This is a genomic window from Proteiniphilum sp. (assembly GCF_034927365.1).
Classification (GTDB): domain Bacteria; phylum Bacteroidota; class Bacteroidia; order Bacteroidales; family Dysgonomonadaceae; genus Proteiniphilum.
Genome location: NZ_JAYFQD010000005.1, coordinates 115,343 through 173,013 on the forward strand (window position 1 = coordinate 115,343; position 57,671 = coordinate 173,013).

Annotated in this window: 54 protein-coding genes, 1 tRNA gene and 1 pseudogene (1 of these 56 cut by a window edge); 35 read left to right on the forward strand and 21 right to left on the reverse strand. The window is 43.2% G+C overall.

The window, feature by feature from the left end:
* Positions 1 to 179: 179 nt before the first annotated feature.
* The 5 genes from VB073_RS02535 to sppA all read right to left on the reverse strand — a co-directional run bounded on the left by VB073_RS02535 (position 180) and on the right by sppA (position 5,191).
* Positions 180 to 252 (reverse strand) — tRNA-Phe (locus VB073_RS02535).
* 79 nt (positions 253 to 331) lie between these two features.
* Positions 332 to 1,360, reverse strand: a complete 1,029-nt coding sequence (gene thiL / locus VB073_RS02540; protein ID WP_323402574.1) for a thiamine-phosphate kinase — start codon at positions 1,358 to 1,360, stop codon at positions 332 to 334.
* 82 nt (positions 1,361 to 1,442) lie between these two features.
* Complete coding sequence (locus VB073_RS02545) at positions 1,443 to 2,255, reverse strand: purine-nucleoside phosphorylase (protein ID WP_323402575.1); 813 nt, start codon at positions 2,253 to 2,255, stop codon at positions 1,443 to 1,445.
* A complete protein-coding gene (gene lpxK, locus VB073_RS02550) occupies positions 2,227 to 3,330 on the reverse strand; it encodes a tetraacyldisaccharide 4'-kinase (protein WP_323402576.1) in 1,104 nt (367 codons plus the stop codon). The genes VB073_RS02545 and lpxK overlap by 29 nt, the downstream gene beginning before the upstream one ends.
* An 82-nt stretch (positions 3,331 to 3,412) precedes the next feature.
* Positions 3,413 to 5,191, reverse strand: a complete 1,779-nt coding sequence (gene sppA / locus VB073_RS02555) for a signal peptide peptidase SppA (RefSeq protein ID WP_323402577.1) — start codon at positions 5,189 to 5,191, stop codon at positions 3,413 to 3,415.
* 253 nt (positions 5,192 to 5,444) lie between these two features.
* On the opposite strand from sppA, the gene VB073_RS02560 reads away from it, so the two are divergent.
* The 8 genes from VB073_RS02560 to VB073_RS02595 all read left to right on the forward strand — a co-directional run bounded on the left by VB073_RS02560 (position 5,445) and on the right by VB073_RS02595 (position 15,163).
* On the forward strand, positions 5,445 to 6,020 hold the full coding sequence (locus tag VB073_RS02560; RefSeq protein ID WP_323402578.1) for an RNA polymerase sigma factor: 576 nt from the start codon (positions 5,445 to 5,447) through the stop codon (positions 6,018 to 6,020).
* Positions 6,007 to 7,335, forward strand: coding sequence for an outer membrane beta-barrel protein (locus VB073_RS02565; protein WP_323402579.1), 1,329 nt, complete (start codon positions 6,007 to 6,009; stop codon positions 7,333 to 7,335). Before VB073_RS02560 ends, VB073_RS02565 begins: the two co-directional genes overlap by 14 nt.
* A 27-nt stretch (positions 7,336 to 7,362) precedes the next feature.
* The gene (locus tag VB073_RS02570; protein ID WP_323402580.1) at positions 7,363 to 8,094 is read left to right on the forward strand and encodes a hypothetical protein; all 732 of its coding nucleotides are present in this window, start codon (positions 7,363 to 7,365) and stop codon (positions 8,092 to 8,094) included.
* A 124-nt stretch (positions 8,095 to 8,218) separates the two neighbouring features.
* On the forward strand, positions 8,219 to 8,671 hold the full coding sequence (gene smpB, locus VB073_RS02575; protein WP_323402581.1) for an SsrA-binding protein: 453 nt from the start codon (positions 8,219 to 8,221) through the stop codon (positions 8,669 to 8,671).
* A gap of 128 nt (positions 8,672 to 8,799) precedes the next feature.
* Positions 8,800 to 9,675, forward strand: coding sequence for a nucleoside recognition protein (locus VB073_RS02580; protein ID WP_323402582.1), 876 nt, complete (start codon positions 8,800 to 8,802; stop codon positions 9,673 to 9,675).
* Between the two features lie 41 nt (positions 9,676 to 9,716).
* Entirely contained in the window at positions 9,717 to 13,415 is a 3,699-nt protein-coding gene (metH, locus tag VB073_RS02585) for a methionine synthase (protein ID WP_323402583.1), read from the forward strand.
* Between the two features lie 46 nt (positions 13,416 to 13,461).
* Entirely contained in the window at positions 13,462 to 14,490 is a 1,029-nt protein-coding gene (locus tag VB073_RS02590) for a low specificity L-threonine aldolase (protein WP_323402584.1), read from the forward strand.
* A gap of 109 nt (positions 14,491 to 14,599) precedes the next feature.
* A complete protein-coding gene (locus VB073_RS02595; protein ID WP_323402585.1) occupies positions 14,600 to 15,163 on the forward strand; it encodes a DUF2179 domain-containing protein in 564 nt (187 codons plus the stop codon).
* A 20-nt stretch (positions 15,164 to 15,183) separates the two neighbouring features.
* Here VB073_RS02595 and mazG read toward each other — a convergent pair whose 3' ends face one another.
* From mazG to VB073_RS02615, 4 genes are all read right to left on the reverse strand, one after another.
* Positions 15,184 to 15,978, reverse strand: a complete 795-nt coding sequence (gene mazG, locus VB073_RS02600; protein ID WP_323402586.1) for a nucleoside triphosphate pyrophosphohydrolase — start codon at positions 15,976 to 15,978, stop codon at positions 15,184 to 15,186.
* A gap of 48 nt (positions 15,979 to 16,026) precedes the next feature.
* A complete protein-coding gene (locus tag VB073_RS02605) occupies positions 16,027 to 18,057 on the reverse strand; it encodes a protein-disulfide reductase DsbD family protein (RefSeq protein ID WP_323402587.1) in 2,031 nt (676 codons plus the stop codon).
* Between the two features lie 93 nt (positions 18,058 to 18,150).
* The gene (locus tag VB073_RS02610) at positions 18,151 to 18,849 is read right to left on the reverse strand and encodes a DUF2461 domain-containing protein (protein WP_323402588.1); all 699 of its coding nucleotides are present in this window, start codon (positions 18,847 to 18,849) and stop codon (positions 18,151 to 18,153) included.
* Between the two features lie 239 nt (positions 18,850 to 19,088).
* Positions 19,089 to 20,546 (reverse strand): catalase, encoded by a 1,458-nt coding sequence (locus tag VB073_RS02615; RefSeq protein ID WP_416349493.1) that lies wholly within the window; start codon positions 20,544 to 20,546, stop codon positions 19,089 to 19,091.
* Positions 20,547 to 20,875: 329 nt separating this feature from the next.
* Here VB073_RS02615 and dnaB point away from each other — a divergent pair, with 329 nt between their 5' ends.
* The 7 genes from dnaB (at position 20,876) to VB073_RS02650 (ending at position 28,127) form a co-directional block, all read left to right on the forward strand.
* Complete coding sequence (dnaB, locus tag VB073_RS02620; RefSeq protein ID WP_323402590.1) at positions 20,876 to 22,411, forward strand: replicative DNA helicase; 1,536 nt, start codon at positions 20,876 to 20,878, stop codon at positions 22,409 to 22,411.
* Between the two features lie 221 nt (positions 22,412 to 22,632).
* The gene (locus tag VB073_RS02625; RefSeq protein ID WP_323402591.1) at positions 22,633 to 24,639 is read left to right on the forward strand and encodes a LysM peptidoglycan-binding domain-containing protein; all 2,007 of its coding nucleotides are present in this window, start codon (positions 22,633 to 22,635) and stop codon (positions 24,637 to 24,639) included.
* Positions 24,636 to 25,340 carry a porin family protein gene (locus tag VB073_RS02630; protein WP_323402592.1) on the forward strand — a complete coding sequence of 235 codons (705 nt, stop codon included), beginning with the start codon at positions 24,636 to 24,638 and terminating at the stop codon, positions 25,338 to 25,340. The genes VB073_RS02625 and VB073_RS02630 overlap by 4 nt, the downstream gene beginning before the upstream one ends.
* Positions 25,341 to 25,523: 183 nt before the next feature.
* Positions 25,524 to 25,859, forward strand: coding sequence for a metalloregulator ArsR/SmtB family transcription factor (locus tag VB073_RS02635; RefSeq protein WP_323402593.1), 336 nt, complete (start codon positions 25,524 to 25,526; stop codon positions 25,857 to 25,859).
* Between the two features lie 60 nt (positions 25,860 to 25,919).
* A complete protein-coding gene (locus VB073_RS02640) occupies positions 25,920 to 26,165 on the forward strand; it encodes a DUF6132 family protein (protein ID WP_323402594.1) in 246 nt (81 codons plus the stop codon).
* A 25-nt stretch (positions 26,166 to 26,190) separates the two neighbouring features.
* Positions 26,191 to 26,691: a thioredoxin gene (trxA, locus tag VB073_RS02645; protein WP_323402595.1), complete on the forward strand. Its 501-nt coding sequence runs from the start codon at positions 26,191 to 26,193 to the stop codon at positions 26,689 to 26,691.
* Between the two features lie 167 nt (positions 26,692 to 26,858).
* The gene (locus VB073_RS02650) at positions 26,859 to 28,127 is read left to right on the forward strand and encodes a peptidase U32 family protein (RefSeq protein WP_323402596.1); all 1,269 of its coding nucleotides are present in this window, start codon (positions 26,859 to 26,861) and stop codon (positions 28,125 to 28,127) included.
* A 34-nt stretch (positions 28,128 to 28,161) separates the two neighbouring features.
* Here the strand turns inward: VB073_RS02650 and VB073_RS02655 are convergent, their stop codons facing one another.
* Positions 28,162 to 28,764, reverse strand: coding sequence for a hypothetical protein (locus VB073_RS02655; protein ID WP_323402597.1), 603 nt, complete (start codon positions 28,762 to 28,764; stop codon positions 28,162 to 28,164).
* Between the two features lie 11 nt (positions 28,765 to 28,775).
* A complete protein-coding gene (locus VB073_RS02660) occupies positions 28,776 to 29,549 on the reverse strand; it encodes a hypothetical protein (protein ID WP_323402598.1) in 774 nt (257 codons plus the stop codon).
* Between the two features lie 219 nt (positions 29,550 to 29,768).
* Between VB073_RS02660 and VB073_RS02665 the strand changes: the two genes are divergently transcribed.
* Positions 29,769 to 30,209 carry a PEGA domain-containing protein gene (locus VB073_RS02665; protein ID WP_323402599.1) on the forward strand — a complete coding sequence of 147 codons (441 nt, stop codon included), beginning with the start codon at positions 29,769 to 29,771 and terminating at the stop codon, positions 30,207 to 30,209.
* 104 nt (positions 30,210 to 30,313) lie between these two features.
* On the opposite strand, the gene VB073_RS02670 is transcribed toward VB073_RS02665, so the two are convergent.
* Both VB073_RS02670 and VB073_RS02675 read right to left on the reverse strand, forming a co-directional pair.
* The gene (locus VB073_RS02670; protein WP_323402600.1) at positions 30,314 to 30,832 is read right to left on the reverse strand and encodes a gamma carbonic anhydrase family protein; all 519 of its coding nucleotides are present in this window, start codon (positions 30,830 to 30,832) and stop codon (positions 30,314 to 30,316) included.
* Between the two features lie 81 nt (positions 30,833 to 30,913).
* On the reverse strand, positions 30,914 to 32,704 hold the full coding sequence (locus VB073_RS02675) for an aminopeptidase P family protein (protein ID WP_323402601.1): 1,791 nt from the start codon (positions 32,702 to 32,704) through the stop codon (positions 30,914 to 30,916).
* A 284-nt stretch (positions 32,705 to 32,988) separates the two neighbouring features.
* On the opposite strand from VB073_RS02675, the gene folB reads away from it, so the two are divergent.
* The 6 genes from folB to VB073_RS02705 all read left to right on the forward strand — a co-directional run bounded on the left by folB (position 32,989) and on the right by VB073_RS02705 (position 36,629).
* Positions 32,989 to 33,342 (forward strand): dihydroneopterin aldolase, encoded by a 354-nt coding sequence (folB, locus tag VB073_RS02680; RefSeq protein ID WP_323402602.1) that lies wholly within the window; start codon positions 32,989 to 32,991, stop codon positions 33,340 to 33,342.
* A 414-nt stretch (positions 33,343 to 33,756) separates the two neighbouring features.
* Positions 33,757 to 34,518, forward strand: a complete 762-nt coding sequence (gene lptB / locus VB073_RS02685; protein ID WP_323402710.1) for an LPS export ABC transporter ATP-binding protein — start codon at positions 33,757 to 33,759, stop codon at positions 34,516 to 34,518.
* A gap of 6 nt (positions 34,519 to 34,524) precedes the next feature.
* Positions 34,525 to 34,941: a Holliday junction resolvase RuvX gene (ruvX, locus tag VB073_RS02690; protein WP_323402603.1), complete on the forward strand. Its 417-nt coding sequence runs from the start codon at positions 34,525 to 34,527 to the stop codon at positions 34,939 to 34,941.
* A 70-nt stretch (positions 34,942 to 35,011) separates the two neighbouring features.
* Entirely contained in the window at positions 35,012 to 35,572 is a 561-nt protein-coding gene (gene def, locus VB073_RS02695; RefSeq protein ID WP_323402604.1) for a peptide deformylase, read from the forward strand.
* A 348-nt stretch (positions 35,573 to 35,920) separates the two neighbouring features.
* Positions 35,921 to 36,109: a hypothetical protein gene (locus tag VB073_RS02700; RefSeq protein WP_323402605.1), complete on the forward strand. Its 189-nt coding sequence runs from the start codon at positions 35,921 to 35,923 to the stop codon at positions 36,107 to 36,109.
* A 79-nt stretch (positions 36,110 to 36,188) separates the two neighbouring features.
* The gene (locus VB073_RS02705; protein WP_323402606.1) at positions 36,189 to 36,629 is read left to right on the forward strand and encodes a hypothetical protein; all 441 of its coding nucleotides are present in this window, start codon (positions 36,189 to 36,191) and stop codon (positions 36,627 to 36,629) included.
* Between the two features lie 71 nt (positions 36,630 to 36,700).
* Here the strand turns inward: VB073_RS02705 and VB073_RS02710 are convergent, their stop codons facing one another.
* Positions 36,701 to 37,444 (reverse strand): RDD family protein, encoded by a 744-nt coding sequence (locus VB073_RS02710; RefSeq protein WP_323402607.1) that lies wholly within the window; start codon positions 37,442 to 37,444, stop codon positions 36,701 to 36,703.
* 24 nt (positions 37,445 to 37,468) lie between these two features.
* Here VB073_RS02710 and VB073_RS02715 point away from each other — a divergent pair, with 24 nt between their 5' ends.
* From VB073_RS02715 to VB073_RS02740, 6 genes are read left to right on the forward strand one after another with little or no spacing between them, the layout of a single operon-like run.
* Positions 37,469 to 38,467, forward strand: coding sequence for a stage II sporulation protein M (locus VB073_RS02715; protein WP_323402608.1), 999 nt, complete (start codon positions 37,469 to 37,471; stop codon positions 38,465 to 38,467).
* A gap of 54 nt (positions 38,468 to 38,521) precedes the next feature.
* Positions 38,522 to 39,451 (forward strand): hypothetical protein, encoded by a 930-nt coding sequence (locus VB073_RS02720; RefSeq protein WP_323402609.1) that lies wholly within the window; start codon positions 38,522 to 38,524, stop codon positions 39,449 to 39,451.
* Positions 39,441 to 40,310, forward strand: coding sequence for an ATP synthase subunit I (locus VB073_RS02725; protein WP_323402610.1), 870 nt, complete (start codon positions 39,441 to 39,443; stop codon positions 40,308 to 40,310). Before VB073_RS02720 ends, VB073_RS02725 begins: the two co-directional genes overlap by 11 nt.
* A complete protein-coding gene (locus VB073_RS02730) occupies positions 40,303 to 41,562 on the forward strand; it encodes a DUF4350 domain-containing protein (RefSeq protein ID WP_323402611.1) in 1,260 nt (419 codons plus the stop codon). Before VB073_RS02725 ends, VB073_RS02730 begins: the two co-directional genes overlap by 8 nt.
* A gap of 49 nt (positions 41,563 to 41,611) precedes the next feature.
* Positions 41,612 to 42,610: a MoxR family ATPase gene (locus VB073_RS02735; protein WP_323402612.1), complete on the forward strand. Its 999-nt coding sequence runs from the start codon at positions 41,612 to 41,614 to the stop codon at positions 42,608 to 42,610.
* An 11-nt stretch (positions 42,611 to 42,621) separates the two neighbouring features.
* Positions 42,622 to 43,944, forward strand: a complete 1,323-nt coding sequence (locus VB073_RS02740) for a DUF58 domain-containing protein (RefSeq protein WP_323402613.1) — start codon at positions 42,622 to 42,624, stop codon at positions 43,942 to 43,944.
* 115 nt (positions 43,945 to 44,059) lie between these two features.
* Here VB073_RS02740 and pgl read toward each other — a convergent pair whose 3' ends face one another.
* Together pgl and zwf are read right to left on the reverse strand one after the other, a co-directional pair.
* Positions 44,060 to 44,791, reverse strand: a complete 732-nt coding sequence (pgl, locus tag VB073_RS02745) for a 6-phosphogluconolactonase (protein WP_323402614.1) — start codon at positions 44,789 to 44,791, stop codon at positions 44,060 to 44,062.
* Positions 44,792 to 44,861: 70 nt separating this feature from the next.
* A complete protein-coding gene (zwf, locus tag VB073_RS02750) occupies positions 44,862 to 46,391 on the reverse strand; it encodes a glucose-6-phosphate dehydrogenase (RefSeq protein ID WP_323402615.1) in 1,530 nt (509 codons plus the stop codon).
* Positions 46,392 to 46,605: 214 nt separating this feature from the next.
* Here zwf and rpsF point away from each other — a divergent pair.
* From rpsF to rplI, 3 genes and pseudogenes are all read left to right on the forward strand, one after another.
* Positions 46,606 to 46,938 (forward strand): annotated as a pseudogene (rpsF, locus tag VB073_RS02755) (30S ribosomal protein S6); the annotation flags it as partial.
* A 108-nt stretch (positions 46,939 to 47,046) separates the two neighbouring features.
* Complete coding sequence (rpsR, locus tag VB073_RS02760) at positions 47,047 to 47,313, forward strand: 30S ribosomal protein S18 (RefSeq protein WP_019538742.1); 267 nt, start codon at positions 47,047 to 47,049, stop codon at positions 47,311 to 47,313.
* A 15-nt stretch (positions 47,314 to 47,328) separates the two neighbouring features.
* A complete protein-coding gene (rplI, locus tag VB073_RS02765) occupies positions 47,329 to 47,772 on the forward strand; it encodes a 50S ribosomal protein L9 (RefSeq protein ID WP_323402616.1) in 444 nt (147 codons plus the stop codon).
* Between the two features lie 101 nt (positions 47,773 to 47,873).
* On the opposite strand, the gene VB073_RS02770 is transcribed toward rplI, so the two are convergent.
* The 3 genes from VB073_RS02770 to pta form a co-directional block, all read right to left on the reverse strand.
* Positions 47,874 to 49,076, reverse strand: a complete 1,203-nt coding sequence (locus VB073_RS02770; RefSeq protein ID WP_323402617.1) for an acetate kinase — start codon at positions 49,074 to 49,076, stop codon at positions 47,874 to 47,876.
* Positions 49,077 to 49,198: 122 nt separating this feature from the next.
* Positions 49,199 to 50,176, reverse strand: coding sequence for a 3-hydroxyacyl-CoA dehydrogenase family protein (locus tag VB073_RS02775; protein ID WP_323402618.1), 978 nt, complete (start codon positions 50,174 to 50,176; stop codon positions 49,199 to 49,201).
* A 13-nt stretch (positions 50,177 to 50,189) separates the two neighbouring features.
* Positions 50,190 to 51,200 carry a phosphate acetyltransferase gene (pta, locus tag VB073_RS02780; protein ID WP_323402619.1) on the reverse strand — a complete coding sequence of 337 codons (1,011 nt, stop codon included), beginning with the start codon at positions 51,198 to 51,200 and terminating at the stop codon, positions 50,190 to 50,192.
* Between the two features lie 263 nt (positions 51,201 to 51,463).
* Between pta and VB073_RS02785 the strand changes: the two genes are divergently transcribed.
* The 4 genes from VB073_RS02785 to VB073_RS02800 all read left to right on the forward strand — a co-directional run bounded on the left by VB073_RS02785 (position 51,464) and on the right by VB073_RS02800 (position 55,719).
* The gene (locus tag VB073_RS02785) at positions 51,464 to 52,378 is read left to right on the forward strand and encodes a DMT family transporter (RefSeq protein WP_323402620.1); all 915 of its coding nucleotides are present in this window, start codon (positions 51,464 to 51,466) and stop codon (positions 52,376 to 52,378) included.
* A 210-nt stretch (positions 52,379 to 52,588) separates the two neighbouring features.
* Entirely contained in the window at positions 52,589 to 53,779 is a 1,191-nt protein-coding gene (locus VB073_RS02790; protein WP_323402621.1) for a hypothetical protein, read from the forward strand.
* Between the two features lie 117 nt (positions 53,780 to 53,896).
* Entirely contained in the window at positions 53,897 to 54,784 is an 888-nt protein-coding gene (locus VB073_RS02795; protein ID WP_323402622.1) for an EamA family transporter, read from the forward strand.
* Between the two features lie 149 nt (positions 54,785 to 54,933).
* The gene (locus VB073_RS02800; RefSeq protein WP_323402623.1) at positions 54,934 to 55,719 is read left to right on the forward strand and encodes a DUF3575 domain-containing protein; all 786 of its coding nucleotides are present in this window, start codon (positions 54,934 to 54,936) and stop codon (positions 55,717 to 55,719) included.
* Between the two features lie 280 nt (positions 55,720 to 55,999).
* Here VB073_RS02800 and argH read toward each other — a convergent pair whose 3' ends face one another.
* Together argH and VB073_RS02810 are read right to left on the reverse strand one after the other, a co-directional pair.
* Entirely contained in the window at positions 56,000 to 57,298 is a 1,299-nt protein-coding gene (gene argH / locus VB073_RS02805) for an argininosuccinate lyase (RefSeq protein WP_323402624.1), read from the reverse strand.
* Between the two features lie 105 nt (positions 57,299 to 57,403).
* Positions 57,404 to 57,671 carry the final stretch of a M20/M25/M40 family metallo-hydrolase gene (locus VB073_RS02810; protein WP_323402625.1) on the reverse strand. The gene runs 788 nt beyond the window's last position, so only the last 268 of its 1,056 coding nucleotides appear in the window; the start codon falls outside the window, past its right edge — the gene reads right to left on this strand; the stop codon is at positions 57,404 to 57,406.

Here is a 57,671-nt window from a genome sequence, read left to right on the forward strand (position 1 = left end):
AGATTTTGTCCGAAAATGATTTCTTATCATAAAAAATACGGGTTGATCCAAAATGGATCCTCCAATATAGATAGGGATTTATAGTGGTTGATAAAACAAAACACCCAACTTTACATTATTAGGGTGTAAAATTGGATGTATTTAAAATATCTCGCTGATTAGATTATCAGTCTGATTTGTGGTGCCACCAGGAATCGAACCGGGGACACAAGGATTTTCAGTCCTTTGCTCTACCAACTGAGCTATGGCACCAGCACTGCTTAAATTGCGAGTGCAAAGATAAGCGCATTTTTGAGATTTACAAAATTTGTAAATAAAAAATGCAGAAAAATTATTCATCCGCTATCGGATTCCATCCCTGCGCTTGTAATTGCATCTCCTGACCGTCGCGGGTGACCAGATAGCAACCTTGTTCGATTGGCGTAATATGGCCCACCAGACGGATTCCTTCCAGTTTGCTCATCTTCTCATGCAGATGCAGTGGGACGGTAAAGAGTAACTCATAATCTTCCCCGCCATTCAAGGCTACGGTGGTTACATTCATATTGAATGTCTCGGCCATCACCGCAGTCTGGTAATCGATAGGTATCCGCTCTTCAAAAAGTTGGCAGCCAACGTTACTCTGGTGACAGATATGCAGCAGGTCGGACGACAATCCATCAGAGATATCTATCATTGAAGTAGGGACAATCCCATTCTCTGCCAGCATGGCTATGATATCTTTTCTGGCTTCCGGTTTGAGTTGTCGCTCCAACAGGTATTCCTTACCCCCAAAATCAGGCTGGAAATCCTTGTCCCCATTGAATACGATCTTTTCCCTTTCCAGCAATTGTAATCCCATATAGGAGGCACCCAAGTCGCCGGATACGTAGATTAGATCGGTATTTTTTGCTCCGTTGCGGTAGACAATCTTCTCTTCTTTCACCGTTCCGATACAGGTGATGCTGATGGTGAAGCCGGTGAGGGAAGAGGTGGTGTCACCTCCCACGATATCCACCCCGTAGATCTCACAGGCCAGCTTTAATCCGCTATAGAACTCTTCGAGATCTTCCACTGAAAAACGTTTCGATATACCCAGGGAGACAGTAATCTGCTGGGGATTGCCATTCATGGCGTAAATATCGGAAAAGTTGACGACTGCCGCTTTGTACCCGAGGTGTTTCAGAGGCGTATAGACGAGATCGAAATGGATTCCTTCCAAAAGCAGATCGGTCGTTACGAGTGTACGTTTGCCTGCATTATCCACCACGGCGGCATCGTCACCTACACCTTTGACGGAACTCTCCTGAGTGAGTTTGATATCTTTGGTAAGATGGTCAATTAATCCAAATTCACCCAACGTTGCTATTTCTGTTCGCATATAAAAAATGAATAAAAAAGAGGTTATCTGAAAATTACCTTTATTGAATATTTACAAACACCCCTTTTCTGAATAAAGTCTATCAAATTTTCTGAATAATGGCACGCATGATCTCCGCCATCTTCGGCTGTGCGATCTTGGCTGCCTCCTGCACATCTTCGTGAGATACCTCCACAATCTTACCGATCACACCCAGGTCGGTGATGATAGAGAATGCCAGCACCTTTATGCCAGCATGGTTGGCCACGATCACTTCCGGTACGGTGGACATACCCACAGCATCACCACCAATAATTCTTAGCCAATTGTATTCGGCAGGTGTTTCAAAGGTCGGTCCCTGAAGGCCGATATAGACACCGTGCTGCAATTTGATATTCTTCTCTTTGGCAATCTCCATGGCCATCAAACGTAGCGATTTGTTGTAGGCTTCGCTCATATCGGGAAAGCGGGTGCCCAACTCGTTGAAGTTCTTACCGTGGAGCGGGTGTTCCGGGAACAGGTTGATATGATCTTCGATCAACATGATATCTCCTATGTCGAAGCTGGAGTTCATTCCTCCTGCCGCATTGGATACGAAGAGATATTCAATGCCTAGTGCCTGGAATACACGCACGGGGAAAGTCACCTGTTTCATGTCGTATCCTTCGTAGTAATGAAAACGCCCTTGCATGGCCAATACTTTCTTGCCGCCAAGCGTACCTATGATCAGTTTTCCGCTGTGTCCTTCCACCGTGGAGACGGGAAAGTTAGGAATCTCGGTATAGGGAATCTCGTTTTTATCTTCGATCTCATGTGCCAGTTCTCCCAGGCCAGTACCCAGGATAATGGCTGTATTGGGGATTTCGCTAATCTTACCCTTTAGGTAATCAGCCGTTTGTCTGATAGTTTCTAACATGTTCTATAATTTTATTATTGAATTGTTCTTGTTCTTTTTTATCAATGAATGATACCTGTACGGGGATATAATAAAGCATCTTTTTCATCTCTTCATCAAGATAGGGTAATACCCTGAGACGGACGGCATCTTTCTCAGTGGTGAGGATAATTTTGTTGTTATCATCCACCGTACTGACCCATTCCCGGATCGATTGGATATCTTTCTCTCTAAAAGAGTGATGATCAGGAAAAAATTTCGTGTAGAGGTTATAGGTGATAAGTTCCACCTTATCCACCAAGGGTTGGGGTGAGGCTATGCCCGCCACTAAAAAAACATGTTTCTTGCGGATATCCAATGCCTGTAGAGGGCCGCCCTGTAATTCCGGAAAGAGAGGTGTTGCCATCCCGTAGTCGAGCCCGGTGAAATAGAGCTGTTGAAATACGTAGAGATTTAATCCGTTAGTATAGATCCGGAAATCGATGGGTTGCATGTCCGGATCGCATTTGGAGACTATCACGATGGATGCTCTATCCTTTCCTTTCAGTGGCTCACGCAATGATCCCATAGGCAGTAAGTGGTCTTCGAAAATGGGGCGATTACTGTCGACCAGCAGGATAGAAAGTGATGGTTGTACGTACCGGTGTTGAAAGCCGTCGTCGAGAAGAATCACATCAGGACGTTCTTCTTTTTCAATGGAGAGAATCTTCCTGATTCCGCTCACCCGGTCTTTATCGACCACCACCAGTGTCTCCGGGAATTTTTGTTTGATTTGCAGCGGTTCATCTCCTACGTTGCGCACCTTAGAGTTGGTGCCGACAATCATGAAGCCGTTGGTTTTACGTTTGTATCCCCTGCTGAGTACCGCCACCTTGAACTGTGGAGATAACAACCTGATAAGATATTCAATATGCGGTGTCTTCCCCGTGCCGCCCACAGTGAGATTACCTACGCAGATAACCGGAATCTCGAATGACTGTTGTTTGAGTATTTTTTTGTCAAACAGTGTATTCCGAAAATTTACACCAAGGCCGTATAGCCATGCTAACGGCGACATTGATCTGCGGATTTCGACGGAAGGTTTATCCTTTTGCATGGGTGAATCTTTCAATGAACGTTTTCGTTAAGCTAAATGAGCAAAGTAAATTTGTTTTGCCGAGCGCAGAAAATGTCTAATTTCAATGAATATTCAATTCATATGGAATTCTTGCCTGTATATAATCCTGTTCTTTGATATCTTTCAATATCATAAACATCTCATAACTTTCACCGAGGTACTTTTTCAATGTTTGAGCAGCCAATTCTTCTTTCTTAGGATTGATCAATTCTTCCAAGACTGAGCGGAGTTTGGGGTATTCGAACACTACAAAACTCTTACCCAGGTTAGCCATTTCTGCAGCTATCTCGATAGCTTTCTCAATTCCTCCCAGTTCATCCACCAGCCCGATCTCTTTAGCCTGATTCCCTGTCCATACGCGGCCTTCAGCATAAAGAGCCAGCGAGTCTTTGGGCATATTGCGTCCTTCTGCGCAGCGGGTCAGGAAGAGATCGTACCCTCTCTCTACCATAGACTGGAGGTGTTGTTTCTCTCTATCATTCAAAGAGCGGGTGATATTTCCGAAGTCGGAGAACTCATTGGTTTTCACTTCATCGGTAGATATTCCCAGCTTCTTGCTAGTACCTGCAAAACTGGGGATCATACCGAAAATACCGATCGATCCGGTCAGTGTGGTAGGCTGGGCAACTATCTTATCCGCATTGCAGGCGATATAATAACCGCCGGAAGCTGCCAGATCACCCATGGATACCACAACCGGCTTTTCCGCTTTCAGGTCGGTGATAGCTTTCCATATCTGTTCCGAAGCATAGGCACTACCTCCTCCCGAGTTAATACGAAATACCACAGCTTTTATCTCTTTATCTTTTCTCAATCTCTCGATCTGATCCACTAGGTATTTGTCCTGGATATTGGAAGAACCGGTACCAGAAGTAATATTTCCCTGGGCATATAAGATGCCGATGGTATTGTCGGTTTTCTTGACAGTTTTTGTTGTTACCGACTTCATATTTGCCACTGTCGCTGAAGGTATCTTTGCATCCTTATCGATCCCGATTAGGCTCCTTAAGTAGTTTTTCATCTCGGTTTCGTAAAGAAGGGTGTCAACCAGATTGGTTGAAAGCAGGAAGTCGGTTGATTGCAGGGCCGGCAGACTGTTGGCCACCATGTCGATATCGGCGGTTGTGACTGAGCGGGATGCAGCAATATCACTTTTGAGGAAGCTCCACGTATCGTTCAGGAAAGAGCTCACCTGTTCCCTGTTGGCTTTGCTCATTTCGTTTTGGGTGAACGGTTCTACTGCCGATTTATAAGTTCCTACTTTGAATATCTGCATTTCGATTCCCAACTTATCGAGGGCATCCTTGTAAAAAGTAGGTACCGAGGCCAACCCGTGCAGGTCGAGCATCCCTTGCGGGTTGATAGCTACTTTGTCGGCCACGGAAGCGAGCCAATAACCCCCTTGCGTATATGAGTCGGCGTAGGAGACGATGAACTTTCCGCTTTCTTTGAAGTTTACCAGTTCGTGCCGTATCTCGGCAAGCGTAGCTGAAGAGGCTGTCATAGCCCTGGAATCGATATAAACACCTTTTATTTTATCATTATTCTTAGCTTTTCTGATAGCACTTACAATATCGTTTAAACCTATGGGGGAAGGGAGATCGGAGTTGATCAGGGAGAAAAACGGATCCTCTTCCGGGGTGCGTTCGTTAATCGGACCATCCAAACGGAGATTCAGTACCGTATTATCCTGTAAAATGAACTTTTCACCTGTAGACATGGAACCCATAAATGATCCCATTGCCCCGAAGAAAAAGATCATTGCAATCATAGAAAAGAGAATGTTGGCGATGACAAAACCCAAAGCGGACGCGAGCATGATTTTCAGAAAATCCTTCATAGAGTGGAAATTTTATTTGATTATTAGTACAAAAATAGGGAAAAAAGAGTTATACCCCAATTTAATTTACATATTCTTAATTAATTTCATTTGCCGGTTTTTTCCTTTGGATGTAATTTTGGAGCGTGAATTTTAGCGCAGAAATGACCGGAAATGTTTATTCCTTAAAAAAGCATAAATAGAGATAAAAAACTACTGGTTCACGCAGCGTTTTTTCTTGTTTTTCATCTAATAAAATGAACTGCGGTTAAGAATGGATGATTCGCAACTTGTCATAGCATGTAAGAAACAGGACCATAACGCCCAAAAGGTATTGTACGAGCGCTATGCTCCTATGATGATGGCGGTATGCTTGCGTTACAGCGGAGACGAGGAGATAGCCCGAGACTTGTTGCATGACGGATTCATCCGTGCTTTCACGCAGATCGGCTCATTTTCGGGCAAGGGTTCTTTTGAAGGTTGGCTCAGACGGATTTTCGTGAATCTGGCGTTGGAGAATTACAGGAAAGAGAAGCAGAAGTACCGGTTTATGGAGGAGTACAGTTACATCCATAACGAAGAATCGGAATCCCCGACGGATAATTCTCTCGATATTGAAAATATCCCCGAGGAAGAAGTATTCGATATGATAAGAAACTTACCACCCGGATACAGGGCAGTGTTCAATATGTATATTTTCGAAGAGATGTCGCACAAGGAAATTGCCAAAGTGTTGGGTATTAATGAAGCAGCGTCGCGTTCCCAATTTTTTAGAGCAAAGAATATGCTCCGGAAGAAAATTTCAGCCATCCTACATAACAATCAAAGACAATACAATGATGTCAGATAGCGATATTAGAAAAGGATTTCAATCAAAACTCGGTGGTTTTGAAGCACCAGTACCAGCCGATGGCTGGGAGAGTGTAGAACGGTCACTGAGAGCAGCCACGGCTGCGCGAACGGCATTACGGCGAAGGTGGTATGCCGGTTCGGTAGCCGCTGTGTTGATATTGCTGGTTGGCAGTATCCTGTTTCTCCAAAACCCTGTACAGGATCCTGAAATAGTGGCTTCGAAAACAGATACCTCTCTTCCCATAGCAAATAATATTCCCGATCAGGCTAAACAAATAACCACTGCATCACAGTCGATCCCTGAATCTGCTGTTCAGCCGGCGAAATCCGGGCAGCAGTTACTTGCCCTAAAAACTTCAGGAAAAGCAAAAATAGGAGGAGAACTGGTTGTTCGTTCTTCTTCACCCTCCGGAATGATGGAAGCATGGTTGGAGCGTGAGAGAGTGAATCGCAGTACAGATAGAGGGTTGGATGCCGGAGCGCTCAGGTTGTTGGTAGAATCTATTGGAAATCGTTCAGGTAAAGACAAGATGGACCAATCTTCGGAAGATATTATTGTGGTAGGAGGTGATGATGCCTTGTTTGCCGGAGGAATAGCAGGCGAGAGACGTGAGGGTACTCTTTTGCTTGCTCTGAATGGGAAAGGGGGATTGACCGGATATCAACAGAAGGTGAATTCGCCTATGACCTTGAGGAGTGCCACCGTATCTACTGATGGTAAATATCTGAATGATGCGAATAAAATACAGTTCGAGGCGGTCAAAACAGACAATATTTCGGAAATGGAGCATGACCAGCCCGTGTCATTTGGAGTGACCGTTTCCAAATATTTGTTTGATGATCTTTCCATTGAAACAGGTCTGATTTACTCTTATCTTCACTCCAAGAGCAGGAATACCAATAACAGTTTTCAGGTACAGGAAGTACAAAAGCTTCATTATTTGGGTGTTCCACTGAATATAAACTATAATCTTTTCTCTGTGAAAAAGCTGAATATATATGCATCTATAGGCGGAATGGTAGAAAAGGATGTGTATGGAGAATTCCGGAAAGTAAGTAAAGGCCAAACAACAATAATCAATAACTTGTCAGGCAAGTTGGAAGAAAAGGAAATTCTGAAAATATCGCAGCGTAATCCCCAACTTTCGGTGAATGCCGGTGTAGGTCTTTCTTATCCCGTTTATGACGGGTTAAGGTTATATGGAAAAATGGGAGGAGCCTATTATTTTGATGCAAAAAATCCATATAAGACTATTTATTCGGACAGAAAGATCGTGATGGATTTGAATCTGGGATTACGGTATGAATTTTAATATTAATATAAAATAGAAAATCAACAAATGAGAAAAGTAATTTTATTATTAGGTGTTATCGGGGCCAGCCTTATGATGACATCTTGTTTGGGAGATGGCGGTCAGTATAGGGAGCCCGGATATGTGTACGTGGATATGGATGACAAGGGAACTTTTTACGGAAGGTCACTCTCGACTTACGCCTTCCGTATTATTACGTCGAATGATATGACGCAAATGGAACCTCGTACATTTAAATATATGGAATATCGCTGGGACGAGAAAATGGGATCAGCACCAATCTTATTGGATGGACAAGCGCTCTCTGCAGACAAAGTCGAGGTGATTGGCGAACCCGAGGATATAGTTTCGAGCTATCTAAATATAAGTACAGAGCTCCCTTCTATAGAGGATCCCAAAAGTTTTGACAGAGTTGAAACGCCCATTTATTTTGATTCCAAGGCAGTTTGGGATGATCATTGGATAATCCGTTACGATTATACCGCCAAGAAAGGTGAGGAAGCCCGTGTTGACTTCTACAAAAAAAATGGACAAAATGCGGATGAGGTGGTAATTTATGCTCATCTCGTTATTACCGGCACACCTGAGAGTTCAGCTAAAAGTGAGTTAAAGAAAGGTATGGTGGCACTCAATATGTCTTCTGTTCGTTCTCTGTTCGACACTAGTAAAAAGGAAATACAGGTGAAATTCGAGTACTATGAGAATAACAGGCTGACAGAGTCACGGCCCAATAGATGGATAATAAACAACCCGGATTGATATTTCTCATTCTATCATAAAAACGGCAGCTCCCTTCAAGAGGGGAGCTGTTTTTTTACAAAAAAAATCATGTACCTTTGCAGTCCGTCATCTGAAGAAAATGTGGAAAATTGGTGATTAAATAATGAAGCAGGTAGCGATCAATATAAAGAACAAACGTGCCACGTTCGATTATGAACTGGTTGAAACTTTTACCGCAGGTATTGTACTTACCGGAACGGAGATCAAATCGATCCGGCTGGGAAAGGCGAGTCTGGTGGATACCTATTGTTTCTTTGAACGAGGAGAATTGTGGGTGCGTAATATGCATATTGCCGAATATTTCTATGGAACCTATAATAATCATAGCGCACGACGTGACCGTAAACTGCTGCTCAATAAAAACGAACTACGCAAACTATCCCGCCTTACTAAAGAGACTGGTTTTACTATTATTCCCATTCGTCTGTTTATCAATGAAAAAGGATTGGCTAAAGTAATCGTCGCAGTGGCAAAAGGAAAGAAACAGTACGATAAGCGACAGTCATTGAAGGAGAAAGAGGATAAAAGATCTATGGATCGGATGTTTAAGAAGTGATAAGGTGGATAGGTGATTGGGTGACAAGGAGTGGATGAGGATTTTTAAATTTATTTTCCGATTCAATGCGTTTTCGTGATGATATATTTTTTCCGGCATTAAGAAAATCAAGTTATACAGCGTTATGGTTGCTTAAGATCATTTTGCCGGTATCCCTGTTAGTAAGATTGCTTGACTTCTACGGTATACTTACTTTTATCGCCGGCTTGCTTGACCCGGTGTTTGTCTATCTGGGATTGCCTGGTAGTACCGCCATTGTTTTTATAACCAGTGTTTTCCTTCCACTTTACGCACCGTTGGCCATTATCACCTCCATGTCAATTACTCTGAGGGAACTCACTATTCTGGCGCTGATGTGTCAGATTTCGCATAATCTCCCAGTGGAAAGCGCTATTCAAGCAAAGACGGGAACACCCTTCTGGACGGTTACCGTTTTACGGGTTTCGATAAGTATTATGGTAGGCCTGCTATTGAACCTTATATTACCGCAAGATATGGGAAATCCTGTCTTTGTGCGGACAGATGTAGCAGCTATCACCTCTTTGAACGATCTATTTCTTCTCTGGCTGGGAAGTTCATTGCAGGTGATGCTTCTTATCGCCGTGATTGTATTCTCATTAAACCTGCTTTATAATCTTCTTGATGCATACCGATTGATTCCTAAATTGAGTAAGGGTATTGAGCCGTTACTTCGTTTTTTTGGCTTGCCGTCGACTACCGGATTTCTCTGGCTTATCGGTTACATTGTCGGATTAGCATATGGGGGTGCACTGATGATGGATCAGATGAAAGAAGGAAAGGTGAACAGAACCGATACTAATTTGTTGAACTACCATCTTGCTATGTCTCATTCCGTATTGGAAGATAACATACTATTTATAGCTCTCGGAGTATCTGTCTGGTGGATATTGGGAGTGCGATTGCTGGTGGCATGGATTGTGGTATGGGGGAGAAGGGTAGTTTTGAGATTAAGATTTGGAGGTACTGGACTAAGAGTAGTGTAATGAACAAAGAGTTAAGCTCAAGAGATTTTATCATATAAGATATGAAGCAAAAAATAGAGGATATTCTGCCTGACCGCATCCTGATCCTTGATGGTGCGATGGGAACAATGATACAGCGTTATGGTCTTACCGAGGCTGATTTTCGGGGTGAGCGTTTTAAGGATTTTGATACTTTGCTCAAAGGCAATAACGATCTTCTTTCGATCACCCGCCCCGATGTGATTGGTGAGATTCACCGGGAATACCTGGCTTCCGGGTCAGATATCATCGAAACCAATACATTTAATTCTACATCGATTTCGATGCAGGATTATCATATGAGTCATCTGGCGCGCGAGATTAATCTGGCGGCAGCACGACTCGCACGCGAAGCTGCAGATGAATTTACGTTAAAGACACCCAATAAACCCCGTTTCGTGGCAGGTTCCATCGGTCCGACCAACAAAACGGCGTCGATGAGTCCCCAGGTGGAGAACCCGATGTTTCGTTCAGCCGTATTCGATGATTTCAAAACGGCTTATAAAGAGCAGATCATTGCATTGGTAGAGGGTGGGGTGGATATCTTGCTGATAGAGACTATTTTTGATACGCTCAACGCCAAGGCTGCCCTTTTTGCAGCGCAGGAGGTGGCAGAAGAAACCGGTATCAAAACACCTGTTATTCTTTCCGTGACTATTTCAGACAGAGCTGGACGCACTCTTTCAGGACAAACGCTGGGTGCTTTTGTTGCATCTGTCAGTCATGCCAAACCACTGGCTATTGGTCTGAACTGCTCACTGGGGGCTGCCGAACTGAAACCGTATGTGAAAGAGTTGGGGCGCATTGCCCCTTTCTATATCAGTACCTATCCCAATGCGGGATTACCCAATCAATTGGGTGAGTATGACGAGACTCCGGAAAAGATGGCTATCCAGATCAAAGAGTTTATTGAGGAAGGTTTGGTAAATATCATTGGCGGATGTTGCGGTACCACTCCTGCACATATTGCCGAATATGCCCGCCTGGTGGAGACCGGTGTTCCCCATCAAAAGGCTGATCTGCCGCGATATCTGCAACTTTCGGGTTTAGAGGTGCTGGAAGTCTCTCCCCAGATCAATTTTATGAATATCGGCGAGCGATGTAATGTGGCCGGATCGAGACGATTCCTGCGGTTGATCCAGCAAAAAAATTATGAAGAGGCGCTCGATATTGCCCGGAAGCAGGTGGAAGACGGTGCACAGGCGATCGATATCAATATGGATGATGGGCTGCTCGACGGAGAAGAGGAGATGACTAATTTCCTGAACCTGCTGGCTTCCGATCCCGATGTGTCGCGTGTGCCTATTATGATCGACTCTTCGAAGTGGTCGGTAATAGAAGCCGGCTTGAAATGTGTGCAGGGGAAACCCATTGTCAATTCGATCTCGTTGAAGAATGGTGAAGCGGAGTTCCTGCATCATGCACGACTGGCGCAGAGTTATGGTGCGGCGGTGGTCATAATGGCTTTCGATGAGACGGGCCAGGCTGATACATTTGATCGTCGCATCGAAATTTGTAGTCGTGCTTATAAATTGCTTACGAAAAACGGTTTTGATCCGAAAGATATTATTTTCGATCCTAACGTTTTGGCTATCGCTACCGGTATCGAAGAGCATAAGAATTACGCAGTAGATTTTATCAAAACCGTAAGATGGATCAAGGATAATCTGCCGCATGCTAAAGTAAGTGGTGGAGTAAGTAACCTCTCCTTCTCGTTTCGCGGTAACGAATATGTGCGGGAGGTGATGCATTCTGTTTTTCTCTATTATGCCATTCGCGAAGGGATGGACATGGGGATTGTCAATCCGGCCCAATCGGTCATCTATGAAGATATACCTGCCGATGTGAGAGAACTGGCGGAAGATGCAGTACTAAACCGGCGCGATGATGCTACCGAGCGGATGATGGAATATGCCGAGAAGATCAAAGGCGAGAAGAATCCCGAGGCAGAAAAAGCCAAAACTGAAGAGTGGCGGACACTTTCCCTGGAAGAAAGGTTGAGTTACGCGCTGGTAAAAGGGATAGGGGATTATATGGAGGAGGATCTTGCGGAAGCACTGCAAGCTTATCCCCGTGCCGTGGATATTATCGACAAACCGTTGATGGATGGCATGAACAGGGTGGGCGATCTTTTTGGAGCCGGGAAGATGTTCCTTCCGCAGGTGGTAAAAGCAGCGCGAACGATGAAAAAAGCGGTAGCCATCCTTCAACCCACCATTGAAGCCGAAAAAGCTGCCGGAGGTGATTCACAACAGAAAGCGGGAAAGATTCTTCTTGCTACTGTAAAAGGAGATGTGCACGATATCGGTAAGAATATTGTATCTATTGTATTGGCCTGTAACAATTATGATATTATCGATCTGGGTGTGATGGTGCCTCCTGAAAAGATCATCGAGACGGTGATCAAAGAGCAGCCTGATATCGTCGGATTAAGCGGATTGATCACCCCGTCTCTCGAAGAGATGGCCATTGTAGCCGCTGAGATGGAAAAAGCCGGCTTCAGCCTGCCGTTGCTGATCGGTGGCGCTACTACCTCGAAATTGCATACGGCATTGAAGATCGAACCGAAGTACAGTCTGGGGCCGGTGGTGTATGTAAAAGATGCTTCACAAAGCCCGGCCGCGGTGGCCAACCTGATGAGTCCCGGTAACAGGAATGATTATATCCAAAAAGTAAAGCATGAATACACGCAACTAAGGGAGAACAGTTTTAAAAAGGTGGTCGAACTGGTTTCGCTGGAGGAAGCCAGAAAGAATGCTTTCGGCATCGACTGGGATGGATATGAGGCCATTACTCCTCGCACTCTGGGACGTGTGAAATTGGAATATATACCGATGTCGGAAATCGTTCCCTATATCGACTGGAAATTCTTTTTCCATGCATGGAATATGTCGGCCAAATTCCATACGATCACCAAAACAGAGCGTACCAAAGAGGCTCGAGCCGTGTGGTTGGCCGGATACCGTGCAGATGACCGGGAGAAAGGCCAGGAAGCGGAAAAACTGTATGACGATGCAATAGATATGTTGCAAAAGTTTACAGATGAGAATGTGGATTATATCAAGGCCGTTTTCGGAATATATGAAACATACAGTGATGACGATACTGTCTTTGTTGACGGGACACCTTTCCCTTTCCTCCGCCAGCAGAAGAAGAGTGATAAAAATGAGTACTTCTGTCTGAGTGACTTTATTGCACCGCTTCATACTGGTAAGAAGGATTATATCGGAGCTTTCGCCGTTACTGCCGGAGTGGGAGCGGAAGAACAAATAGGACGTTATGAAGCCGAGGGTGACGAATATGCAGCCCTGTTGATGAAGTCGTTGCTCGACCGTCTGGCAGAAGCTGCTACCGAGTGGCTGCATGCCAAAGTACGCCGAGAATACTGGGGTCACGCTGCAGAAGAGAATCTTTCGGTTGCCGAGATGTTTGCAGTGAAGTACGAAGGGATACGTCCCGCGGTGGGATACCCTTCTATCCCGGACCAGACGGTCAATTTCCTGTTGCACGACCTGCTGGGCACTCCTGAAATTGGTATATCCCTTACAGAAAATGGCGTGATGTATCCCAATGCATCTGTCAGCGGGCTCTTTTTTGCCCATCCTGAATCGAAATATTTTGCCGTGGGAGAGATTTCTGAAGGACAGGTTACCGACTATGCCCGTCGTAAAAATGTGAAACTGGACGATATTCGCAAGTTCCTGCTTGCTAATTTGGTATAGTTGAAAGAAAGGTTTCGTATCTTTGTGTATATAATTCAGAGAAAACATGCGAAGTTTCGGAAGCGATAATAATTCCGGTGTAGATCCGAGAATCATTCAGGCACTGAGGAATGCCAATAATGACCATACTATTGCCTATGGAGATGATCCCTGGACTCGCGAGGCGGAGACGTTGATCCGTGAGATATTGGGAGAAGGTGATGTAGAACCGTTTTTCCTCTTCAATGGAACAGGTGCTAATGTGGTGGCGTTGCAAGCCTGTACCTTACCATTTCATTCTATCCTCTGTGCTTCTACCGCACATATAGCAGTGGACGAATGTGGTGCTCCCGTGAAGATGACTGGTGCTGCATTGAAAGAAATCCCTACGACAGATGGTAAATTAACGCCTGCTTTGACCCTCCCCTTTCTCCATGGTTTCGGCTTCGAACATCATTCCCAGCCTAAAGTGATTGCTATATCGCAAACCACGGAACTGGGAACCCTTTACACCCCGCAGGAGATCAAAGCGCTCGCCGACCTGGCTCATAGCCATCATATGGTTCTTTTTATGGATGGAACACGTATTGCCAATGCCTGTGCTTTTCTGAATGTCTCATTGAGAGAGATGACCGTAGATGCAGGGGTGGATATCTTTACGTTGGGCGGTACCAAGAATGGGTTGATGTTTGGGGAGGCACTAATACCATTGCGTAAGGAACTAGCTGAAAACATCAGGTACTACCGAAAGCAGACCACCCAGTTGTACTCCAAAATGCGTTTTATTTCAGCTCAGTTTATTCCTTACCTAAATGAAAATATCTGGATGGACAACGCAAAAAAATCGAATGATGCAGCACAAAAACTATATAATGAGATAAGTTCCATAGAGGGAGTAGTAGTTACACAACCGGTACAATCGAATGCTCTTTTTCTCATCCTTCCTTCCGAAATTACAGACAAATTGAGGGAACGATACTTTTTCTATGATTGGGATGAGTCGAGGAACGAAGTCCGGTTAGTTTGTTCGTGGGATACAACAGATGAAGATATTCGTGATTTTGTGGATTATCTGAGAGAACTTGTTGATAATTGACAAATTGACAATGAAAAGTGAAGAATTAAGAGTGAACAAAGATTCTATACTTCTCAACTTCAGACTTCTTAATTTCCAACTTCTAATTTCTAACTTCTAAACAAAAAATATGTTCGACTTTTTAGATGTTTACCCTTGGGTGTTACCCTTTATCATTTTCTTTGGACGTATTATCGACGTCACTTTGGGTACCCTACGAATTATCTTTGTTTCCAAGGGTGCAAAAAATATAGCCCCTATTATCGGCTTTGTGGAAGTGTTTATTTGGATCGTGATCATCTCCCAGATACTGTCACGCGCCAACGACATGGTCTCCTATTTGTCATACGCTGGCGGTTACGCGACAGGGAATTATGTGGGTATACTAATCGAAAGTCGGATCGCTTACGGGATATTACTCTGTCGCATTTATACCCAGAAGAATGGAATGGAACTGGTGCAGACTCTTAATCAGGTGAATTTTGGTGCTACCATGACTCACGGTACCGGCTCTACTAATGAGGTGGATATTATAGAGACTGTTGTAGACCGGAAAGAGATGAAAAAACTTGCGAGCATTTTGACGGAGTTTGACACCAATATTTTTTATGTGGTGGAAGATGTACGCACCCGAAAAAATGGTATTTTCCCGAAACGGAAGACGATTCTGGCACGATGGCGAATAGGAAAATAAAGGAAATAGATGGCGGGAGATTACAGCTCCTCCGGTTGTTTTCTCTTTGCCTCCTGCCAAATCATTTCCATCTCTTCCAGCGTCATTTCTTTGAGTGATCGTCCCTGCTCTTTCACCTTCTTCTCCATATAGTCGAATCGGTAAATGAATTTCCGGTTAGTGCGTTCGAGTGCATTGTCTGGGTTTACCTTATAGAGTCGCGCTGCGTTGATGATGCTGAAAAGCATATCGCCAAATTCGGCTTCCATCTTATCATTATTCATCTTTTCAATTTCCACTTCCAACTCACTTAACTCCTCTTTTACCTTATCCCATACATCATGACGCTGATTCCAGTCGAAACCGGCATTGCGCGCTTTATCCTGGATTCGGTAGGCCTTTACCAGGGCGGGTAGGGAAGTGGGTACACCCTCCAATACAGAGTGTTTCCTCCCTTTCTCCTTCAGCTTGATCTGCTCCCACGATTGTTCCACCGCACCGGCCGATTCAGCCTGTTGATCACCGAAAACGTGTGGATGACGGAATATGAGTTTGTCACATAGCGTGTTACAGATATCGGCTATATCGAATGCTTCTTTCTCTTCTCCAATTTTTGCATAAAATACCACATGAAGTAACAGGTCGCCCAGTTCCTTTTTTATTTCGGTATTATTGTTGCTGAGAATGGCTTCTGCCAGTTCATAGGTTTCCTCTATCGTGTTGGCCCGAAGGCTCTCATTAGTCTGTTCCCTATCCCACGGGCATTTTACCCGCAACTCATCCATGATATCGAGCAATCGGCTGAATGCCTCTAATTTCTGTTCTTTCGTGTTCATATATTAAAAATCAGAGGCGATTTTGAACCGCCTCTGTGATGTTATTTGTTATTTTAAATTTTTTAATCCTGTATGCAGGAATTCCACATATTTATCCACGCTTTCGTCATAGGCGTGTGAGGGTGAAAGCGGCTTCCCTTGATGATCGAGCACCACGTAGAACGGTTGTGACTGGGTGCCGAACTTGTGGCGTTGCAGGTAACTCCATTTATCGCCTACGGTACGCAGTTTTGACGTCCTTCCATTTTCATTGACTTCGATTGTTTCCGGCAGTCGCGTCCTTTCGTCTACCATCAGTACGATAAATACAAACTCTTCATCGATCAGTTCCCTTACACGGTCGTCTGCCAGTACGGTAGCATCCATCTTATGACAGTTGACGCAGCCGTGACCTCCAAATTCCAACAGTACGGGTTTGCCTGTTTGTGCAGCGTATGCCATTCCGGTTTCATAATCATTGAAGACCTGGCTCATCGGATTGTGCGCCAGTTTGAAATCCTGTGTCGACAATGGCGGAACGATGGAACTGATAGGTTTCAGCGGTGCTCCCCATAAGCCTGGCACGAGGTAGATGCTAAAGGCAAACGACAGCATGGCCAGGAAAAGCCTGAGCAGAGGTACATGGGAGAGCTCGCTGTCGCCATGCAGTTTGATTTTCCCTAACAGGTAGAATCCCAGTAGACCAAAGATCACAATCCATAAGGCGAGGAATATATCCCGGTTGAGGATACCCCATCCGCCGGAGAGGTCAGCTACCGATAAGAATTTCAGGGATACTGCCAATACGATGAATCCGAGTACCACTTTTACTGAATTGAGCCAGCTTCCCGATTTGGGCAACGTTTTGAGCCAGGATGGGAAGATTGCAAAAAGGGTGAATGGGATAGCCAGGGCAAAGGCGAATCCGAACATGCCGAGGGCGGGGGCCAGGAAATTACCTTGTGTGGCGGCATCTACCAGCAGCCATCCGATGATCGGGCCTGTGCAGGAGAAGGAGACCAGTGCCAGGGTGAATGCCATGAAGAACAGACTGATAAACCCTGTTGTGCTATCCACCTTGCTGTCCATCTTATTGGTCCATGATGCCGGAAGCACGATCTCGAAAGCTCCCATAAAGGAGAATGCAAAGGTAATAAGCAGAGCGAAGAAGATGAGATTGAATACCGGACTTGTAGCAATATTGTTTAGTGCTGCGGCACCGAAGATAGCGGTGATAATCAGTCCCAGTGTAACGTAAATAACGATGATGGAAAGACCGTATATCGTGGCATCTTGTATTGCTTTCTTACGGCTCTTCTTGTTTCTGTTCAGGAAGAAACTAACCGTGATGGGGATCATCGGCCAGACACAGGGAGTGATCAGCGCGGCAAATCCCCACAAAAGACCTTTAAGAAAGATACTCCATAGGGATGCATCGGCATGGTCGTCTGTTCCAAGTGCATTCAACTCCTCTACTACAGGCGACCAGAGGAGTTCACTGTCGGCACTTTCTAAAGGAGCCGTTGTATCAGGTGTAACTGTTTGTTCAGTCTTTTCTCCCGTAGCTCCGGTTTCAGCCGGTGTAAGGGATAAAGCAGTCTTGTTTGTTGAAGTGCCTCCGGCAACTGTCACTGAAGCCGGCAAGTCGGACGGGCTGAACGAAAAATCTACCGGCAACGGAGGTGTACATGTCTGGTCGTTGCACGCTTGTGCACGCACATTCCCTTCAACTGAAAAACTTCCTTTATCGGTTATTTTCAATCGTTGGGCAAAAGTGACGGAACCGGTAAAGGTCCCGATCTCCATCCCGAAGATCTCGTCATGTTTGACTGTCGCCTTTTTATCCACCGACTGGAATTCGCCGACTGCTTCCGCACCGGTTGTCTTGTCGAACTCGATCATGGTGGGGTTAGGACCACCATCAGGGATCTTGGTGTCGTACATATACCATCCCTGTTGGACTGAGGCTTTAGCGATGATATTAACCTCCCCGTTACCGGCATCTTCAAGTGAAAAATTCCACGTGATTATATCCTGGGCGGATATAAAAGCCGTAAAAAGAAAGAGAAAACCAAAGAGAGTGGTTGCTATTTTTTTCATACAATGATTATATTCTATTGGAATTAATCGACAAAGTTAATACACCGGTATTAATATCCTAAGTTAATATCGGTTATAAAGAGTTTTGTCGCGTTAAATATCTTTTTCGACCTCTTGTACGATTTCCATCATAAAATGGTATAGATTGGCGATCTGTGTGAAATCTTCTATGAGTTGGAGTGCGATAGCTTCGTTAAACAACCGTTCGTCGGACAGTGGTAGGGTTTTGAGCACGTATACGTTTTTGCGTTGCATCCATGGCTGATAGAATTCGGGAAGGTCATTGGCCAACGGACGTTTATAAGCTTCTCCGGCAACCTCGAATCCCGTATCCAGTGCTGTCTGTGCCATTTCTTTGAACGATTCGGGACTATACCCGATCTCCTCTCTCAAATGATCCATTACTTTTCGTTTTGGCATAAAGAGCCCCATTCCGTACATAAAGTATTCAGCACTGAACTCAGCAAAATATCCCGGGAAATTCTCCCAGTGGGTGATCATACGCTGAAAATTCAACCACATACTGGTTTTGTATGGATCTTTATTCGAAGAGAACCTGATATCGCGATAAATACGTGAAAGCATTTTTGCCGGTCTCAGTTCAAACATCGGATCAATATTGTACATGGTTGGTGAAAGCGTAACAGCCAGTGCACGAAAAGGTTCCAGCAACACTTTCTGATAAACGGTTTTGTGTTCGTCAAACCATTGCTTGTAGTTATTTTCTTTTAACTCCTGCAAAAAACCTACGGTTTCGGGTTTAAATCCCGTAAATGATGGAATCTCTTTCATCTGGTGTGATTTTTATGTTTATATTAAAGAACAAAAATAAGCTATAGGATGCATATCCCAAGTATCTGATCGAAATTTTATTTGTACAGAAAAAAGATATCACCATGAGTGAAGACCCCCAAAAGTTTTTTGTCTAACTTTTGGGGGTCAGTTCACTTTTTATGCGAAATCTCGTTGAGAATAAATGTTCTCAAGAGTCCCGTTGGGGGATTTTCCCTCAGTGATCTTTAACGTTACTTTTATTCAATACCTGCTTTTCCATACGAGATACCCAATGCGTCCGCCACACCTTTTCCGTAAGCGGGATCAGCCTTGTAACAATTACCGATGTGTCGGATCTTGATGATCTCGTCAGAGGAACCCATGTTCCGTGCCGTATTTTCAAAGAGACGCTGCTGTGCATCGGGCGTCATCAATCGGAATAGTTTTCCCGGCTGTTCGTAATAGTTGTCATCATCTTCGCGGAAATTCCACCGTTTAATATCGCCATCCACTTTTTGTACCGGTTCATCATATTCGGGTTGTTCCTGCCATACGTTGTAGCTGTTCGGCTCATAATGCAGGGTAGCGCCTTGGTTTCCGTCCACGCGCATCTGTCCGTCGCGGTGGAAGGGGTGGTAGTTTGCTTTATCGACACCTCTAGGATAGTTTACCGGAATCTGATGATGGTTTACACCGAGGCGGTAACGATGGGCGTCACCGTAAGAGAAAAGACGTCCCTGCAGCATCCTGTCGGGCGAGAAGCTGATGCCCGGAACCACATTGGCCGGGTTAAAGGCAGCCTGTTCTACATCCTGGAAATAATTATCGGGATTACGGTTCAACTCAAATTCCCCTACCGGAATAAGCGGGAAATCCCCTTTATACCACACTTTGGTGAGGTCGAATGGGTTGTATGGCATGTTTTCAGCTTGTTCTTCGGTCATGATCTGCACATACATTTTCCATTTCGGGAAATTGCCGTTGCCGATCGCTTCGAACAGATCCCGTTGATGACTTTCACGGTCTTTCCCTACCACCGCTTCGGCTTCGGCATCGGTGAGGTTCTCTATTCCCTGCTGCGAGACGAAATGGAATTTCACCCAATGACGTACGTTTTCGGCGTTGATAAAGCTGAACGTATGGCTTCCGAAGCCATGCATGTGACGATAGCTGCACGGAATACCCCTGTCGCTCATGGTGATGGTTATCTGATGGAGCGCTTCGGGGAGGTTCGTCCAGAAATCCCAGTTGTTGTTGGGACTGCGCAGGTTGGTATGCGGATCGCGTTTGACCGCGTGATTGAGATCGATAAATTTCAACGGATCCCGGAAAAAGAAGACAGGGGTGTTGTTGCCTACCAGATCCCAGTTACCTTCTTCCGTATAGAATTTCATCGCGAAACCGCGGATATCCCGTTCTGCATCCGCTGCACCGCGTTCACCTGCTACGGTGGAGAAGCGAACGAACATTTCTGTTTTTTTGCCGATTTCCGAGAAAATCTTGGCTTTTGTGTACTGCGTAATGTCATGGGTTACGGTAAACGTGCCGAATGCACCGGATCCTTTCGCATGCATACGCCTTTCGGGGATTACCTCCCGGTCGAAATGCGCCATTTTTTCCAAAAACCACGCATCCTGTAGCATCATCGGGCCCCGCGGTCCTGCCGTCATTGAATCCTGATTGTTGCCTACCGGCGCTCCTGCAACGGTTGTCATTTTCCGTTGATCCGACTTGTCCTTCTGTTTTTTCAGTTCTTCTGCATCCATAAATTTTAAGTGTTTAAATATTTAAGCGTTTAAGTGTGCTATATGGTGATTCTTTTTTTATGAACTGAATATGATTTGTAAAGATACAAAAATCTTTCAGAAAAGTCATTATTATTCAATTATTTCATCTAAGACCCTCCCATCTTCCCACTTTTCCATATAGATAAGTTTTCAACAAATATTTGTTTATAACTTTTAGAAAAGAATAGAGGTTAAAAATTCCCGTAGGAATAAATTACTGCCTACCTTTACAGTCCTTTTAGCAAAAACCTATCGAGATGGAAAGACAAAAGCGAAAATCTGCGGTGAAAGTAGTTGAAAAAACGGTTACAGCTCCCGATATCGGTAAGTTACCTCCTCAGGCCAGAGAGTTGGAAGAGGCAGTGTTGGGTGCATTGATGCTCGAAAAAGACGCTTATTCTGTTGTGAGTGATATATTGAAACCGGAAAGTTTTTATGATCCGTCTCACCAATTGATATACGATTCTGTTCAGGGCTTGGCCATGCAGCAAAAGCCGGTGGATGTGTTGAAGGTTGTGGAGGAACTCAAGCGGCGGGGTGAGTTGGATACTGCCGGAGGTGCGGTATATATTGCAGAACTGTCGGAGAAGGTAGCCTCTGCCGCACACATCGAATATCATGCCCGTATTATCGCGCAGAAATACATGGCGAGAGAGTTGATCTCCTTTTCCTCGGATGTGTCTCAGCAGGCTTTTGATGAGACGGTAGATGTGGATGACCTCATGCAGGAGACTGAAGGGCGCCTGTTTGAGATTTCTCAACGGAATGTGAAAAAAGATGTGATCCAGATTAATCCTGTCATCCGCGAAGCAATGAATAATATTCAGTTGGCTGCTAATCGGAAAGACGGGATGAGTGGTCTGCCTACCGGCTTCAAGGAGTTGGATAAACTCACTTCAGGATGGCAGCGGTCAGATTTGGTGATCATTGCTGCACGACCTGCCATGGGAAAGACTGCCTTTGTGTTGTCGATGGCAAAAAATATGGCGCTCGACTATGAACAACCGGTCGGTGTGTTCTCGCTTGAGATGTCAAACGTACAGTTGGTGAACAGGTTAATCGTGAATGTCTGTCAGATAAAGGGGGAGAGCATCAAGAGTGGCCGCCTTTCGGAAGATGAATGGGAGCGACTTGACAAAAACCATAAGTTCCTGTATAATGCGCCTATATATATTGATGATACGCCCAGTTTGTCGGTGTTTGAGTTGCGTACCAAAGCACGCCGGTTAGTACGTGAACACGGAGTACAAATACTGATTATTGACTACCTTCAGTTGATGAACGCAAGTGGCATGAGTTTTGGTAGCCGTGAGCAGGAAGTAAGTATGATCTCACGTTCCTTGAAAGGGTTAGCCAAAGAACTGAATATTCCCATTATCGCCTTGTCGCAGTTGAACCGTGGAGTAGAAAACCGGCAGGGTGTTGAAGGTAAAAGGCCTCAATTGGCCGATTTGCGCGAATCGGGTGCTATTGAGCAGGACGCGGATATTGTCTGTTTTATTCACCGTCCCGAATATTACAGGATTACCGAAGATGAACGGGGTAATTCTCTGGTGGGTATCGCTGAAATTATCGTGGCAAAACATCGTAATGGTCCCACCGGTATTGCCAGTATGCGTTTTGATAATGAATACGCCCGCTTTCAGAATCTGGACGATTATGCCGTAGGGCGAAACTATGTGGAACGGCCTTCGAGGATGAATGCGCATGCCAAACCGACGGATTCTTCCGGAGATTCATCCTTCTCTTCATCCGGACTTGTGTCTCATGGAAATGACCCGTTACCATTTTAACAACAAACCTAATTGTGTTTAAATTGTTATAATTACTGTAAAACTGTTTATTACATATGATCACTGTAAACTATTAATTCAAATAATATTTCTATTTTTGTGAGTTAAAAGTTCTATAAATTAGACGTTTCCGCAACGGCATAATGCAATAAGGTTGCTCTCTGCTCGTATTGCTGAACGAAAAGATTTGTATAAGCAACTCATCTAAATTAAAATTAAAGATGCATAACAGGTTTAATCTGAGTAAAATATTTTCGATTGTTTTTTTCTTAAATATATCATTTGTCTTACTTTCTGCGCAGGATCTGAATTATGAAACAGTGGAAGTGAACGGTCAAACCTATTATGAATATAAGGTTCGATCCGGTGAAGGCCTTTATGCCGTTTCCCGCATTTTTTCTGTTTCTGTCGCCGATATTTTAAGATATAACCCTGGTGCCGAGAGAGGATTGCAGAACGGTCAGAAATTATTGATCCCTGTCGCCGGTAAGAATAAGCAACAGAAAATGGTGGTACCCACTTCCCAATCCCCCCGTTCTTCCCAGTCCCCCCCTGAAGATCAGAATACCACTTTTCAGCATACAGTCGTACTCGGAGAAACAGTGTATAGTATTGCCAAGATGTATCATACGACGGTGGAGGAGGTGTTTCGCCTTAATCCCGGAGCAAGGGAAGGGATTACAGAAGGTCAGGTACTCTCTATCCCGCAACGGCGTGTTATCAGTAATGAAAAGGAGGAAAACTACCGCTATCATACCATTCTTCCCAAAGAAACCCTTTACTCTGTATCGAGAACTTATTCATTAAAACCGGAGGATGTGATGAATGCTAATCCCGGACTATCGGTAGAAACATTCCAGATAGGGAAGACCATTCGTATTCCTTTTTTCGAATCATATGAGGTGATCTTACCCTATGAAGAGCAGACCACCAATATTATTCATAAAGTGAGTAGGGGAGAAACGCTCTATAGTATTGCAAAACGGTATGATGTAGGGGTTCAGGATATCCAGCAGTTAAACCCGATATTGACAGGAGGTCTTAAAACTGATATGGAGTTGTTTGTCCCGGTAAAGAGGATTCTTGTGGAAGATGATTCCAAAGCGAATATAAATGAAGTGAACCGATTGTTAAGCCAACCCGTGCCTTCGGAGAGAGTCAATGTAATAAATATCGGGTTACTATTGCCTTTCCTCGATGAGACGAGGGGAGCACATCTTCGGATTCAGGAATATTACGAAGGTTTTATGCTGGCGTTGGAAAAGATGAAGAATGACGGTGCCAATATCGAATTGATCGTTTATGATATTGGGACGGGTGATGATACCCGAAAGCTTCAAAGCTTACTCGGTACGATGGAGATGCAGTCGCGGAATCTGATCATTGGAGGAGTTAGTGATGCACAGATTAAAATGCTCTCCGATTTCTCCAGATCATATAATATAAAGTATGTGGTACCATTCTCTCAAAGTAACGGTGAAGTGTTGAATAATGGTAATATCTTTCAGGTAAATCCGATACAGAACATGATTTACACGAAAGCCTCTTCCTCTTTCCTCCAGATATTTCGCAATACGAATGTGATATTTGTACAGGGAGGTGGAAACGATAACAGGGAATTTATTTCTTTGCTACAAAGTGACCTCCGAAAGAATAATGTCATATTTGAAACATTAAATGCAACCACTTCATTGAGTAGTTCTCTTACTGGTTTGCTCAGTAGAAATAAAGAAAACGTGATTATACCTACCAGTGGTGACTCGGGGTTGCTTCGTCAGATAACGGATGAGTTGAAAAAGACTTTTGAATCGGACTCCGATTTTGTTGTTCGCCTGTTCGGCTATCCCGACTGGCAGGCCTACTCCAATTTAAGAGACGCCTATAGTGTTTATGGTACTTATATCTTTGCTCCTTTCTTCACGAATTATCAGAGTCGTGACGTAGATGCATTCAAGGCCGATTTCAGGAAATGGTATGGTCGGGATCTTATGGAAACATATCCCAGCTACGGGATGTGGGGATATGATACCGGTTTGTTTTTTATGACAGCATTGCAACGGCATGGAGTCCATTTCGAGCAAAATATTGAAAAGGTGAATGTTAATTCACTGCAATTTCCTTTTTATTTTGAACGACCCAATAATTGGGGAGGGTTCATCAATTCCGGATTGTATCTTATCAATTATGCTACAGACGGTAGAATCATTAAAACAGATAAAAGCAGATGAATTCTTTTCTTAAATTTATTGGATTATTTCTCCTAATCTTTTTTGCTTTTTTACCATTACAAGCTCAGAAAGAGACATCCAAGAGTGAATTATATCTTGGAGCCGGTGCTGGTACCCTCTTTTCTAAAATGGATTTTGTGCCGGGTGTCCCTCAGGTTTACAAACAGGGAATTTTTAGTGGTATATCGGCAAAATATATTTCTGAAAAACATCTGGGGCTTATCGTTGAACTCAATTATGTGCAACGAGGCTGGAAAGAAGAATTTGACTCTTCTACAGATTTTTCCTATAGTAGAACGCTCAATTATGTAGATATCCCGTTTATGACACATGTCTACTTTGGAGATAAAACACGGTTTGTGTTCAATGCCGGCCCACAGATATCTCTACTTTTGGGAGATAGCCAGAAGATGAGTCAGTCTTTATCTGATAATCTGGATGAACGGAGAGCTAATAACCCGGAGGCGAGAATCGGAATGCAGTACGAAGGCATGTATGATTTGAGTAAGATTGATTACGGCCTGGTCGGCGGAATAGGGATGGAGATCAGAACAGGTATCGGTGATTTTGATCTGGAAGGTCGTTACTATTTCGGATTGGGCGATATTTTTACGAGCCGACGCAGTGACAAGGCTTATTTTTCCCGATCGGCTTCACGTGTGATCGAGGCAAAGTTGACTTACTATATAAGAATATTTTAAGTGCCAATGTGAATAATGAAGATAAGTGGATAGGTAATGTTACTGGTGATTGGCGATTAATTGTTGAAAATCAAGTCCCTTGTAAAATAATCAAATAGAATTTTGTGGGGAAGTAAAATTATTATACTTTTGCCGAACAAAAACAAATGAATATATGTTCATGTATTTGTATGAATTTTCGGTATGATGAAAATGGAAATAGAGACAGTAGTATTGGAAAGGAATAAAATAGACCGTTCTCAATTTGAAGAAGCGGCGTATATTCTGAAGGCTTTGGCCAATGAAATCCGTCTTTGTGTGGTTATGCAGCTTACTCAATCGGGTGAAAAGTCTGTCACAGAGTTGATGGAGCAGATGGATTGTGAACAGTCGCTGTTGTCGCATCATCTGACCGATATGAGGGCGAAAGGGATACTCCGTTGTCGCAAAAGCGGTAAAAATAATTTCTACTCTCTTAGTGATAACCGATTTTCCAATGTATTGAATTGTGTTATGAGTTGTGGACAGGTAAATAGGTAAATAGGTGGTTAGGTGAATGTTGATTAAGTGGGATTTAGAAAATAAAATAGAATAAATATAATGAAGGATTTTTTTAAGCGACGTTGGGTGAGAATAGCCGGTGTATTGGTAGGAACGATTGGTGGTTACATTTACTACCGTTATGTGGGGTGTGTGAGTGGAACTTGTCCCATCACCTCCAATCCCTACACAATGATAGTATATGGAGCGGTAGTGGGTTATTTTCTTACAGAACTTTTCTCAAACATTAAAAAAACGAAGGAAGTGAAGGAGATATCGGAAAAAAAAATCAAAGAAAACGACTAATTATAATCAGTAATATAATTCAACAATGAAAACAAATTTTTTAGTAATCGCATTAACGTCGGTATTTTTACTGGCATCCTGCAGCAACGCCGATCGGAAAGCCGATTCAAACAATGAGGATACAAATGTAACAAAAACAGAAAATAGTATGACAACAACAAAAAAAACAATCCAATTGACAAGAGCCGACTTTCTGACGAAAGTAGCTAATTTTGAAGAAAATCCCGATAAATGGGTTTATCTGGGTGACAAGCCCTGCATTATCGACTTCTATGCCGACTGGTGTGGACCCTGTAAAATGGTTGCGCCCATCCTGGAAGAGTTGGCCAGCGAATACGACGGAGAGATCTATATCTACAAGGTAGATACGGAAGCAGAACAGCAACTGGCCGCGGAGTTTGGTATCCGGAGCATTCCTTCATTACTCTTCGTTCCGATGGGAGAAGCGCCCCAGATGGCTCAGGGAGCACTTCCGAAAGATGCTTTCAAGCAGGCTATCAATGAGGTATTGTTGAAGAAATCATAAACTCCTGAAAAGATGGAATAATCTCACCCTTTTAAGGATGAGATGCTTATGGTATTTGATTCAATCTGGTATGGTAAACGGATGTACTCCTATGGAGTGTATCCGTTTCCTTTTAGCCCGATTGGCCGATTTTTTGTACCTTTGTACTTTCAGGTTACAGCTTACGAATGAAGAATATTCATGATTTTGAAATAATGGCGCCGGCGGGATCTTACGAATCGTTGATGGCTGCTATACAGGGAGGTGCGGATTCCATCTATTTCGGCATTGAGGGGTTGAACATGCGTGCCAAATCCTCCAATAATTTTACTATTGCCGATCTCCATAACATAGCAAGTATCTGCCGTGATCATAATATAAAAAGCTACCTTACGGTCAATACCATTATCTACGATAATGATATGGAACTGATGCGGAAAGTGGTGGATGCTGCGAAGGAGGCCAACCTTTCGTCAGTGATCGCCGCCGATGTGGCGGTCTTGATGTACGCCCGCAGTATCGGGGTGGAGGTGCATCTGTCTACACAGTTGAATATTACCAATACGGAATCGTTGAAGTTCTACTCCCAATTCGCCGACGTAGTGGTGTTGGCGAGGGAATTGAATATGGATCAGGTTGTCTCTATTTACCGGGATATAGTCAACCAGCAAATCAAAGGGCCTTCCGGGGAGTTGATCCGTATTGAGATGTTTTGTCACGGAGCATTGTGCATGGCGGTTTCGGGGAAATGTTATCTAAGCCTTCATGAAAAGGATTTCTCTGCAAACCGTGGTGCCTGCAACCAGATCTGCCGTCGCGGCTATATTGTGAAGGACAAAGACAGTGAGATAGAATTGGAGATTGATAACGAATATATCATGTCGCCCAAGGATCTCAAAACCATTCATTTTATGAACAAAATGATGGATGCCGGAGTGAGGGTCTTCAAGATCGAAGGGCGTGCAAGGGGGCCGGAATATGTGAGGATTGTGACATCATGTTACAAGGAGGCGGTAGCGGCGTATTGCAGTGATACGTATACGGAAGAGAAGATAACCGACTGGAATGAACGTCTCTCTACTGTGTTTAACCGTGGGTTCTGGGATGGCTACTATCTCGGACAACGGCTGGGAGAATGGACACACCGTTATGGCTCGGGAGCCACCAAGCGAAAGGTATATGTCGGTAAAGTGATCAAGCATTTCGGAAAACTCGGCGTAACAGAGTTTCTAGTGGAGACTCAATCGGTGAAGCCGGGAGATGAGTTGTTGATCACCGGGCCTACTACCGGTGCTGTTTTCCTTACTGCCGACGATATCAGGGTGGACTTAATCTCTGTTCCCGAAGCGGTCAAAGGAGACCACTTCTCCATCAAAACCAATGAAAAGATCCGTCCCAACGATCAGCTCTATAAAATGGTAGCAGCCAATAGAAAAGGAACGATCCACGCGAGGTAGCAATAACCCACTTCGTGAAGACCGTATCACTATTTCAATCTTCAGATAGATAGTAGAAATTTTCATTAGCAAACCGCATATCAAACCGTCCATTGGAGAAGGTTGCCGGTTGATCGTTTACGGTTGATTTGAATGAAAATGTCCCCGATAAGATTGTACTATCTATTTCTTTATCCACAAACATCTTCTGTGCCCGCTTAATCTTAAATGTCCCTTCAAGGATTTTTAAATTATATGTCTGGTTTCCTGAACTCAGGGAAACAGTACAATCATCGCTGGCAAGATTGTACTCCTTGCCATGTAGAGAAAGCAAATCAGTGAAAGTTTGGGGTGTGTAATCCGGAAGTGATATCACTAATGTGTAACCGTTATAACCCGTACTTCCGGAAAAGTAGAGATGGCAGGAGTCATCTTTTACCACTATCTTTGATGGATCATGTAGATTTCGGGTTGTCAACGGTGATAATCCCCAATAGACTCCAAAGCTGTTGTATCCTTTCTCCGAATAGATGGGGAGCCCCGGGTTCTCGTTATCCTCGATAAATACCGAGTTGGAGATACGGTAATCATATTCACGCGAGCATCCTGCCGTGACGACAAGGATAAGTATAAAGGAAAAGAGATTGATATACTTCATGACTGATTTTTTTACTTGTTGGAAAATAGATTGATGGGTGTTGAAATCATAAAACGAACGCCGGAATAGGACTTTGTGCTGAGTAATGAGAAGTTGTTCTTCGACAGTACTGACCCAGGAAAGGATACTTCACCGGCTAAGCGGATGCCATTGTTGAGGATAAGCCGTAATCCAATGCTGCCGTATGCATTCACAAAAAGGTTCGATGGCGCTTTTCCGGCCGCCGAAAGAATTTCCTTTTCATACTTATCCATCTCTTTTGACACAAAATCGAGAGAGGTCTTGCCGTGTATCTTTGTTCCTACCTCTATTCCCCCTTTCACGTAAGTCTGCCAGTTGCTGAGACGACCCCATAGCAGTATATCCGCTTCCAAAGGAACACTTAAGTAACCGAGCGATTCATTCATCCCGCGTATACGAAAAAGTTCAATCCCCTGTGTTGAAGGATGATATAGATAAAGCCGGGAATCCGTTACAGGAGAAATCTGTTCGTCTACATGGGTGTATTTCAGACCGGATGCCAGTGTTATCCGGTTGCCCCATATGGAAAGTTCCGATTTAAGCGCTGCGTAACGCATTTCTCCCATCCCTGTGACGTTCTCACTTCCATAATAACTCTCAGAAAAGCTATTATGGCTTTTCATGTGACGAAATTCCCATCGGTCATCGATCTTTCCCGACATCTCGAATGTCCCAAATTCAATGCCGATCCGTAAACCGGAAGATTGTTGTGCTTCAACCGATAAAAAGAAGCTGAGTAATAGTGGTAGTAGAAGTTTTCTCATATTTATTGTTTTTATTCCCAGGTTGTGGGTCTATTTAGATCTGTTTATTCTTTAGATGCAAAAGGAGGGGAAACGCTGCTTTTAAAAAGTTAATAAAAATTAAAATTTGATTATGTTTTAGTGAGGCGAATTTTGTTAAAAGAATAATAGAAATTATTGATGCATAAAATAAAGATTTTATACCTTTGGGGAATTATTCACACTAAAAAAAGAAACAAAATGCTACAGAAATCACTATTGATAAGGACTGCGTCCATTTTACTGGCAATCTCAGTGTTGTTTGCCGGTTGTGCCAGCACCACCTTGATTCAATCAGAACCCACTGGTGCTAAAGTGTATATGAATGGAGAATATAAGGGGGTGACTCCTCTTTCCTATTCAGATACAAAAATTGTGGGAAGTGTAACTTATGTCACCCTGGAGAAAGAGGGATATGAACCATTTCAAACATACCTTTCCAGAAATGAAAGTGCGGATATAGGCGCTATCATCGGTGGATTTTTTCTTATGGTTCCTTTCCTTTGGACAATGAAATATAATCCGGTTCATACTTATGAATTGCGCCCCATCAGAAATGCTTCTGTGGCAAAGGCCGATCAACCTGTAGTATTGACAGATTCCAACGGGAATGAATATATTTCCTGTGTATTGAAAGATTAAAGGGTTGTCCTGTCATTTTCCGAATAAACCCGTACTCTTTCAGCATTTGAAACAGTACGGGTTTTTCTATAATCTTTTCAAAGGAACGAGATAATCTTCACAATTTACTCTTCCTTGAACCAACTGGCGTACATTAAATAGTTGTTCGCTATTTTCTGGTTTATCTCTTTCGATTGATCAGGATCTACTTTCTTGACAAATTTGGCCGGTACGCCTGCATAGATGCTGCCGGGTTCTATCTGGGTGCCACTGAGCACTACTGAGCCGGCGGCGATGATAGCACCTTCACCAACCACTGCATGATCGAGTACCACCGCTCCCATCCCGATAAGAGCACCGTCCTTCACTTCCGCTCCGTGAATGACCGCATTGTGACCGATCGATACATCGTTGCCGATGACGGATACCGATTTTTGATACAAGGTATGGATGACCGTACCGTCCTGTACATTGACTCTGTCACCGATACGGATGGAGTTTACATCGCCGCGCAACACTGTATTGAACCAGATGCTGCAGTCGCGACCGACGACCACGTCGCCGATGATAGTGGCATTTTCTGCCATATAAGTGTTTTCGCCGATTTCGGGTGTGAAACCGCGAACTGATTTAATTAGGGCCATGTTTACTAATGTGCTAATGTGCCAATATGCTAATGAGATTGAATTCCAAGTCTTGGTTCTAAAAATCTTGGTTCTTGATTCTTATATCGCTTTCGTTTTACGTTTCAACCAGGCTCTTTCCTCTTCGTTCAGATATTTTTTGAGTTTTTTGAATACCATTTTATGATAATCGTTGAGCCACTTGATCTCTTCGTTGGTGAGTAGCTTCTTCATTATCGGTTTGGTGTCGATAGGGCAGAGGGTGATGGTTTCAAAATTATAAAAAGTACCGAACTCTTTGGTCCTCTTATACTCTTGTGTCACAATGAGGTTCTCGATGCGGATCCCATAGTGATTCGCACGGTACACACCGGGTTCGTTGGAAGTAACCATTCCCGGCTTGAGCTGAGTAGGGTTTTCTTCTGTACGGATGCTTTGAGGTCCTTCATGAACGTTCAGGAAGTGCCCGATACCGTGTCCGGTGCCGTGCCAGTAGGTGAGTTCGTTATTCCACAGGAATTTTCTGGCAAGGATATCGAGTTGCGATCCGCGTGTCCCTTCGGGATAGATCGCGGTGGCAAGAGCAATATGTCCTTTCAGTACCAACGTGTAATCTTTTTTCATCTGTCGGGTCAGCTTACCCACCGCTACGGTACGGGTGATATCGGTCGTTCCGTCTTTGAACTGTGCCCCCGAGTCAATCAACAGCAGTCCCTCCGGATGAACCTGTTGGCTACTTTCCGGGGAGGCGTGGTAATGAATAACGGCTCCATTCCCGGCATATCCGGCAATAGTACCGAAACTATCTCCTACAAACAGATCTTGTTGTAAACGATACTCTTGCAATTTTTCTTCAACGATCAATTCGGTCACTTCACCGGCGGGGACCGCTTTTTCTAACCACATGTAAAATTTCACCAGCGCCACCCCATCTTTGATCATCGCGTTCCTGAATCCTTTCAACTCAGTTTTGTTCTTCATACTTTTCATCAGATCTACCGGCGAAGGTACATCTATGATCTTGCATGAGCCCGGTATGGTTTGTAATAGCTTGTAGTTGATTTTATTGCCTGTGATACATACAGTGCTGTTTTCAGGTAGTCCTGAAACATATTCGAAGATATCGTCATAGTCGGTGATCTTGATACCTTGCTTTTTATAGCTTTCAGATACTTCGTCGGTCAATTTTTCGGGATCGATGAACAATACTGTTTCTTTTTCGGATACATAGGCATATGCTACTGCAACAGGATTGTAATCCACATCGTTTCCGCGAAGATTGAAAGTCCAGGCCACTGCATCGAGGGTCACAATGATCAATCCATCCGCATCCATTTTTTTCAGTTCGGCATTGATGCGTTCAATCTTACCGGTGACCGACTCTCCTGTTACCGTATCCGGGAGTGTGAAGACTTTGTTGCGGGGAATTTCAGGACGATTGCTCCATATGGCGGAGAAGGGATCGAGAGAAGTCTCCAGACTAATCCCTTTGGCATCGAGTTTTGCTTTCAGCGCTTTTGCATCTGAAGCGGCATAGACCAATCCGTCTATTCCCACTGTTCCACTTTTACCTGCTTGCCGGATAATCCAATCGGTCATGTCAGGTGTATCTGATTGTCCCATCTTGAACAATTCGAATCCCGTATTTTTTAGTTCGTTGGCCGCCTGTAGAAAATAACGAGAGTCGGTCCATACGCCTGCCTTATCTTTGGTTACCGCAACTGTTCCGGCCGAACCGGTAAAGCCGCTGATCCATTTCCTGGATTCCCAATGCTTGGGAGGGTATTCACTCAGATGGGCATCTGTACTGGGAACGATGAACGCGTCCAGTTTGTTCTCTTCCATAAATTGTCTTATGGCTGAAAGTCTTTCGGGAATTTCATTTGTCTTCATATGATTCAATATTTTAGATGTAAGAGCCAAGAATCAAGACACAAGATACAGGACCGTTTGATCAAGTTGTTGTGGAGGCATGGTTCTCATACTCCTTTCATTATAGTAGATTTTGTTGTACTTTTGTAGAATATAAGATGCGTCTCGGGTAAGCTCAAATAGGCTCTCGACTTTCATTATATTTTCATAATATAGGATACGCCTCGGAATTACCAAAGCAAGCTTTGTATTCCTCTCGGCTTCCACTATATTTCTTTAGATCAACAAAAATAGCGAATTCTTCTATGAAAACCTCCATCGAATTAAAAAATATGCACTTCTTTGCCCATCATGGTGTGTTGGAACACGAAATAATTCATGGGAATAATTTTTTAGTGACGTTACGGTTTTCTGCCGATTTATCCGTAGCCTGCATTAGTGATGATGTAGCAGATACGGTCAATTATGCAGAGGTATATAATCTGGTAAAAGAAGAGATGACAATACCTTCCAAATTAATTGAAAATGCAGCATACCGCATCTTGCGGAGGGTAAAAAAATCGTTCCCGCAGATCGACCGGCTTGAAGTGGAGTTGGCAAAAATGAGTCCACCTGTAGGGGGTAAGATGGATTATTCGGCAATCACTATTTCAGAATAAATAAATCGTTTTAGCCGGAAGAAATTTAATCTACGAAGATTATCTGGATCGCCTGAGATTGCAATTTCCTCTGTTTGACAAGGAGAATATATATTTTTTCAATCCTTTCACGTTCTCCGATACCCCGGAACCAAAAACGTTGACAGAGTCGCAGACAATGCAATAGAAAATGGGTTTCAATATTTTATAATTAAGGTTATAGTGGGATTTGAAATTGGGAGGAAGCAGCTAAATCGTAACTTTTTCCTAACTTTTCATAATATAGGATGCGCCTCGGAAAATCTCAAGCAAGCTTGGCTTTTCTCTCGGCTTTCACTATATTTGCAAAAATATTTCGAGTAAATGGACGAAACGAGAGATGACATAATGCCCGGCATTGAGACCGCGGAGCTTGATACCGAAACGAGGGAGAGTATGCCCCAGGAAGAAATGCTGGTATTGCGTACTGATAATCTGGTGAAGAAGTACGGCAAGCGGACAGTGGTCAATCATGTTTCCATCAACGTGAGACAGGGAGAGATCGTCGGACTGCTCGGTCCCAACGGTGCGGGAAAGACTACTACGTTTTATATGACGGTGGGGTTGATTGTGCCGAATGAAGGTGAAATTTTTATCGGTAAACACAATATCACCAAGTTCCCGGTCTATAAACGTGCGCAGCACGGGATCGGTTATCTGGCGCAGGAAGCATCCATTTTCCGGAAAATGACGGTAGAGGATAATATCAAGTCGGTATTGGAATTTACCGATAAATCCCCCAATGAGCAAAAGGAAAAACTGGAGAGCCTGATCAGTGAATTCGGACTGGGCAAGGTGAGGAAAAATACGGGAGACCGTCTTTCGGGTGGTGAGCGACGCCGTGCAGAGATTGCCCGCTGTCTTGCCATCGACCCGAAGTTTATCATGCTTGATGAGCCGTTTGCAGGTATTGACCCGATTGCCGTGCAGGATATACAATCGATTGTTGCTCAGCTGAAATATAGAAATATCGGCATTCTCATTACCGACCATAATGTGGATGAGACGTTGAGTATCACCGACCGTGCCTACCTGCTCTTTGAGGGAAAGGTGCTGTTTCAGGGAACCGCGGAAGAACTGGCGGCCAACCCTGTAGTAAGGGAAAAATACCTTGGTCGCGATTTCGAATTACGTCGACGCATATTTGACATCCAATAGAGGATTATGGGAAGGCTTCTTGCTATCGATTACGGGAAAAAGCGTACAGGAATAGCCGTGAGCGATCCGTTACAAATCATCGCCAATGGGCTGTGTACGGTGGAGACATCCAAGCTTTTTGATTTCCTGAGTAATTATCTTCAAAAGGAGGATGTCTCTGGTATCGTGGTGGGACTGCCCAAACAGATGAACAACGAGCCTTCAGAAAATATGAAGCGCGTGGAGCCTTTTGTGAACCGGTTAAGGAAATTGTATCCTGATATCTCCGTGGAATATTGGGATGAGCGGTTCTCCTCCAGAATGGCTCAACAGACAATCAGAGAAGCCGGTCTGAAAAAGAAAGACCGCCAAAATAAAGAACTGGTGGATGAAATCAGCGCAACAATCATCCTGCAGGGATATATGGAGAGAAGGCTCATTTGATTTGATGATTTCATAATGTGCAGATTTGATGATTTACTGATTAAATGATTGAACAATTGAACAATAAAAAATGATATTGCCTATATATATTTACGGCCATCCGATTTTACGGAAAGTGGCACAGGATATTGATCCTGCGAATTACCCCAATTTGAAGGGGTTGATTGAAAATATGTTTGAAACAATGCATGGGGCTGATGGGATAGGCCTTGCCGGTCCGCAGGTGGGATTGGAAGACCGCATCTTCGTCGTGGACCTCTCTCCTCTGGCTGATGAAGAGCATCCAGAATTCAAAGATTTTAAGAAGGCATTCATTAATGCCCATATAATTGAGCGGGGGGGAGATGTTGACGCAGCAGAAGAGGGCTGTTTGAGTATTCCCGGTATTCACGAGAAGGTAGCCCGAGAAAGTGAAATCCGTATCCAGTATCTTGATGAGGAATTGCAGCCCCATGACGAGACATATTCGGGTTTTATGGCGCGCGTGATACAACATGAGTATGATCATGTGGAAGGAATCCTGTTTATTGATAAAATCTCTCCGCTCCGTAAAAGGATGGTCAAAGGGAAACTCGCCAATATGGAGAGAGGAAAAGTGGCCTGCGAATACAAGATCAAAAAAGTCAGATAATTTCGTCGACTATTAGAGAGTACGCATAACTATTTTTATTTATATTACTCCCATTCTTACTTTTGATTGATATAGAGTGCTTTATTGAATGGTAATATGATCTTTTTTCTTTTGGATATCCTTTTTTATTTCGATCTTTGTAACAGACATTAGAAAAACAACTCAATGTTTTATTGTTAAATTGACCTGATTAAAAATAGGTGCTCCGTCCAGATAAGCAGGCCAGTCTACAGAAATTGATCAATGAAATGGAGGAGGAGGACAATCCCATTATTGTAATATATAAATTGAAATAGGGACAATATAAATAGGGCAAAATTAATTACGATTATTATTCTGCTAATAGCAATGGTTGGATGCGGAAAGCGCAAACAACCGGTGAAAGATCTTATAACTGTTGATATTGCGGAAAACTATCCCAGGAAAGAGTTTATTCTACAGGATCTTATGGATGTGGAATACATTGTGTTGGAAACTAGAGACGAGTTTATAACCCAGGGATTTCTGCGAGCTGCCCCGGTAACCAAAACCTGTTGATTACGAACAGAAATAACGACGGGGACATTTTTCTTTTTGATGTTTATTATTTAGCTAATAAAGAGTTTTGTCATTTAAAATGACTAATATTGCACTTCATTGTCAATTAATTATTTTTACATATGAAAACAAAAGCATTTTTTTGACCTTGGTATTGGTAGTAACGAGTTTTGCATTAAGTGCTCAAAGTATAGAGGGTACCTGGAAGCTTGTTGAAGAAAGTAATCCCTTACCTGAAGGATTCACGAATTTAAAGCATATTACATCCACCCATTTTATGTGGACAATTATTGATAAGGATGGAAATATTGCGACTGGTGCAGGAGGAACATATACTTTAAAAGATGGTGTTTATATTGAAACTGTTCTATTTACACTGCCTGGAATGCAGAATCTGAAAGGAAAAAAAGCTATTTATAAGCTGAATATGGATGATAAAACAATGTCACTCTCCGGATATATTGAATTTGACGAGAACACGAGATCGCCAAATTCAGAAAAAAGGGAAAGAATAGAATAATCCGAATATGAAAAAACAGACAATATAAGTGTTAGGTCTGTACATTTTTGTTTCAAATCGGGAGGTAAAGGTCAATTTTCTCCGGTATAGTAATTATAGTCTTCGATTACTTTTTTGATAAAATTCTCCTGTGTCGGAAATTTGTTTTTGAGACGGATCACCTCTTCTATCTTTGCTGTCAGCTTTTCCAGTAGGGCGTAGTCCCTGATTTGAATGGCGTTGAGGGCATTTTCTTTAATGATCCGCATATCGTTATCATTAAACTGTAGAATCTGTGTTCTTGTGAAATAGGGCTGGTAATTGCCGTTTATCTCGGCCAGGATCGTGTGTGAGAGGTTGTATTTCGACTTTTCCGAGATCACGGCCGTACCTGCAGCCAGGTCACCCAGCCGTTGCGTGTGTTTGGTAAGCAGCATGGAGACCACCCCCGCCACGTATCCCATGTTGATATCGACCAGCCTGAATATCCAACGGGTAAAATAATCGGTAAAGGATGCCTGATAGCCGTCGATCTTGACTACCCGCGTTTTTACCAGCATCTTGCCCAGCGTCCTGCCTTCCATTAAACTTTCGCTTACCAATGTATAGAATACAACGGGTGAGTAAATTACCAGAAAGACAGCCATTTTGGTCCAGGTATCAAAGTCATCGATCAAATCAAATAGTTTCAGGTATTTAAACAGGTAATAGCTACTGATCAGATAGGATGTTTTTACAATCATATCGATGAAATATCCCAACATTCGCTCTCCTACCGATGCCGGAGTGAAAAAAAGTGGAACATTTTGTGTCGTTGTAATGTATAACTTTGACATTTTATAACTAATTTAGCGATCTGTATGAAGGAAGTCGCATTTATCAATCAGAATAAGAGCAAATGGCTGGAATTTGAACAGTTGTTAGCCGCCAATCATCCACAGAATCCGGATGAAATGGCCAATCTCTATATTCAATTGCTTAACGACTTGTCTTTCGCACAAACTTATTACCCGAAAAGCAGGACAACTGATTATCTCAATTTTCTGGTTTCGCAAATATACCGCAAAATTTACAAAACGAAACGGTTGGACAGGTATAGATTGTGGAATTTCTTTAAGACTGATGTGCCCCTTCTGATGTATAGATGGAGAAAAACGATGTGGTTTGCGTTCGCGATATTCCTCTTTTTCATTATTCTTGGTGCTGTCTCCGCAAAATATGACGATACTTTCGTGCGCCTGATTCTCGGGGATGAATACGTGAATATGACACTGGAAAATATTGAAAAGGGCGATCCCATGGCGGTATATAAGTCGGGTGGACGTGTTGGTTCGTTTATTGGCATCACCGTAAACAATATATATGTGGCTTTGCGTGCCTTTATCTTTGGCGTGATGGCAGGGGTTCCCACCTTTTTTATTGCTATGTCGAACGGTATAATGATAGGCGCCTTTCAGTATTTCTTCTATGAACATGAGGTTTTTAAGGAGAGCTTACGCGGGATCTGGCTTCACGGTGCAATGGAAATTTTCAGTATTATCGTAGCCACGGCTTCGGGTTTTATATTGGCAGCATCTGTCCTTTTCCCCGGGACATACTCTCGTGTCAACTCTTTCCGGATTGGGTTCAAGGAGAGTTTATACATCATATTGAGTACCATTCCATTTTTTGTGGCAGCAGGATTTATCGAGGGTTTTGTGACGAGGCTCTCCACAACAATGCCTTTATCACTGAATCTGATCATTATTCTGGGTACATTCTCATTCATCTTTTTCTATTATATGGTTTATCCCTTTATTGTTGAAAGGAGATCGAAAAAGGAAAGAGAGTTGTCGCGCTATATACAAACCATGGTTTAGACCAGTTCATCGAGATAGAAGAACAAGTTGATTTAAATTTTTAATACGATATCTATGTTTCAGTTATATAAACAGAGGGATTTCAGCGCTTATATCAGCGATACGATTGCTTTTTTTAAAATCTACTGGAAGAATTTTTTCGGGAATTATGTTGTGATTACAGGAGGCGTTCTGGCCCTGCTCTGTGTCTTTTATTTCTTTATCTTCCGCGATCTCTTCAGTAGTATCTTTAATACAGATAATCAGGGGGTTGGGTATGATATAAGCTATTACTTCTCGGATAACTCAGTGATGTTTATTTCGATGATGGTGATTGCCGGATTATTGGCCATCTTCTTTTCGATCTTCTCTATTAGCTATCCTGTTGTTTATCTAAAACTCGTGGAAGAAACAGGCCGAGAGGATTTTACTGCATCCGAAATCTTTGGGCGGATAAAGTCATTCTTACCTAAAATAATCCGCTTTGGACTTTATTCACTTATCTCCTTTATCCCGATTATTATTGTAGCAACGGTCTTTTCAGCCCTGTTGATCATGTTGGTAGTAGGAATTTTTATTCTGATCCTGTTGATTCCGGTGGCATCGGTTTGGATTTCGCAGTCTTTCTATATCTATATATTTGAAAATGTATCGTTTATTGAAGCTATGAGGCAAGGGTGGGATATACTGTTCTCAAAGAAATTCTGGCATATCATCGGTTCGGCGGCAGTTGTATATCTTGTATTGAATGTGCTGCAGACTATAATAACCATGGTGCCCTATATTATTCTCATCATTACAATGTTATCAACCGGAAACGGAAAATTGGGTCCTGAGTTTGGAATCTATGTCTCTATCGTCTATATCGTTTCGCTCGTATTGTCGTATATCACATCCAATATTTTGATGGTGAACCAGGGAATGGTTTATTACAGTACGCTTGAGCAGGTCAACCATACACAGGCATTATCGGAAATAGAATTAATAGGGCAGAATGTGGAATAAATTATTGTTGATAATTTCTCTCACTGGATTGATCGCGTTCTCTGATCTCTTTTCACAGGACAGTGTCATTGTGGAGAGTGGGGAGACGTTTGTCGATTCACTGCAAGTCGTATTGCCGGAAATCAATGTATCCCTCAATACGAATAAGATATTTCCGGGAGGATTGACGCAATCTCAGCGCGATAGTATTATAAATGCCATTCCAAAAGATACCTCTTCTCCGATCATCGAACGGCGATTTAAGGAGTCGCTGGCTGACAAATACAGATCGGATAATGCACTGAACTATGAAAGGAATATCAGCAAGAGTTTCTTTCAGCGTTTCAAAGAAATCATCTCAACCTTATTGGATAAACTTTTGGGAAGGACAAACACATCAAAGATCAACAAACTTTCGAATAGGATATTGAATGTTCTGCTTGGGATAATCTTTTTGGCCGCACTTTATATCGCTGTACGCCTTTTTATGAATCACAGGGGGCGCTGGTTCTTTGAAAAAAGAGATGAAGTGATTTTTGTAAATCTCTCCAATGTTGAAAAGCATATTCACGAGGCTGATTTCGCAACGCTTCTCCGGGAAGCAGAGCAAAGTGGCGATACACGCCAGTCGATACGACTTCTCTATTTATGGGTGCTTAAAATATTTACAGATAATAATGTTATCGAATGGAATCCTGACAAGACCAATATCGACTATCTCTCCGAGGTTCAGGATAAGGCATTGCAAGAGCAGTTCAGGTATCTTTCCTATCTGTACAATTACATTTGGTACGGAGGTTTCTCCATTAATGATTCGGAGTACCGGAATGCCAGGGAAACGTTTCTTCGTCATATAAAAACAAAACCGGAAGATGAGTAAAACGCTGAAAATATATCTATTGGTATTTGCAGTCCTCATTGCCCTGATGATTGCGATTGATCAGTCGCGGGAAAAACCGTTAGACTGGTCGCCCACCTACCTTCTGGATGACAAAAAGCCGTTGGATTTATATGTGTTGAATCGTGAAATCGATCATTTAATCAATAACACCGTTGTACGTTATGATAGAAATCCATACGAATATTTTCAAAAGCTGGATAGCCTGGAGAGGAGAGAAGAGACCTATCTCTTTATCAACCAATATTTTTATATAGATAAGGCTTTGGGTAATAAGTTGCTGAATGCTGTGGATAGGGGTGGTACGCTTTTTATCGTCTCCGATGGATTTACACCTTTTCTCATAGATACATTGCGTGCCGTCTGTGAATACGCTCCATCCGATAATCCGGTTGGCTTTCATTCGCAGGACGATGATGCGTCAGCCTCGGATAAACTCAATACGCTTAACCGGTCGGCGGTGAAACTCAGGTTTTCGAGGGAAGTATGGGCCGGACAGGAATATTCCTATTCTCCCCTTTTTGGACAATACGCGTTTGTGGATACCGATACCACTACTTCTAAGGCGTTGGGTTATATGACGCTGCCCAACGGGGCGGAATATATCAATTTTATGGAATTCAGATTCGGAAAAGGTAAAGTCATCCTGCATAACCAACCGGTTGTTTTTTCCAATTATTCATTACTCTCCGATGATTTATTGCAGGAATATGCCGAAAGAACATTAAGTTATCTGCCTGACCAACCGGTAGTCTGGTTTGTCTCGTCGCAACAGCATAGTGAAGGAGTAAGCAAAACTCCGCTGAGCGTCATCTTCAGATATCCGGCACTCCGGATGGTATGGTTGATCTTCATTTACGGGATTATCCTGTTTATTCTTTTTACTGCCAAACGTAAACAACGCGTTGTGCCGGCCATAAAACCGTTGAAGAATACTACCGTCGAGTTTGCACAGACTATCGGGAATCTCTACTTTCAGGAAGGAGATATTTCAGATATTGCCCGCAAAAAGATTATTTACTTTCTGGATAGGGTGCGCAGAACCTATAATATAGATACGCAATTGCCGGAAGATAAGTTGATCCAACGGTTACATCTCAAGTCGGGAAAAGAGAAGATACTGATTGAGGAGATACTCGCTTTGATGCGTAAAATAAATGATCAGCATATCTGTGGTAAACAGGAACTTATTCAACTGAATGAGTTGATGGACCGGTTTTGGGAAGGGAGCTGATGTGATGATTTACTGATTTGACGATTAAACAATTCAACAATAAAAAAATATGGAATTGAACGAAAATGTAGAAGAAAATATCCGATTTGAATCAAGGCTCGATTTGAACGAGTTGAGACAAACGATGGATGCTGTACGTAAAGAATTGCAGAAAGTAATTGTAGGACAGGATAAATTGGTAGACTTCCTTCTGGTCGCTTTGCTGGCCAACGGACATGTCTTGTTGGAAGGCGTCCCCGGCATAGCCAAGACACTTGCCGTAAAACTGCTGGCAAAAGCGGTAGATACCTCTTTCAGCAGGATACAGTTCACACCCGATTTAATGCCTTCCGATATACTCGGAACATCGGTTTTTGATATGAAGCGCTCTGATTTTCAGTTCCGGAAAGGTCCTGTTTTCGCCAATCTGATCCTGGTGGACGAGGTGAACCGCGCTCCGGCGAAAACGCAAGCTGCAATGTTCGAAGTGATGGAGGAACGGCAGGTAACCCTCGACGGTGATACCTATCGCATGAAAGAACCTTTTATCGTTGTGGCAACACAGAACCCGATTGAACAGGAGGGTACTTATCGACTGCCGGAAGCACAATTAGACCGTTTCCTTTTTAAGATCGTGGTCGATTATCCCAATTTGACCGAAGAATTTGAGATCATCCGCAGGGAGCATGAAACAAAAGGGTTCAACAAGACGGAGAACATCAATAGTGTAATGTCGGGTGACCAGGTTGCGAAGTTTCAACTATTGGTTCGACAGGTTGTGGTAGAAAGCAATTTGATGGTTTATATCGCGAATATAGTACAGCAAACAAGACAGACGCCATTCCTATACCTGGGCGCATCACCACGTGCTTCTATCGCTATCTTGAATGCGGCAAAAGGAATGGCAGCACTGAACGGTCGTGATTTCGTCACTCCTGAAGATATTAAGGATGTGGTAGTTCCGGTTCTAAGGCACCGTGTGATCGTATCGCCTGAGAAAGAGATGGAGGGTCTTAAAGCCGAACAGATTATTTCAGAAATCATTGCCAATATAGAGATCCCGCGATAAAACTACCTTATATGAAGTCGTTGTACGTAAACCCTCTGTTTTACTGGTCGCTGCTCGGTATCGCAATGTTGTCTTTCGTTTCCTTTTTTGTGGATTGGCTCTATCCTGTAGCTGTGGGGCTACTCGTCGTTTTACTGTTGCTGTTTCTGGTGGATATATTTATCCTTTATTCAGGAAGGGAGGCTGTTACGGCGTCACGTGTGTTGCCTGAAATGCTTTCGAATGGCGATGAAAATCCGGTTCGAATAAAAGTCAGGAATAACTCCCGTATTCCTTGGTATTTACGTATTATCGATGAAATTCCCTATCAGTATCAGAAACGCGATTTTTCCATCGAGAGCCGTATCACCAAATTTTCTGAAAAAGAGTATGAATACACCTTACGGCCTGTGCAACGGGGCGAATACCTGTTCGGAAAACTCAATGTCTACCTGCTTTCACCTCTTCGTCTGGCCATGCGGCGTTATATCTTCTCTGAAAACGCAGTCGTAGCTGCTTATCCATCATTCATCCAGATGAGGAAGCAGGATTTGATCGCCTTTTCACACAATCCTTTTGAATACGGGTTAAAGAAAATCAGACGCATCGGACACACCATGGAATTTGAGCAGATTAAAGAGTATGTGCAGGGGGATGATATACGTACGATCAACTGGAAAGCGACTTCCAAGAAGGGACAGCTAATGGTGAACCAATACCAGGAAGAGAAATCCCAACCGGTTTACATGCTTATTGATAAAGGACGAAGCATGCAAATGCCTTTCGACGGGATGAGCCTGTTGGATTGGGCCATTAATTCTACCTTGGCTCTCAGCAATATTGTTACCCGAAAGCAGGATAAAGCGGGGATGTTTACTTTCTCCAGAAAAGTGGAGGACCGTGTTCCCGCCAGCCGGCAAGCGGGACAAATGCAGAAGATTATGAATGCGCTGTACCGGATAGAGACTAACTTCTTCGAGAGCGATTTCAACCGGTTGTATGTTGAAATCAAACAGAGTATCACACAGCGTAGCCTCTTAATCCTCTATACCAATTTTGAAACTACCGACGCTTTACAACGCCAGTTACCATACCTTAAGGCGATATCCAGGAACCATTTGCTTATTGTAATCTTCTTCAGGAATACTGAATTGAATAAATTGATTGAGAGGAGAGCCGAAAAATTGAATGAGGTGTACGATAAAATCATTGCCGAAAAGTTTGCTTTTGAAAAACGACTAATTGTGCGGGAATTAACAAGGCATGGAATTCAATGCGTACTCTCTTCCCCCGAGAACCTGACCATCGATAGTATCAATAAGTATCTGGAGGTGAAAGCGAGGGGGATGGTTTAATGTGTCAATATGCCAATGTGATAGTGTGCGGATGTGACAATGCCGATAAATCAGGACAAGTTATGATAATTTCTTGATACCATAATTCCGTGACTAATGTGGATAGGTAGTTAGGTTAGGTGACAGGGTTGTTGTGGAGCCGTTTGGCGGCTGGTTCGTCCAGGAACCAGTAAAGATTTCCGGATTCAGGTTGTACGAGTGCTGCAGGATATTGTTTTTTTGCCTGGTCGGGTTGCTCGAAAATTTCTTTTACTTTTTCTGCTTTGTTTTCTCCGGTTACCAGAAAGAAAACATTTTTTGCAGCATTGATTACTTTTCCGGAGAGGCTCACCCGTTTTTGTCCGCTTATGGGATGGATGGCTGTTACACAGTTTTCCAGGCTGTCCCAAAGATTTATCTGGTGTGGAAAAATAGAAGCAGTATGACCATCATCTCCCATCCCTAACATCAGGATATCGAAAGAAGGTATGCCATTCGTAATTTCTAATTCATGATTAAGGAGTTCACCATATCTTTTCGCTTCAGAGGTGGGATCATCCTCTCCCTGAATGCGGAAAATGTTCTTATTGGGCAGGGTGATGAAATCGAACAGGTGTTCTTTGGTCATCTTGTAGTTACTTTCATGGTCGGAAGGAGGTACACAACGCTCATCTCCCCAGAAGAACCTGAATTTCTTCCAATCGATTTCACCTTCGGGTAACTGTGCCCAGTAGTCGAATAGCGATTTGGGCGTAGAACCACCCGATAGCGCGATATTCAATGTTCGTTTTTCGGAAGCAATCTCCTTCATTCTTTCTGTAAAAGCGTGGTTCAAACCGGTCTGTGTGCTGAAAATCTGTATGTTCATTTTTGTTGAATCGTTGAATTTCAAATTTAATATCTTAAGTCTAAAAGTCTTGGTTTTTGAATCTAAACAATCATAATTCACAATAAATCCCGTCTTCCGCCAGATTTTTGCAGGGGTAACGCCAGGTATTATCCTTTCCCTCGATAAGATCATCTGCCACATCAGGACCCCATGATCCGGCAGGATAACCGTGTAGGGGTACATCTTTATCGTTTTCCCAATAATCGAGGATGGGCTGCACGAATTTCCAGGTCTCTTCTGCGGCTGCACCCTGCATAAAGAGCATGTTATCACCTGTCATACAATCGAGAATGAGCCTTTCATAGGCGCTGGGAATATAATGATCGTTGAGTTCCGAATAGTGAAAATCCATATTGACCGACTTCACTTCGTAGCCGCTCCCGGGTACTTTCATACCGGTTTTCAGTAGGATTCCTTCGTCCGGCTGGATACGCAGTATCAGTTGATTATCTGAATGGGTTGTTCCTTCGGCTGCTTTGAACAACCTTTGCGGAGATGGCCTGAAATGGATGACTACTTCCGATACCTGTGTCGGCAATCGCTTTCCGGTGCGGATATAAAAAGGGACTCCTTCCCATCGCCAGTTATCGATAAAGATCTTCATCGCGGCATAGGTCTCCGTGCGTGAATCGGATTTTACATTAGGCTCCTCGCGATAACCTTTATAATGCTTCCCTCGTACAGTCGCTTCGGTATATTGACCGCGAATCACGTTTTTTTTCAGGTCGCTCTTGCTCAGAGGGCGTAGTGATCGGAATACCTTCATCTTTTCATAACGGATCTCTTCCGGCGTTATTTTGTTGGGCGGTTCCATGGCTACCAACGACAGCACCTGCAGCAAGTGGTTCTGGATCATATCACGCAACGCACCCGATCCTTCGTAATAGCCGCCCCGGTCTTCCACACCCACGCTCTCGGCCGCGGTAATCTCGACGTGCTGTATGTAATTACGATTCCAGAGTGGTTCGTAGATGCCATTGGCAAAGCGGGTTACTAGCATATTTTGTACTGTCTCCTTACCCAGATAGTGATCGATCCGGTATATCTGCTCTTCCTCGAAAAAATCCAGCAGATGGCTGTTCAATTCAATAGCCGACGAGAAGTCGTGTCCGAAGGGTTTTTCGATGATAATTCTACGGAAGCCTTTTTGTTGCAATGTGAGCCCCTGACCGTATAGAAATTTGGGAATAATAGGGTAGAGTGAGGGTGGCGTGGAGAGGTAAAAAATATAGTTATGGGCGAGGTTGAATTTCTTGTTCAATTCGCTCAATTTCTTTTTTACATGTAGATACTCTTCTCCTTTTGACGTATCAATACTCAGGTAGAACAGGTGGGATAGAAAAGTGTTGATCTTTTCTTCATCCGCCTCTTTATAGTGTGCAAACTGGCGGATACCCTCTTTCATCTTTTTGCGGAACTGTTTGTTGGTAAAGTCGGTACGGCTTACTCCCAGCACAATATATCCTTCCGGCAGTGAATCATTCATATACAGGTCGAACACGGCAGGAATCAGTTTACGGTAGGTAAGATCTCCCGACGCACCGAAAATTACCAGCGCCTGGTTGATTGTCTTCTTCATTGAAAAGTATTTTAATGACGAAATATTTTCTTTGGATATAAAACTAAACAAATGTCGTTCTGAAAAGTTTCTTACATGTAAAAATAGATTTTTCTATTTGTTTCGGAGTAGCTGATCATATAATTTACTTTTTACAGAGTTTGGTATTTGGAGAAATTGTTGTATCTTTGCCGCTCGAAATTTTTTCAATTAACGAATTAATAATTAAATTAGTATGAACAATTACGAAACCGTTTTCATTTTGACTCCCGTTTTGTCTGATGCTCAGATGAAGGAAGCGGTTGAAAAATTCAAGACCCTCCTCACGGATCAAGGGGCCGAAATTGTAAACGAAGAAGACTGGGGGCTGCGCAAGTTAGCCTATCCCATCGACAAGAAAACGACAGGATTTTATTCTTTCCTGGAGTTCAAAGCCGATCCGACTGTGATCGACAAACTGGAAGTAAATTTCCGTCGTGACGAACGAGTGATCCGTTTCCTGACTGTGAAACAGGATAAATTCGCACTGGAATATGCCGAAAAGAGAAGGAACAACAAAGGCGGCAAGAGACATGAAGCACAGGTTTCTGCCGGAGAAGGTGCCAAAGCAGTAAAGAAAGAGAGAACGGAAGCTGTTGAAGCAGAAGTAGAACTTAAAGAAAAGGAGGATTAAGAAATGGCTAAACAAACAGAAATCAGATATCTGACTCCGCTATCGGTGGATGTGAAGAAGAAAAAATATTGCCGTTTCAAAAAGAACGGTATCAAATATATCGACTATAAAGATCCCGAATTCCTGAAGAAGTTCCTGAACGAACAGGGCAAGATCTTGCCGAGAAGAATTACCGGTACATCATTGAAGTTTCAACGTCGGATCGCACAAGCGGTGAAGAGAGCCCGTCATATAGCTTTGCTTCCATACGTAGCCGATTTAATGAAATAAAAAGGAGGAAGAGAAATGGAAGTAATATTAAAAGAAGACATACAGAGTTTAGGCTACAAGGATGATGTAGTCAATGTGAGAAAAGGGTATGCCCGTAATTTCCTTATCCCCCAGGGTAAAGCGGTTATCGCTACTGAATCGGCCAAGAAAGTGTTGGCGGAAAATCAGAAACAGCGTGCGCACAAACTGGCTCAGATAAAAGCCGATGCACAGTCACTTGCAGGCAAACTGGAAGGTGTTGCACTGACCATTGGTGCGAAGACCAGTTCTACCGGAACGATTTTCGGTTCAGTTACCAGTATCCAGGTTTCCGATGCATTGAAGGAAAAAGGTTTTGAAGTGGACAGGAAGCTGATCGTGATCAAGGACCCGGTGAAAGAGGTGGGCAACTACAATGCTGTAGTAAGACTTCATAAGGAAGTTTCAGTAGATATCCCCTTCGAAGTGATAGCTGAATAATAATTTGCACACCATGTATAATAAAAAACTCCGGAATTCTCCGGAGTTTTTTATTGCTAATTAGTATCGTCCAACAGGGTCATACTTGTCATCGCAGGACGCTACCTCTTTTTTAATATGGCTATTGTATCATTGGCAATCGACAATTCCTCATCGGTAGGGATAATCACCACCTTCACTTTGGATGTGGGTTTGCTGATTACTACCTCTTTTGCACGTACGGAGTCGTTCAACGCTTCATCGAGTTCAATCCCCATGAATTCCATATTTTTACATACATCTCTACGAGTGATAGACTGATTTTCGCCCACTCCTCCGGTAAATACGAGGATGTCTACGCCTCCCAGGACGGCAGCATAGGAACCTATATATTTCTTGATACGATAGTTATAAGTCTGCATTGCAAGGATTGCCCGCTTGTTGCCATTTTTAATGCCAGCCTCAATTTCGCGCATGTCGGATGAGATTCCGGAAATACCAAGAACGCCGGAGAATTTGTTTAGCAGGGTTGAGATTCCGTTGGTGCCCATGTGCTCTTTTTCCATGATATAGGAGATGGCTCCCGGATCCACATCACCTGAGCGGGTACCCATGATCAATCCTTCTACGGGTGTCATCCCCATGCTGGTATCGATAGATTTCCCATTTTTGATGGCGGTAACCGATCCTCCATTACCGATGTGAGCGGTGATGATCCGTTGCTCTTCGTAGGGAACCCCCAGGAACTCACAGACCCGCGCAGATACGTAACGGTGACTGGTGCCATGAAATCCATATCGACGGATACCGTATTTCTCATATAATGAGTAGGGAATACCATACATATAAGCATAATCGGGCATGGTCTGATGGAAAGCAGTGTCGAATACACCTACCTGTGGTGTATCAGGCATCAGTTCCTGAATCGCGTAAATACCTTTCAGATTGGGTGGATTATGTAAAGGTGCCAACTCGATACATTGATTCAGTATCTCGATCACCTCATCGGTAATCAGCACACTCTCATTGAAACGTTCACCTCCATGTACTACCCGATGTCCTACCGCTTCTATTTCATCCAACGATTTGATACAACCGTATTTCTCGCTTAGCAGGACGCCCAGAATATATTCAATACCTGCGCGGTGTTCAAGGATTTCGCCCTCTAACATCACTTTCTCCCCATTGGGAAGTGTGAATTTGAGGAAAGAACCCTTCATCCCTATTTTTTCGACGCCTCCCTGGGCTACGACCTCCTTGCTTTCCATTTCGAAAAGCTTATATTTGATGGATGAACTCCCGCAGTTTAAGACTAGTATCTTCATCTTATTATTTTATTAATTGTGTATAAACCAAGAGTAACTAGTGTGCTAATATGCTAATGTGCCACTGGGATTGAATCCTAAATCCCAAGTCTTGACTCTTGGTTCTTGTGTCTTGAATCTAATTAAACGATATTTTTATTGATTGAAACGGGGTTCCCGTCACTATCGTAAGTATAGAACCCTTTTCCAGTACGGACACCCAATTGATTGGACCTGTACAGTTTCCATAAAATCGGATTGGGTTTGTAGTGCTTTGCCCCGAAATCGTTGAACATCGCTTCCATGAGCGTAACAAGACGTTCTATCCCGATTATATCAGCCATGCGGAAAATGCCGTAACGCTGCCCATAGATGATAGTGAAAGTCTCTTCAATATCTTCTATGGAACTGACCCTCTCCAGCAAGATCTGGCACGCCTCATTGAGCATGACTACCAGCATACGGAGACTTACATTTCCGTTGCTTTCGTTAATACGATGCGGCTTGTACTTGATTAGTCTGGCAAACATCTCCATCTTGTGATAGACCTCTTCCGAGGTATACATACCACTCACTATCTCCAGAATACGGGCATCGGGATGTGATACCGGAAAATAAAGGCTCACACATCGTTCCTTATGGTCGAGGTCAGCAGCCAGTTCACTAATGATCACAGTCGATCCGTTGGAGGCGATAATGGCATCCTTTTCCAGGACTTCTTCCAGCCTTTTGAAGATATTCTTTCGTAACGGTGTACTGCGACGACCACTTTCCGAATAACGAGTGCATTCAATCACCAGATCGCACCCTTTGAAATCTTCATATACAAGGGTGGGGGTTATACGGTTCATAATGATCTTCTTTTCCGACGGAGTCAATCCCCAACTGCTGATCTTATGATCCATAATTTTCTCTAACTCGTTTATTACAAAATTGATCCGCTCCTGTGACTCATCCAGAAAAACTACCTCCATTCCGGCTGTTGCAGCCATATTGATAATGGTTCGACCCTCTTTTCCGGCTCCTACTACCCCTATCTTTGAAAATAATTGTTTACTTTTACTCTCTTCGGAGATGGTAAGCCCATAATTTTCAATAGGTTCTATGATTGTTTCACTCATATCCTCCAACTGTTTATTTTTGTTTTAGTCCGATAGCTTGATTGGCTGTAATCGCTACCATGTTATAAATATCTTCTACCGAGCATCCGCGTGAGAGGTCATTTACCGGAGCAGCCATTCCTTGCAGTACCGGCCCTACCGCTTCAGCGTTCCCTAATCTCTGTACCAGTTTATACCCGATATTCCCTGCTTCGAGAGAGGGGAAGACCAGTACATTGGCTTTGCCGGCGATGGAACTTCCCGGTGCTTTGCTTGCACCTACAGAAGGAACAATGGCTGCATCCGCCTGCAGTTCCCCGTCAATTTGCAATTTGGGATCGATCTCTTTGGCGATGCGGGTTGCTTCTCGCACCTTGTCGATCATCTCATGTTCGGCGCTCCCTTTGCTGGAGAAGCTGAGCATGGCGATACGGGGTTGCACTCCTACCAAACTTTTCATAGTCTGCGCCGAGGCCATAGCGATGGAAGCGAGTTCTTCGGCGGTAGGATTAGGCATGACGGCACAATCGGCAAAAAGAAGTGTACCGTTTTCCCCATATTGTGGAGTTTGAGTGAACATAATGAATGCTCCCGACACAACCTTCATTCCCGGAGATGTCTTGATGATCTGTAGGGCGGGGCGAAGTACATCACCTGTGGTGTTTCTTGCCCCGGCGATCTCTCCGTCGGCATCTCCTGCATTGATCATCAGGCAGGCCAGGTACAGCGGGTCTTCTACTAACAGGGATGCCTGTTCGTAGGTCATCCCTTTCTTTTTGCGCAGTTCAACGAGACGTTGGGTGTACACATCCTTTTTATCATGCTCTTTCGGATTGATGATTTGAGCTTTTTCGATATGAGGGAGCCCTGTCTCCTTCGCAAGTTCCCGTATTTCCTCGGGATTTCCCAGCAGTATGATTTCTGCTACACCGTCACGAAGCAGTTGATCAGCTGCTGTGAGGGTCCTCTTTTCGGTGCCTTCGGGCAAAACGATCCGTTGTTTATTCGCTTTTGCCCTGTCGATCAGACTTTGAAGTAAGTTCATTGCTAAAAGTATGTTTTGGTCCTTTAATTCCTATTGGGATATGTTTCAGAATATATAATTTCGACCGCAAAATTACGAAAAAAAGCGTAGATGAAGTAGCAAAATGTCAACATTTCTTCCTCTGTTGCAATGATAGCAGAGATTCCCGATAGTTTTGGTTATCAGGAACGGTATATTAACTTTGTCGGAGGATTTGGGATGTAGGATGTTAGATTTAAGATTTGGGATTTTAGATTTTGTAAATTCCACAATTCAACAGTAGAATGAATGCACCAAAAAGAGAAATAGTAGCCTATGCCGGTCTCACATTGATGACCGTAATCATCGGCTTTTCTTTTATTTTTGTAAAGATGGCGTTGCAACATGCGTCCCCAATCGATTTGCTGGCGCATCGTTTCACGGTAGCTACTGCCGCTTTATTTCTCTTTTATCTGTTCCGCCGTAAGGGATGGCCCCTCATCGACAGGAAGAGGCTTTTTTCTTTGCTTTTATTATCTCTTTTCTATCCGCTATTGCTTTTTTCTATGCAGACCATCGGGCTGCAATTTACTACTGCTTCCGAGGCAGGGATCTTATCGGCGACCGCTCCTGTTTTTACTCTGATCTTGGCGTCTCTGTTTCTGAAAGAGGAGAGTTCTTTCTGGCAAATAATGTCTGTCTTGTTGTCGGTGGCAGGTGTGGTTTATATAATGTATAAGAACGGATTGGGTGAGATCAGCAGTGAAACCCTGAAAGGTGATTTTTTCATTCTCCTTTCCGTTGTATCTACTGCAATCTATTTTGTTCTGGGAAGGAAGGTTACACAGCAACTCAACGCCATGGATATTACCTTTTTCATGACGCTGACGGCATGTATTGTCTTTAATCTTATTGCGATAAGCGTTCACCTGAAGTCGGGCACGATACCGCTCTATTTCTCTGCATTTACAAACAGTGAGTTCCTGTGGACGATACTTTACCTCGGTGTGCTCTCTTCCTTTCTGACTTCCTTCCTCACCAACAGCGCCTTGACGGTAATCCCGGCCTCACAGGTATCTGCTTTCAATAATTTCAGTCCCGTGATAGCCATTTTCAGCGGCGTCTTGTTTTTGAATGAATCTCTTCATCTCTACCATATCATTGGTGGGATCATGGTGCTGATCGGGATTATCGGAGTGAATGTGTTGAAAAAGATATAAATATCTTGGATGTATGATAGATTATAGTTATGTTTGTGCTCGGGTATAGTAAATATCATAGGAATAACCTTATGTGATACTATCTGGAAACGCTGGCTAACACTGGATAAATTGACTTAAAATGAAACGAGCATGATAACAGTTCTTGCACAAGGATGTTATTAATGGCGAGTTCCATATGATACATTTGAAAATAGATATTTTAATCATATGAAAATATTACGATTTTGGGCCATAATTCTTATATCGGCCATTAGTAGTTACAGCTACTCAGGTATGTCGGCCAATGCATCAGAAATTGAAAATGCTATTTCCTTAGATGATAAAGACAAGGCTGAAATTAAACAATTGATTCGTAAGGCACTTAAGTGGGTTGATAAAGAGAGCTCATTGCACCTTTATCCGCTTCTTAAAGAAAATCCCACTGGCTTTTATTTGGGCTTCGATCTTGATGAGCACAAGAAAAACCTCAAGAAATTGGAGTCTTCTCAATTTTTCTCTGCCGCGTTTTTTGATAATTACAATAACATCTATCAGGCGCTTGATCGGAAGTTAAGGGATAAAGAGATAGAATGGCGGGTAGGGGAGTTGTCTCCTTTTGGTAATAATGCCAACCCCTGGTGTAACTGTCAGGATGTCCCGTATGATAAACCAAACCCTTGGGAATCTATTGAGGTAGATTTTGTGGGCGATGAAAATGGCAGGGTTTCGGCTCTTTGGACATGGGGAAGTCTTAAAGGGGAGGTCGAAGAAGAGTTGAAAAAACATCCTTATCGATTTGACGTGGTAAAAGAAAAGGGAAAGTGGAAAATAGATTATTTGGAAGGGTTTGATTTTGATGTCTTTACGAGCGTCGATGAACCGGTGGGTTCTCAACAAAACTTTGATAAATTTAAAGCGATGCTCGACAACTGCGGTATGACTTTTCAAGAACCCGATGGTGTTGTTGAATGCGATATTGTGGAGAATGGTGATATGAATTATGAATATGCTCTGACATATCCGGATAAGGATTTTGAAGTAAGGTATTCGATCAGGCCTATTACTTATAAACATTATGAAAATGACAGCCTAAGAAGTCAGATAGAAGAGTCGAAATCATTTCGTAATGAGTCCTATGAGACCATATTGCAAGCTATTATTTTTAATATTTCGGGAAAATTCTATAAAGTGGGACCATTTGATCAAGATGCCGTAAAGGAAGAGTTCAATGCCGATTGGGGAGGAACGACCTTTGTTGAACTGAAGGACTCCGGATTTGGGAAAGGTTTTAAATATTGCATGGTTGTCGCGATCCACAAGAATGATGTGGCTGATGCCTATTATTTCTATCTGGCAAATACGAAGGATAAATATATGGATCGTATGATGCCATTGTTTCATTCATTACAGTTTGAATAAGTGGATAGCGTTGATACACTGAAAAATAGTGACAAAAAGTTTTTTGTACAAACCAGATTGCATTAAATCGTTTAATAGAGGTTATCTTTGTGAGTAAGTTCACAGAAAAGATATCGAATGGCAGGGACATTCTTGGTGGCAATGGCTGTTGTTTTGAGGGTAATCTTTAACCCTTTGGCAAATGTTTACCAGAAACAACTTGGCTTAAAGGGAAATAATCCCTTAATCGTTAACTTTTTTAGTTATCTTCTGCTCGCGGCTTTTTCCACTATCTTGCTGATTTTTGTCGATACATCGAATTCAGGGAGAGATTTCTGGCTCTATTCCACTTTAGGAGGGATAGCAGGTGCTATGGGAAATGGCTTTCTCGTGAGAGCACTTCAGATGGGAGATCTATCGGTTTTAGGCCCCATCAATTCGTACAAATCGGTGATCGGGATAATTGTCGGTATATTTCTTCTTTCCGAGATCCCGAATGTTTGGGGAATAGCAGGTATAGCGCTCATCATTTACGGGAGTTACTATGTTTTGGATACAACCGATGAGAAATTCTCATGGAAACTATTAAGAACACCCGCAATTCAATACCGGATTTGGGCAATGGTGCTGACCGCTATTGAGGCCGTCTTTATAAAGAGAGTGATTCTGGTGTCCTCCACAACATTGGCATTTGTAAGTTGGTGTATCTTCGGCGCTTTTTTCTCTTTTATAATATTATTCTTCTATAAGATCCGATTGAAGACGGAACTCCGGAGGACGGTTAAATTAGAGTATCTGAGCAAATTTTTGTTGCTGGTTGCCTGTATTGGAATCATGCAATTCACTACCAATTATGTTTTTGATCATATGCCGGTTGGTTATGCGTTATCGCTCTTTCAACTTTCAATTATTGTAAGTGTGCTGTTTGGATATAAATTTTTTCAGGAAAAGGATATTGGCAAAAAGATTATCGGCTCAGTGATCATGATCGTTGGTTCAGTAATGATTATCTTGCTTAAAAATTAAAATCTCATATGGAGATTGGTATTTGTCTAAAGTGGATTATGTGAAACTATTTCAATATCCCAGAAGAGTAAATATGGGGTGTGGATTGATAGAACACAGGCATAAATAGTCTATTTTTGCCAAAACAACTCAATTAATATACAAATGAAATGAAAAGAACTGTATTTGTATTTGCTGTAAGCCTGATGATGGTGTTCTCTGCTATAGCACAACAGTCTGGCTATATCCCTGATGGAGCTCTCCTGGATGGTAAAACCATTGTGAAGGGCAGTATCACATCTCCTGTCTTCAAGACTCTCGATTTCTCGGCTGAACGTATGTTGAACAGAAGATTGAGCCTTGTACTTGGTACCAGTTTCATGCCATCGGGATCATTTCCATACGTTCATGAGATCATGGATCTGGTCGATATGGAGCAGGAAACGGAGGATTTGATCTCGGCCATAAAAATCAATACGTTCTCCTTTTCTCCCGAATTGCGTATCTATACTGGGAAAGGTTATGGCAGAGGTTTCTACGTATCTCCCTATTACCGCTATGAAAGATTCGGCCTTGCCAATATGTTTGTAGACTTCAGGTTGAACCAGAGTACTGAAAACATTATGCTAAAAGGTGATGTCGATACACATTCCGCCGGACTGATGACCGGTTATCAGTGGCTCGTCGGAAAAAATCGCAATATTGTTATTGACTGGACTATATTGGGTGCACATTACGGCGTTAATTCAGGTAACTTCACGGGCAGATATGAGGGCAGCATCGAGATGACAGAAGAATATAGAGATATAGCGCAAAAAGCCATTAACAAGGCATTTGAAGACCTTCCTTTCATAGAAGCAAAAGCGACAGTCAGGGAAGATAATAGTGCAGACGGTACTATCAGCGGCCCATGGGCATTTCTGAGGGGCGGCCTTTCCATCGGACTCCGTTTCTGATTCGAACAAAGCTGCCTGAAAATAGTTTTGTAGAATTTGACAAGCTTATTTTCAGAGGAATCAGCAGACAAACTTGTGCAAGAATTGAAGAAATCCTTTAAAAGTTCTTTGGCATTTTAAAAAAAATATAAAGGCCGATGGGACCTGAACTATGATATCTATAAAGACAAATACTGGGAGTCATTTGAGATGTTCAGCCCGTCGTAAGATAAAATTATTGAATAACCCTGAATTTTAAACCCCTCATTTATGAGGAGTTTAAAAAGGAATAGGCAAAGCTTCACTTTTGGATATTTCCTGAAGCTTTCTCCATTTTCTTTTTGATTTCTTCGGTGCAGAGGTTACCAATACTGCCGGCGTGGGTGTGGTGTACTTCTTTCGGTGCATGGAAAGCCCCGGCCTGTACCTCTTTGCCTACCTGTTGATAGGCTTCCCGGAACGGAATACCCTGTAATACCCGGTTGTTCACATCTTCTACTGTGAAAAGATAATCGTATCGAGGATCGGAAAGGATATTTTTGTTGACTGAGATATTTTCCAGCATAAAACAGGTCATCTGTAATAGCTTGTGCAGTGTTTCCAACGCGGGGAAGAGCACTTCTTTCAACAGTTGATAGTCGCGATGATAGCCGTGTGCCATATTGGTTGTCATCAGCGTGATTTCATTGGGCAGGCTCTGCAAGCGATTGCTATGCCCACGAATCAGTTCCCATACATCGGGATTTTTCTTGTGTGGCATAATGCTCGATCCCGTCGTGAGTGTATCAGGGTAGGAGATAAAGCCATAATTTCCTGAAAGGTACATACAGTTATCCGCCGCCAGTTTGTTCAGTGTGGAGGCTATATTCGATATGCTCTGTGCAAGAATCCGTTCGGTCTTACCCCGTCCCATCTGGGCTGCAACCACGTTATAGCTCATAGTTCCGAAATCCAGTTCACGGGTGGTCATCTCACGGTCGAGCGGAAACGAACTCCCATAACCGGCTGCAGACCCCAATGGATTCTGATCCGCTACCCGCCATGCAGCAGCAAGCGTATGCATATCGTCCACCAGTGTTTCGGCATAGGCGCCGAACCATAACCCGAAAGAGGATGGCATGGCGATCTGCCCATGTGTGTATCCGGGCAGCAGTACATCTTTATGCTCTTCACTAAGTGATTGCAGCAAGTTGAACAATGTTATTACTTCCTCCTTGATCTGAAGTATTTCCTCTTTGAGATACAATTTGATATCGACCAGTACCTGATCGTTGCGGGAACGTCCGGAGTGGATCTTTTTGCCCATTTCACCCAGTCGCTCTGTCAGCATCGTTTCCACTTGTGAGTGGATGTCTTCTGCATCATCATCGAGTCGGAAATCACCACGTTCCACTTCTGCCAGGATATTTTGAAGTTCCGCTTGAAGTGCTTTTTCCTCTTCTGCTTCCAGGAGACCGATTTTTACCAGCATTTTAATGTGCGCCATCGAACCCAGGATATCATGTTTTGCCAAACGCAGATCGAGTGAGCGGTCGTTACCCACCGTAAATTCTTCTACTTTCTGATTGGCATCGAAGCCTTTATCCCATATTTTTGCCATATCCTGTTTCTTTTACGGTTTTTATTGCTTATTCGGAGTACTCATTTTGCAGTCCCGGTTGCAAATTTACATTTCTTTTCGTGGCGTTGAAAACCATTATCGTTATTAAGATAATTTCTCTATAAATCGGATGTATCCTTCTATTCCCTGTTTCAATTCATCTATCAGGATGAATTCATCGGGACGGTGGGAGCGTTCCGATTCTCCCGGTCCCATTTTCACGGCGGGGCAGGTGATCCGCATCCAGTCTGATGTGGTGGGTGAGGTGTAGGTCCTGATACCGATTTGTTGTATGCAACGCATTAAAGGATGATCGGCAGGTGTAGCTGAGCTTCTGTTGGTGAGCGAACGGGCTTTCAGTTCACTTCTTACT

Coding starts and splice junctions, on each gene's coding strand:
- thiL (WP_323402574.1), bottom strand. CDS start 1,360: ATGCGAACAGAAATAGCAACGTTGGGTGAATTTGGATTAATTGACCAT.
- VB073_RS02545 (WP_323402575.1), bottom strand. CDS start 2,255: ATGTTAGAAACTATCAGACAAACGGCTGATTACCTAAAGGGTAAGATT.
- lpxK (WP_323402576.1), bottom strand. CDS start 3,330: ATGCAAAAGGATAAACCTTCCGTCGAAATCCGCAGATCAATGTCGCCG.
- sppA (WP_323402577.1), bottom strand. CDS start 5,191: ATGAAGGATTTTCTGAAAATCATGCTCGCGTCCGCTTTGGGTTTTGTC.
- VB073_RS02560 (WP_323402578.1), top strand. CDS start 5,445: ATGGATGATTCGCAACTTGTCATAGCATGTAAGAAACAGGACCATAAC.
- VB073_RS02565 (WP_323402579.1), top strand. CDS start 6,007: ATGATGTCAGATAGCGATATTAGAAAAGGATTTCAATCAAAACTCGGT.
- VB073_RS02570 (WP_323402580.1), top strand. CDS start 7,363: ATGAGAAAAGTAATTTTATTATTAGGTGTTATCGGGGCCAGCCTTATG.
- smpB (WP_323402581.1), top strand. CDS start 8,219: ATGAAGCAGGTAGCGATCAATATAAAGAACAAACGTGCCACGTTCGAT.
- metH (WP_323402583.1), top strand. CDS start 9,717: ATGAAGCAAAAAATAGAGGATATTCTGCCTGACCGCATCCTGATCCTT.
- VB073_RS02590 (WP_323402584.1), top strand. CDS start 13,462: ATGCGAAGTTTCGGAAGCGATAATAATTCCGGTGTAGATCCGAGAATC.
- VB073_RS02595 (WP_323402585.1), top strand. CDS start 14,600: ATGTTCGACTTTTTAGATGTTTACCCTTGGGTGTTACCCTTTATCATT.
- mazG (WP_323402586.1), bottom strand. CDS start 15,978: ATGAACACGAAAGAACAGAAATTAGAGGCATTCAGCCGATTGCTCGAT.
- VB073_RS02605 (WP_323402587.1), bottom strand. CDS start 18,057: ATGAAAAAAATAGCAACCACTCTCTTTGGTTTTCTCTTTCTTTTTACG.
- VB073_RS02610 (WP_323402588.1), bottom strand. CDS start 18,849: ATGAAAGAGATTCCATCATTTACGGGATTTAAACCCGAAACCGTAGGT.
- VB073_RS02615 (WP_416349493.1), bottom strand. CDS start 20,546: ATGACAACCGTTGCAGGAGCGCCGGTAGGCAACAATCAGGATTCAATG.
- dnaB (WP_323402590.1), top strand. CDS start 20,876: ATGGAAAGACAAAAGCGAAAATCTGCGGTGAAAGTAGTTGAAAAAACG.
- VB073_RS02625 (WP_323402591.1), top strand. CDS start 22,633: ATGCATAACAGGTTTAATCTGAGTAAAATATTTTCGATTGTTTTTTTC.
- VB073_RS02630 (WP_323402592.1), top strand. CDS start 24,636: ATGAATTCTTTTCTTAAATTTATTGGATTATTTCTCCTAATCTTTTTT.
- VB073_RS02635 (WP_323402593.1), top strand. CDS start 25,524: ATGATGAAAATGGAAATAGAGACAGTAGTATTGGAAAGGAATAAAATA.
- VB073_RS02640 (WP_323402594.1), top strand. CDS start 25,920: ATGAAGGATTTTTTTAAGCGACGTTGGGTGAGAATAGCCGGTGTATTG.
- trxA (WP_323402595.1), top strand. CDS start 26,191: ATGAAAACAAATTTTTTAGTAATCGCATTAACGTCGGTATTTTTACTG.
- VB073_RS02650 (WP_323402596.1), top strand. CDS start 26,859: ATGAAGAATATTCATGATTTTGAAATAATGGCGCCGGCGGGATCTTAC.
- VB073_RS02655 (WP_323402597.1), bottom strand. CDS start 28,764: ATGAAGTATATCAATCTCTTTTCCTTTATACTTATCCTTGTCGTCACG.
- VB073_RS02660 (WP_323402598.1), bottom strand. CDS start 29,549: ATGAGAAAACTTCTACTACCACTATTACTCAGCTTCTTTTTATCGGTT.
- VB073_RS02665 (WP_323402599.1), top strand. CDS start 29,769: ATGCTACAGAAATCACTATTGATAAGGACTGCGTCCATTTTACTGGCA.
- VB073_RS02670 (WP_323402600.1), bottom strand. CDS start 30,832: ATGGCCCTAATTAAATCAGTTCGCGGTTTCACACCCGAAATCGGCGAA.
- VB073_RS02675 (WP_323402601.1), bottom strand. CDS start 32,704: ATGAAGACAAATGAAATTCCCGAAAGACTTTCAGCCATAAGACAATTT.
- folB (WP_323402602.1), top strand. CDS start 32,989: ATGAAAACCTCCATCGAATTAAAAAATATGCACTTCTTTGCCCATCAT.
- lptB (WP_323402710.1), top strand. CDS start 33,757: ATGCCCCAGGAAGAAATGCTGGTATTGCGTACTGATAATCTGGTGAAG.
- ruvX (WP_323402603.1), top strand. CDS start 34,525: ATGGGAAGGCTTCTTGCTATCGATTACGGGAAAAAGCGTACAGGAATA.
- def (WP_323402604.1), top strand. CDS start 35,012: ATGATATTGCCTATATATATTTACGGCCATCCGATTTTACGGAAAGTG.
- VB073_RS02700 (WP_323402605.1), top strand. CDS start 35,921: ATGGTTGGATGCGGAAAGCGCAAACAACCGGTGAAAGATCTTATAACT.
- VB073_RS02705 (WP_323402606.1), top strand. CDS start 36,189: ATGACTAATATTGCACTTCATTGTCAATTAATTATTTTTACATATGAA.
- VB073_RS02710 (WP_323402607.1), bottom strand. CDS start 37,444: ATGTCAAAGTTATACATTACAACGACACAAAATGTTCCACTTTTTTTC.
- VB073_RS02715 (WP_323402608.1), top strand. CDS start 37,469: ATGAAGGAAGTCGCATTTATCAATCAGAATAAGAGCAAATGGCTGGAA.
- VB073_RS02720 (WP_323402609.1), top strand. CDS start 38,522: ATGTTTCAGTTATATAAACAGAGGGATTTCAGCGCTTATATCAGCGAT.
- VB073_RS02725 (WP_323402610.1), top strand. CDS start 39,441: ATGTGGAATAAATTATTGTTGATAATTTCTCTCACTGGATTGATCGCG.
- VB073_RS02730 (WP_323402611.1), top strand. CDS start 40,303: ATGAGTAAAACGCTGAAAATATATCTATTGGTATTTGCAGTCCTCATT.
- VB073_RS02735 (WP_323402612.1), top strand. CDS start 41,612: ATGGAATTGAACGAAAATGTAGAAGAAAATATCCGATTTGAATCAAGG.
- VB073_RS02740 (WP_323402613.1), top strand. CDS start 42,622: ATGAAGTCGTTGTACGTAAACCCTCTGTTTTACTGGTCGCTGCTCGGT.
- pgl (WP_323402614.1), bottom strand. CDS start 44,791: ATGAACATACAGATTTTCAGCACACAGACCGGTTTGAACCACGCTTTT.
- zwf (WP_323402615.1), bottom strand. CDS start 46,391: ATGAAGAAGACAATCAACCAGGCGCTGGTAATTTTCGGTGCGTCGGGA.
- rpsR (WP_019538742.1), top strand. CDS start 47,047: ATGGCTAAACAAACAGAAATCAGATATCTGACTCCGCTATCGGTGGAT.
- rplI (WP_323402616.1), top strand. CDS start 47,329: ATGGAAGTAATATTAAAAGAAGACATACAGAGTTTAGGCTACAAGGAT.
- VB073_RS02770 (WP_323402617.1), bottom strand. CDS start 49,076: ATGAAGATACTAGTCTTAAACTGCGGGAGTTCATCCATCAAATATAAG.
- VB073_RS02775 (WP_323402618.1), bottom strand. CDS start 50,176: ATGAGTGAAACAATCATAGAACCTATTGAAAATTATGGGCTTACCATC.
- pta (WP_323402619.1), bottom strand. CDS start 51,200: ATGAACTTACTTCAAAGTCTGATCGACAGGGCAAAAGCGAATAAACAA.
- VB073_RS02785 (WP_323402620.1), top strand. CDS start 51,464: ATGAATGCACCAAAAAGAGAAATAGTAGCCTATGCCGGTCTCACATTG.
- VB073_RS02790 (WP_323402621.1), top strand. CDS start 52,589: ATGAAAATATTACGATTTTGGGCCATAATTCTTATATCGGCCATTAGT.
- VB073_RS02795 (WP_323402622.1), top strand. CDS start 53,897: ATGGCAGGGACATTCTTGGTGGCAATGGCTGTTGTTTTGAGGGTAATC.
- VB073_RS02800 (WP_323402623.1), top strand. CDS start 54,934: ATGAAAAGAACTGTATTTGTATTTGCTGTAAGCCTGATGATGGTGTTC.
- argH (WP_323402624.1), bottom strand. CDS start 57,298: ATGGCAAAAATATGGGATAAAGGCTTCGATGCCAATCAGAAAGTAGAA.